Source organism: Hydrogenophaga palleronii NBRC 102513, assembly GCF_001571225.1.
Classification (GTDB): domain Bacteria; phylum Pseudomonadota; class Gammaproteobacteria; order Burkholderiales; family Burkholderiaceae_C; genus Hydrogenophaga; species Hydrogenophaga palleronii.
In genome coordinates this window covers 110,738-161,698 of the sequence record NZ_BCTJ01000005.1, presented here as the reverse complement: position 1 = coordinate 161,698, position 50,961 = coordinate 110,738, and the positions used below count along the sequence as shown (strand labels likewise).

General features: G+C 65.4%; 56 protein-coding genes, 1 tRNA gene and 1 pseudogene (1 of these 58 running past the window's edge). 43 read left to right on the top strand and 15 right to left on the bottom strand.

Annotation, left to right across the window (positions count from 1 at the left end; all coding sequences use genetic code 11):
* The coding region (locus HPA01S_RS06340; RefSeq protein WP_066267991.1) for an IS3 family transposase at nt 1–699 on the top strand (699 nt) is incomplete at its 5' end.
* Nucleotides 700–1,389: 690 nt separating this feature from the next.
* The gene (locus tag HPA01S_RS23010; RefSeq protein ID WP_157084913.1) at nt 1,390–1,776 is read left to right on the top strand and encodes a hypothetical protein; all 387 of its coding nucleotides are present in this window, start codon (nt 1,390–1,392) and stop codon (nt 1,774–1,776) included.
* A gap of 63 nt (nt 1,777–1,839) precedes the next feature.
* Here HPA01S_RS23010 and HPA01S_RS23410 read toward each other — a convergent pair whose 3' ends face one another.
* Nucleotides 1,840–2,505 (bottom strand): hypothetical protein, encoded by a 666-nt coding sequence (locus tag HPA01S_RS23410; protein ID WP_174525282.1) that lies wholly within the window; start codon nt 2,503–2,505, stop codon nt 1,840–1,842.
* A gap of 345 nt (nt 2,506–2,850) precedes the next feature.
* Here HPA01S_RS23410 and HPA01S_RS06325 point away from each other — a divergent pair, with 345 nt between their 5' ends.
* The 5 genes from HPA01S_RS06325 to ygiD all read left to right on the top strand — a co-directional run bounded on the left by HPA01S_RS06325 (nt 2,851) and on the right by ygiD (nt 6,856).
* Nucleotides 2,851–3,369 carry a YiaA/YiaB family inner membrane protein gene (locus HPA01S_RS06325; protein ID WP_066267951.1) on the top strand — a complete coding sequence of 173 codons (519 nt, stop codon included), beginning with the start codon at nt 2,851–2,853 and terminating at the stop codon, nt 3,367–3,369.
* Between the two features lie 46 nt (nt 3,370–3,415).
* Complete coding sequence (locus tag HPA01S_RS06320) at nt 3,416–3,871, top strand: hypothetical protein (RefSeq protein WP_066267949.1); 456 nt, start codon at nt 3,416–3,418, stop codon at nt 3,869–3,871.
* Nucleotides 3,868–4,683 carry a DUF2145 domain-containing protein gene (locus HPA01S_RS06315; RefSeq protein ID WP_066267947.1) on the top strand — a complete coding sequence of 272 codons (816 nt, stop codon included), beginning with the start codon at nt 3,868–3,870 and terminating at the stop codon, nt 4,681–4,683. The genes HPA01S_RS06320 and HPA01S_RS06315 overlap by 4 nt, the downstream gene beginning before the upstream one ends.
* Before the next feature lie 49 nt (nt 4,684–4,732).
* Nucleotides 4,733–5,836 (top strand): zinc ribbon domain-containing protein, encoded by a 1,104-nt coding sequence (locus HPA01S_RS06310; protein ID WP_066267989.1) that lies wholly within the window; start codon nt 4,733–4,735, stop codon nt 5,834–5,836.
* Nucleotides 5,837–5,962: 126 nt separating this feature from the next.
* Nucleotides 5,963–6,856 carry a 4,5-DOPA-extradiol-dioxygenase gene (ygiD, locus tag HPA01S_RS06305; RefSeq protein ID WP_066267945.1) on the top strand — a complete coding sequence of 298 codons (894 nt, stop codon included), beginning with the start codon at nt 5,963–5,965 and terminating at the stop codon, nt 6,854–6,856.
* Here the strand turns inward: ygiD and HPA01S_RS06300 are convergent, their stop codons facing one another.
* The 3 genes from HPA01S_RS06300 to HPA01S_RS06290 form a co-directional block, all read right to left on the bottom strand.
* Nucleotides 6,857–8,095, bottom strand: a complete 1,239-nt coding sequence (locus HPA01S_RS06300; RefSeq protein ID WP_066267943.1) for an NAD(P)/FAD-dependent oxidoreductase — start codon at nt 8,093–8,095, stop codon at nt 6,857–6,859.
* Complete coding sequence (locus tag HPA01S_RS06295) at nt 8,092–8,445, bottom strand: RidA family protein (protein ID WP_066267941.1); 354 nt, start codon at nt 8,443–8,445, stop codon at nt 8,092–8,094. The genes HPA01S_RS06300 and HPA01S_RS06295 overlap by 4 nt, the downstream gene beginning before the upstream one ends.
* Before the next feature lie 143 nt (nt 8,446–8,588).
* The gene (locus HPA01S_RS06290) at nt 8,589–9,578 is read right to left on the bottom strand and encodes a LysR family transcriptional regulator (protein WP_245638584.1); all 990 of its coding nucleotides are present in this window, start codon (nt 9,576–9,578) and stop codon (nt 8,589–8,591) included.
* 134 nt (nt 9,579–9,712) lie between these two features.
* Between HPA01S_RS06290 and HPA01S_RS06285 the strand changes: the two genes are divergently transcribed.
* Both HPA01S_RS06285 and HPA01S_RS06280 read left to right on the top strand, forming a co-directional pair.
* The gene (locus HPA01S_RS06285) at nt 9,713–10,726 is read left to right on the top strand and encodes a Bug family tripartite tricarboxylate transporter substrate binding protein (RefSeq protein ID WP_066267939.1); all 1,014 of its coding nucleotides are present in this window, start codon (nt 9,713–9,715) and stop codon (nt 10,724–10,726) included.
* Nucleotides 10,727–10,753: 27 nt separating this feature from the next.
* Nucleotides 10,754–12,307 carry an amidase gene (locus tag HPA01S_RS06280; protein ID WP_066267937.1) on the top strand — a complete coding sequence of 518 codons (1,554 nt, stop codon included), beginning with the start codon at nt 10,754–10,756 and terminating at the stop codon, nt 12,305–12,307.
* A gap of 23 nt (nt 12,308–12,330) precedes the next feature.
* Here the strand turns inward: HPA01S_RS06280 and tgt are convergent, their stop codons facing one another.
* Genes tgt through queA form a run of 3 tightly spaced genes read right to left on the bottom strand, consistent with a single transcriptional unit; the run spans nt 12,331 to nt 15,943 of the window.
* Nucleotides 12,331–13,503 carry a tRNA guanosine(34) transglycosylase Tgt gene (tgt, locus tag HPA01S_RS06275; protein ID WP_066267933.1) on the bottom strand — a complete coding sequence of 391 codons (1,173 nt, stop codon included), beginning with the start codon at nt 13,501–13,503 and terminating at the stop codon, nt 12,331–12,333.
* A 41-nt stretch (nt 13,504–13,544) separates the two neighbouring features.
* Nucleotides 13,545–14,819 (bottom strand): PQQ-dependent sugar dehydrogenase, encoded by a 1,275-nt coding sequence (locus tag HPA01S_RS06270; protein ID WP_066267931.1) that lies wholly within the window; start codon nt 14,817–14,819, stop codon nt 13,545–13,547.
* A gap of 14 nt (nt 14,820–14,833) precedes the next feature.
* Nucleotides 14,834–15,943, bottom strand: coding sequence for a tRNA preQ1(34) S-adenosylmethionine ribosyltransferase-isomerase QueA (queA, locus tag HPA01S_RS06265; protein ID WP_066267929.1), 1,110 nt, complete (start codon nt 15,941–15,943; stop codon nt 14,834–14,836).
* Nucleotides 15,944–16,018: 75 nt separating this feature from the next.
* Between queA and HPA01S_RS06260 the strand changes: the two genes are divergently transcribed.
* Nucleotides 16,019–18,262, top strand: coding sequence for an ATP-dependent DNA helicase RecG (locus HPA01S_RS06260; RefSeq protein WP_066267927.1), 2,244 nt, complete (start codon nt 16,019–16,021; stop codon nt 18,260–18,262).
* A 128-nt stretch (nt 18,263–18,390) separates the two neighbouring features.
* Here the strand turns inward: HPA01S_RS06260 and HPA01S_RS06255 are convergent, their stop codons facing one another.
* Together HPA01S_RS06255 and HPA01S_RS06250 are read right to left on the bottom strand one after the other, a co-directional pair.
* Nucleotides 18,391–19,317 (bottom strand): DUF6708 domain-containing protein, encoded by a 927-nt coding sequence (locus HPA01S_RS06255; protein WP_157084912.1) that lies wholly within the window; start codon nt 19,315–19,317, stop codon nt 18,391–18,393.
* A gap of 9 nt (nt 19,318–19,326) precedes the next feature.
* Complete coding sequence (locus HPA01S_RS06250; RefSeq protein WP_066267924.1) at nt 19,327–21,894, bottom strand: T6SS effector BTH_I2691 family protein; 2,568 nt, start codon at nt 21,892–21,894, stop codon at nt 19,327–19,329.
* A 239-nt stretch (nt 21,895–22,133) separates the two neighbouring features.
* Here HPA01S_RS06250 and HPA01S_RS06245 point away from each other — a divergent pair, with 239 nt between their 5' ends.
* From HPA01S_RS06245 to HPA01S_RS06235, 3 genes are all read left to right on the top strand, one after another.
* A complete protein-coding gene (locus HPA01S_RS06245; protein ID WP_066267923.1) occupies nt 22,134–23,093 on the top strand; it encodes a hydrogen peroxide-inducible genes activator in 960 nt (319 codons plus the stop codon).
* 62 nt (nt 23,094–23,155) lie between these two features.
* The gene (locus HPA01S_RS06240) at nt 23,156–23,695 is read left to right on the top strand and encodes a Dps family protein (protein WP_066267921.1); all 540 of its coding nucleotides are present in this window, start codon (nt 23,156–23,158) and stop codon (nt 23,693–23,695) included.
* A 189-nt stretch (nt 23,696–23,884) separates the two neighbouring features.
* Nucleotides 23,885–24,817, top strand: a complete 933-nt coding sequence (locus HPA01S_RS06235; RefSeq protein ID WP_084360498.1) for a 4-hydroxybenzoate octaprenyltransferase — start codon at nt 23,885–23,887, stop codon at nt 24,815–24,817.
* A gap of 78 nt (nt 24,818–24,895) precedes the next feature.
* Here the strand turns inward: HPA01S_RS06235 and HPA01S_RS06230 are convergent, their stop codons facing one another.
* The 4 genes from HPA01S_RS06230 to HPA01S_RS06215 all read right to left on the bottom strand — a co-directional run bounded on the left by HPA01S_RS06230 (nt 24,896) and on the right by HPA01S_RS06215 (nt 28,977).
* Complete coding sequence (locus tag HPA01S_RS06230; protein ID WP_066267916.1) at nt 24,896–25,588, bottom strand: AbiU2 domain-containing protein; 693 nt, start codon at nt 25,586–25,588, stop codon at nt 24,896–24,898.
* Between the two features lie 94 nt (nt 25,589–25,682).
* Nucleotides 25,683–26,510: a pyrroline-5-carboxylate reductase gene (gene proC / locus HPA01S_RS06225; RefSeq protein WP_066267913.1), complete on the bottom strand. Its 828-nt coding sequence runs from the start codon at nt 26,508–26,510 to the stop codon at nt 25,683–25,685.
* A 159-nt stretch (nt 26,511–26,669) separates the two neighbouring features.
* Entirely contained in the window at nt 26,670–28,169 is a 1,500-nt protein-coding gene (gene glpK / locus HPA01S_RS06220; protein ID WP_066267911.1) for a glycerol kinase GlpK, read from the bottom strand.
* A 22-nt stretch (nt 28,170–28,191) separates the two neighbouring features.
* Nucleotides 28,192–28,977 carry a DeoR/GlpR family DNA-binding transcription regulator gene (locus HPA01S_RS06215; RefSeq protein ID WP_066267910.1) on the bottom strand — a complete coding sequence of 262 codons (786 nt, stop codon included), beginning with the start codon at nt 28,975–28,977 and terminating at the stop codon, nt 28,192–28,194.
* A 163-nt stretch (nt 28,978–29,140) separates the two neighbouring features.
* On the opposite strand from HPA01S_RS06215, the gene HPA01S_RS06210 reads away from it, so the two are divergent.
* The 29 genes and pseudogenes from HPA01S_RS06210 (at nt 29,141) to HPA01S_RS06070 (ending at nt 48,637) form a co-directional block, all read left to right on the top strand.
* On the top strand, nt 29,141–30,217 hold the full coding sequence (locus tag HPA01S_RS06210) for an ABC transporter ATP-binding protein (RefSeq protein WP_066267908.1): 1,077 nt from the start codon (nt 29,141–29,143) through the stop codon (nt 30,215–30,217).
* Nucleotides 30,217–31,293 (top strand): ABC transporter ATP-binding protein, encoded by a 1,077-nt coding sequence (locus HPA01S_RS06205; RefSeq protein WP_066267906.1) that lies wholly within the window; start codon nt 30,217–30,219, stop codon nt 31,291–31,293. Before HPA01S_RS06210 ends, HPA01S_RS06205 begins: the two co-directional genes overlap by 1 nt.
* Nucleotides 31,290–32,183 (top strand): carbohydrate ABC transporter permease, encoded by an 894-nt coding sequence (locus HPA01S_RS06200; protein ID WP_066267904.1) that lies wholly within the window; start codon nt 31,290–31,292, stop codon nt 32,181–32,183. Before HPA01S_RS06205 ends, HPA01S_RS06200 begins: the two co-directional genes overlap by 4 nt.
* Nucleotides 32,176–32,988 (top strand): carbohydrate ABC transporter permease, encoded by an 813-nt coding sequence (locus tag HPA01S_RS06195; RefSeq protein WP_066267902.1) that lies wholly within the window; start codon nt 32,176–32,178, stop codon nt 32,986–32,988. Before HPA01S_RS06200 ends, HPA01S_RS06195 begins: the two co-directional genes overlap by 8 nt.
* Nucleotide 32,989: 1 nt before the next feature.
* The gene (locus HPA01S_RS06190) at nt 32,990–33,298 is read left to right on the top strand and encodes a DUF2160 domain-containing protein (RefSeq protein ID WP_066267900.1); all 309 of its coding nucleotides are present in this window, start codon (nt 32,990–32,992) and stop codon (nt 33,296–33,298) included.
* A gap of 107 nt (nt 33,299–33,405) precedes the next feature.
* Nucleotides 33,406–35,139 (top strand): ABC transporter substrate-binding protein, encoded by a 1,734-nt coding sequence (locus HPA01S_RS06185; RefSeq protein ID WP_066267898.1) that lies wholly within the window; start codon nt 33,406–33,408, stop codon nt 35,137–35,139.
* 74 nt (nt 35,140–35,213) lie between these two features.
* Nucleotides 35,214–36,806 (top strand): glycerol-3-phosphate dehydrogenase/oxidase, encoded by a 1,593-nt coding sequence (locus HPA01S_RS06180; RefSeq protein WP_066267896.1) that lies wholly within the window; start codon nt 35,214–35,216, stop codon nt 36,804–36,806.
* 175 nt (nt 36,807–36,981) lie between these two features.
* Nucleotides 36,982–37,350 carry a 50S ribosomal protein L14 gene (gene rplN / locus HPA01S_RS06175; protein ID WP_056268999.1) on the top strand — a complete coding sequence of 123 codons (369 nt, stop codon included), beginning with the start codon at nt 36,982–36,984 and terminating at the stop codon, nt 37,348–37,350.
* A 9-nt stretch (nt 37,351–37,359) separates the two neighbouring features.
* Complete coding sequence (rplX, locus tag HPA01S_RS06170; RefSeq protein WP_066267894.1) at nt 37,360–37,680, top strand: 50S ribosomal protein L24; 321 nt, start codon at nt 37,360–37,362, stop codon at nt 37,678–37,680.
* Between the two features lie 2 nt (nt 37,681–37,682).
* Complete coding sequence (gene rplE, locus HPA01S_RS06165) at nt 37,683–38,222, top strand: 50S ribosomal protein L5 (RefSeq protein ID WP_066267985.1); 540 nt, start codon at nt 37,683–37,685, stop codon at nt 38,220–38,222.
* A gap of 8 nt (nt 38,223–38,230) precedes the next feature.
* Complete coding sequence (rpsN, locus tag HPA01S_RS06160) at nt 38,231–38,536, top strand: 30S ribosomal protein S14 (protein ID WP_066267892.1); 306 nt, start codon at nt 38,231–38,233, stop codon at nt 38,534–38,536.
* Nucleotides 38,537–38,554: 18 nt separating this feature from the next.
* Nucleotides 38,555–38,950, top strand: coding sequence for a 30S ribosomal protein S8 (gene rpsH / locus HPA01S_RS06155; protein WP_066267890.1), 396 nt, complete (start codon nt 38,555–38,557; stop codon nt 38,948–38,950).
* Between the two features lie 22 nt (nt 38,951–38,972).
* Nucleotides 38,973–39,506 carry a 50S ribosomal protein L6 gene (rplF, locus tag HPA01S_RS06150; RefSeq protein ID WP_066267888.1) on the top strand — a complete coding sequence of 178 codons (534 nt, stop codon included), beginning with the start codon at nt 38,973–38,975 and terminating at the stop codon, nt 39,504–39,506.
* Nucleotides 39,507–39,517: 11 nt separating this feature from the next.
* A complete protein-coding gene (gene rplR, locus HPA01S_RS06145) occupies nt 39,518–39,883 on the top strand; it encodes a 50S ribosomal protein L18 (protein WP_066267887.1) in 366 nt (121 codons plus the stop codon).
* An 18-nt stretch (nt 39,884–39,901) separates the two neighbouring features.
* Nucleotides 39,902–40,420, top strand: coding sequence for a 30S ribosomal protein S5 (rpsE, locus tag HPA01S_RS06140; protein ID WP_066267885.1), 519 nt, complete (start codon nt 39,902–39,904; stop codon nt 40,418–40,420).
* A gap of 11 nt (nt 40,421–40,431) precedes the next feature.
* On the top strand, nt 40,432–40,614 hold the full coding sequence (rpmD, locus tag HPA01S_RS06135) for a 50S ribosomal protein L30 (protein ID WP_066267883.1): 183 nt from the start codon (nt 40,432–40,434) through the stop codon (nt 40,612–40,614).
* A gap of 14 nt (nt 40,615–40,628) precedes the next feature.
* Nucleotides 40,629–41,069, top strand: coding sequence for a 50S ribosomal protein L15 (gene rplO, locus HPA01S_RS06130; RefSeq protein ID WP_066267881.1), 441 nt, complete (start codon nt 40,629–40,631; stop codon nt 41,067–41,069).
* A gap of 23 nt (nt 41,070–41,092) precedes the next feature.
* Nucleotides 41,093–42,406 carry a preprotein translocase subunit SecY gene (secY, locus tag HPA01S_RS06125; protein WP_066267879.1) on the top strand — a complete coding sequence of 438 codons (1,314 nt, stop codon included), beginning with the start codon at nt 41,093–41,095 and terminating at the stop codon, nt 42,404–42,406.
* 9 nt (nt 42,407–42,415) lie between these two features.
* Entirely contained in the window at nt 42,416–42,634 is a 219-nt protein-coding gene (gene infA / locus HPA01S_RS06120; protein ID WP_066267877.1) for a translation initiation factor IF-1, read from the top strand.
* A gap of 43 nt (nt 42,635–42,677) precedes the next feature.
* Nucleotides 42,678–42,791 carry a 50S ribosomal protein L36 gene (gene rpmJ, locus HPA01S_RS22635; RefSeq protein WP_084236402.1) on the top strand — a complete coding sequence of 38 codons (114 nt, stop codon included), beginning with the start codon at nt 42,678–42,680 and terminating at the stop codon, nt 42,789–42,791.
* A gap of 23 nt (nt 42,792–42,814) precedes the next feature.
* Nucleotides 42,815–43,180, top strand: a complete 366-nt coding sequence (gene rpsM / locus HPA01S_RS06115) for a 30S ribosomal protein S13 (RefSeq protein ID WP_066267874.1) — start codon at nt 42,815–42,817, stop codon at nt 43,178–43,180.
* Nucleotides 43,181–43,198: 18 nt separating this feature from the next.
* Nucleotides 43,199–43,603: a 30S ribosomal protein S11 gene (gene rpsK / locus HPA01S_RS06110; RefSeq protein WP_066267872.1), complete on the top strand. Its 405-nt coding sequence runs from the start codon at nt 43,199–43,201 to the stop codon at nt 43,601–43,603.
* A 151-nt stretch (nt 43,604–43,754) separates the two neighbouring features.
* Complete coding sequence (gene rpsD / locus HPA01S_RS06105; protein ID WP_066267870.1) at nt 43,755–44,378, top strand: 30S ribosomal protein S4; 624 nt, start codon at nt 43,755–43,757, stop codon at nt 44,376–44,378.
* 93 nt (nt 44,379–44,471) lie between these two features.
* Nucleotides 44,472–45,458: a DNA-directed RNA polymerase subunit alpha gene (locus tag HPA01S_RS06100; RefSeq protein WP_066267868.1), complete on the top strand. Its 987-nt coding sequence runs from the start codon at nt 44,472–44,474 to the stop codon at nt 45,456–45,458.
* A gap of 88 nt (nt 45,459–45,546) precedes the next feature.
* Nucleotides 45,547–45,942 (top strand): 50S ribosomal protein L17, encoded by a 396-nt coding sequence (gene rplQ / locus HPA01S_RS06095; protein ID WP_066267867.1) that lies wholly within the window; start codon nt 45,547–45,549, stop codon nt 45,940–45,942.
* A 17-nt stretch (nt 45,943–45,959) separates the two neighbouring features.
* Nucleotides 45,960–46,036, top strand: a tRNA-Met gene (locus HPA01S_RS06090).
* A 124-nt stretch (nt 46,037–46,160) separates the two neighbouring features.
* Nucleotides 46,161–47,378, top strand: a pseudogene (locus tag HPA01S_RS22630) (IS3 family transposase).
* A 246-nt stretch (nt 47,379–47,624) separates the two neighbouring features.
* Nucleotides 47,625–48,077, top strand: coding sequence for a hypothetical protein (locus HPA01S_RS06075; protein ID WP_066267984.1), 453 nt, complete (start codon nt 47,625–47,627; stop codon nt 48,075–48,077).
* Nucleotides 48,078–48,091: 14 nt separating this feature from the next.
* A complete protein-coding gene (locus HPA01S_RS06070; protein WP_066267865.1) occupies nt 48,092–48,637 on the top strand; it encodes a GNAT family N-acetyltransferase in 546 nt (181 codons plus the stop codon).
* A 21-nt stretch (nt 48,638–48,658) separates the two neighbouring features.
* On the opposite strand, the gene HPA01S_RS06065 is transcribed toward HPA01S_RS06070, so the two are convergent.
* Together HPA01S_RS06065 and HPA01S_RS06060 are read right to left on the bottom strand one after the other, a co-directional pair.
* Entirely contained in the window at nt 48,659–49,036 is a 378-nt protein-coding gene (locus tag HPA01S_RS06065; protein WP_066267863.1) for a DUF3574 domain-containing protein, read from the bottom strand.
* Between the two features lie 84 nt (nt 49,037–49,120).
* Nucleotides 49,121–50,182 carry a helix-turn-helix transcriptional regulator gene (locus HPA01S_RS06060; protein WP_066267857.1) on the bottom strand — a complete coding sequence of 354 codons (1,062 nt, stop codon included), beginning with the start codon at nt 50,180–50,182 and terminating at the stop codon, nt 49,121–49,123.
* Between the two features lie 152 nt (nt 50,183–50,334).
* On the opposite strand from HPA01S_RS06060, the gene HPA01S_RS06055 reads away from it, so the two are divergent.
* Nucleotides 50,335–50,961: the 5' portion of a LysR substrate-binding domain-containing protein gene (locus HPA01S_RS06055; protein ID WP_066267855.1), read on the top strand. 279 nt of this gene lie beyond the right edge of the window; 627 of the gene's 906 nt are visible here — the first part of the coding sequence; it begins with the start codon at nt 50,335–50,337; its stop codon lies beyond the right edge, outside the window.

The window sequence follows — 50,961 nt, the reverse complement described above, 5'->3', positions numbered from 1 at the left end:
TGGCGGCAACTGGCACGCGAAGGCGTTGTCGTAGCCCGTTGCACGGTCGAACGATTGATGCGCAAGCTGGGGCTGCGCGGGGTGATGCGCGGCAAGGTCGTGCGCACGACCATCGCCGATGCCAAAGCGCCATGCTCGCTGGACCGGGTCAATCGGCAGTTCCGTGCCGAGCGGCCGAACCAGCTGTGGGTGAGCGACTTCACGTACGTCTCGACCTGGCAGGACTGGCTATATGTGGCCTTCGTCATCGACGTGTTTGCCCGTCGCATCGTCGGCTGGCGGGTGAGCAGTTCGATGCGTACTGACTTCGTGCTCGATGCGCTGGAGCAGGCCCTGTACGCCCGGCAGCCCGAGCGCGATGGCAGCCTGGTCTGTCACTCGGATAGGGGGTCTCAGTACGTCAGCATTCGCTACACGGAGCGGCTCGCCGAGGCCGGCATCGAGCCGTCCGTGGGCAGCAAGGGCGACAGCTACGACAACGCCTTGGCAGAGACCATCAACGGCCTCTACAAGGCCGAGCTCATTCACCGTCGAGCGCCATGGAAGACCAAGGAAGCGGTGGAGTTCGCGACGCTCGAATGGGTGTCTTGGTTCAACCACCATCGCCTGCTCGAACCCATCGGGTACATACCGCCTGCAGAGGCTGAGGCAAACTACCACCGGCAACTCGCCAGTCAGAACACCGAGGTGGTGGCCTGACTTAAACCAAACAGCCTCCGCGGAAACCGGGGCGGTTCAAAACCACCAGTCCTGCGGTATCCCATGAGAGCTATGGAGCAGACGGATCGGGTGGAGCTCTGGGCAAAGGCGATGCTCTGGGTGTAGGACCTTCGCCGGGAAACCGCAAGGAATCCTCAAATGCTTTGGAGGGGGCGGTGAAGTTAGCCCAACTTCGCATATTCCTCCGTCCCATTCCCGGAAAACCTATGACTCCTGCGCAGGCAGAAGCATTCGGTCTACCGATGCCTGTGCCAACGCCAATTGGGATTGGGACGCCGCCCCAATAGTCTGATCTTGAGAGGAGCCTCAACCCTGTGGCGCCGGGTCTCAGCTTGTTAACTGACACGCTTAGGGCGTTGGATGGTTTAATCACAAACTCTGTTAAGGGGAACGATACGCCGGGGGGCCGACAGCTCAAAAGCCAAGCCGCAAAAACCTGAAGGCGTTCCAGAGGGGTGGGAGGAGAGGCCCGGTAAGAAAGATGGCAACACGAAGTGGGTCAATCCAGAAAATCATCATGATTATGTGCGTGTCAAACCAGATGGGACGGTCACGCAGGTTCGCGATGGCAAGGCCTATGACGTAAATGGAAATCGAGTTGATATGAAATTGCCAGATGCGCACGGCATTACGCCAGGTGATTTCACCTTCCGTCCATAAGGAATTTCAATGATTGAATTTGAAACTTGGCTTCCTCAAATTGTCGGTTATTGCGAGCTTGTTGTCGACGACATGAGGCTGCGACAGGCGTGGATCAAACGAGATTTCTCTAAAACATCAGTTACCGACTTTGATGAGCTCTATGAGCAGGTTTTCGATGATTTGGATGCCAATTATTTTGCAGTGAATCTATATAGGTATCTTCCAAATTCGGGGCGAATGACGACTGGGATTGCAGATTTCATCAAAATGTTGCAGGAGACAGATCGGGTTCGTACCGAGAATCCTGACTTATTGGATGCATCACTGCTGCTTGACTCTGATCAATGGAGGCTTGTTCGCAACTCTGCGTTCGCCGTATTGAATGCGGTTAAGCATGAGGAAGGCGAAAAGTGAAATGCTGTGATTGGGGCAGACAGTGGAACTAAGCCAGAAGCCGCCCCCACGGAAGTTCCAGAGTCACCGGAGGGAAAAGTTACTGTTCCAAATGACAAGTTTTGGAAAGACAAAGGCATTGATCCCCACGAAGTGACCTTGCCAGATTCCCGCGCTGCTGTCAGAAAGCGATGCGCAATCCTCCAAGCGATGGTCGCGATCGAGCAATGCTTTCAGGCACTGCGTTTCGCGGGCCCAACGGTCTCCGGCATAGCCCTCGGATGTCGCCTCAAGTCCGCTCATTGAGAAGGGCTTGTGCATGCGCGCGGCGTGCAATGCCGCATTGGCCTTCAGCGCACTGCGCACGTGGTCCGTTCGTGTCTTGACGCCCAACCTGCCGATGCCTCCCCATTGATTGCGTGCCAGCAGCTCCACGGTCGACTCCCGCTCGGCCAGCACGGTTTCTGGCTGCTTGCCACTTCTGAGTTCAAAACGGAGCGTCGCCGGCTCGGCCTCTGTCAGGCGAGAGAGCAGCGGACCATCCAGACGCACATCAAGATCTGGCAGGTGGTAGGTTTCGCCAGGACCGACAGTGTCAAGATTCCACACCCGAGGCTTCACGAACGCGGGTTCAGAAGACAGCCGAATCTCCAATTCCGTGAGCGGCAGGGACGTACCATTCACAACCGCCAATTCCAGCAAGGCTGGGACCGAGTTCTGAAAGCTCGCAAGGTTGAGTTTGGTGGTCACACTGACCCGCATCTCCACGGTTGACGCGTGCTGTGCGGGTTCTCCGGTGCTTTCGTGACCGTCGTCGACGCCGGACAGACGATGTGAGACCCCTTCCATGGGCGCGCTCCCTGTTGGTTGCGTGTCTTAAATAAAAACCTATTTGTAACAAAACTTTAAGTTTTTGGGATGCGAACTGCATCACGGCACGGGTCTGATTGCAGCCGACGGCGCATGGCCTGATGGGGGTCGGTATCGAATATCGATACCTGTTTGCTCATCGCGTGATACAGGTTGATTCGGACGGGCTTCTTCAGTCAAGTTGCCCGCACCATCGCGGCTCCTCAACAACCCCAAGGGTTTTACATGGCCTCGAACCGATCTCCCCTCATCGTGATGCGCGACACCCGTGCCTGGCAGCTTCAGGTGTGGGTCTCGTTCGGTATCGCCGTTCTCCTGTGCGCCACCGGCCTGGCCTGGTTGCCGGGGCAGGCGCTGGACCGTGCGTTCATGGTGATGGGTTACGTGTTCTGCCTCTCCACCGTGTTCGTGCTGTCCAAGGCGGTGCGCGACGGCCACAAGGCCTCGCAGACCGGTGAAGCCGAAACGCCGATGTGGCGCCTGGTGGTCTGGGGCGGCTTTGCGGTGGCCATGGGCCTGACCGGCTGGGGCTTGCTGCGCATGGAGATCAACGACACTTACCGCGCTTACCTTGGCGTGAGCTGGCTGTACCTCGTCACCTCCGCCTTCACGCTGGCCAAGACCCTGCGTGACCGCCACGAGGCCGACCTGAGCGATGCCCAGGTGCGCGGCGAACTGCTGGGCCGCCAGCAAGCGATGCAGGAGCGCGCCGCAGCAGCAGCAGCTGGCGCCCACGCCGAATAACCCCATTCCTCCTTTTTCCTTTTTCTTTTTCATCCGGAGTTTTTTCATGAACACGTTCAAGTTGAAGTCGATGTCGCTGCTGGCCGGCCTGTGCCTGGCCTTCTCCCTCGCCAGTGCCCCGGCGCATGCCCAGAGTGAGGCCTCGGCCGCGCTGTCCCTGTTGCCGGTGGCCTCGGTGGTCGGCACGGCATCGGCCGGTGCGGCTGCGCTCAGCGTGCTGCCGGTGGCCTTGTCCACCGCCGGTGCGGTGCTCACGGTCAAGGCCGTGGAGAGCACGGCGCGTGGCACGGTTTATCTGCTGGAGCGTGCGTCGGACGGTGCCAAGGCCAGCGTGGAAGTGGCCGGCAAGGCGGCTTCGGGCGTGGTGCACGGTGTCGGCACGGTGGTGGCGGTGAGCGTGATCGGTACCGGCGTGCTGCTGTCGGCCGCCGGCGAGGTGCTGGCCTTCATCCCGAACGAACTGGGCCGCGCGCTGCTGCACAACGAAAAGGTGACGCAATGAGCAAGCCCGTCACACGGATCGCCTGCGGCTTCGCCACCGCGCTGGCCTTGTTGCTCGGCACCGCCACAGCCGCCCACGCCGGCCGCTCCTGCGAACAGAAGCCGCTGAACGTGCGCAGCATCGAGCAAGGCATGGCGCTGGCGCAGCGCACCGCGCAGGCGCTGGACGCCGAACACGCCCGCAGCGGCGCACGGGTGGTGCTGCTGGCGCGCGCCGGGCAGGACCTGAGCAAGTACCAGCTGCGTTATTCGCACCTGGGCTGGGTCTACCGCACCGATGCGGGCGTCTGGCGCGTGCTGCACAAACTCAACCAGTGCGGCACCGCCACCGGCGACCTGTACCGCCAGGGCCTGGGTGAGTTTTTCCTCGACGACCTGTGGCGCCAGGAAGCCGCCTGGGTGGTGCCGGCACCGGCCCTGCAGGCGCCGCTGCTCGACCTGCTGAACGACCCGCGCCGCGCGGTGGCCCTGCACGAAAGCGCCTACAACCTGGTGAGTTATGCCTGGGGCCAGCGTTACCAGCAGTCCAACCAGTGGGCCATCGAAACCCTGAGCATGGCCACCGAGCCGGGCGTGGGCAACCGCGAACAGGCCCAGGCCTGGCTGCGCTTCAAGGGTTACGAGCCCACCACGCTCAAGCTCGGGGCCCTCACGCGCCTCGGCGCACGCGCCGGCACCGCCAACGTGGCCTTCGACGACCACCCGAACGAGAAACGTTATGCGGACCGCATCGAGACCGTCACGGTGGACTCGGTGTTCGGCTGGCTCACGCGCAGCGGCCTTGCGTCGGCGCCGCAGTCGCTGGCGCTCTGAAGCGCGCTAACGTGTCGCACCGTGCGTTTTTGAACGAGAGGGATTGAACATGGGCAAAGCATTGCGTTGGTCGGAGAAGTGGTTTCGCCGTGGCCTGTGGCTGGTGGCGTTTGTGTTCGCCTGGTTCCTGGTCGGGCTGGGCAGCACCATCGTGGGCGATCTGCCCCGGGTGGAACAGGCGCAAGGGCTCGACGATTTCCTCGACCCGCAGCGCGCGCCCCAGGTGCGGCAGGACATTGCCGCCGCGCAACGCGCCGCACGCACGGCGCAGGACACCCTGGACCAGGCGCAGTTGCGGCACCAGGCCGCCACGGCCAACCAGCGCGCGGCGCGCGACAGTTTCGACAACTGGCTCGGCACGCGCCAGGTCACGCAGCGTCCCGAGCAGGACGAGGAGCTGATCAACCGCACCCGCCAGCTGGAAAGCCTGCGCCAGGCCGAGCGTGAGGCGCTTGCGGCGGTCGAGACGCAGCAGCAGGCGGCGCTGGATGCGCAGCAGGCCGAGCAGCGTGCCCAGGACCAGATGCTGGCGCTGGAGGAGGGCGCCCGCGATGCCTATGTCTCGGCACAACGCGCGCAGGAACTGCGCGTGTTCCTCTACCGGCTGGCGCTCACGCTGCCGCTGCTGGTGGTGGCGGGTTGGCTGTTCGCCAAGCAGCGCAAGAGCACCTACTGGCCTTTCGTGTGGGGCTTCATCTTCTTTGCGCTGTTCGCGTTCTTCGTCGAGCTGGTGCCCTACCTGCCGAGCTACGGCGGTTACGTGCGCTACATCGTGGGCATCGTGCTCACGGTGGTGGGCGGGCGTTACGCCATCCAGGCGCTGCAGCGTTACCTGGCGCGGCAGCAGCAGGCCGAGGCTTTGCCCGACCGGCTGCGCCGCCAGGAGCTGGACTACGACCTTGCCCAGACCCGCCTGGCCAAGGGCGTGTGCCCGGGCTGCGAGCGGGGGGTGGACCTGAAGGACCCGAAGAACGACTTCTGCCCGCACTGCGGCATGGGCCTGCACAACCACTGCACCGCCTGCAACGCGCGCAAGAGCGCTTTTGCCCGCTACTGCTACGCCTGCGGCGAGCCGGCAGCACGGGCCGAGGCGGTGGAGGCACCGGGCGCTGCGGCGGCACAGCCGGTGGCCCCGGGCGTCGCACCTGGCTGAATCTCTGGCTGATCTCAGGCGGTGGCACTTTCGCCCGGCGGCGCGGGAACCAAGCCGCGCGCGGGTGGCTCTACGGTCTGCCTTCCAGCATCGGGAAGGCCGTCCGTTCCTCCACCGCCCGAACCCATGTTCTCTCGCCGCCTGTTCCTTGAATCCACCTCACTGGGTGCCGTGTCTGCGGCGCTGCTCTCGCTGAGCAGCGTTGTGCCCGCCGCCCAGGCCGCCGGCACGGCGCAGCGCCGCCTGCCGGTGCTGTTCATCGGCCACGGCAGCCCGATGAACGCGATCTCGGACAACCGCTTCACGCGCGAACTCACGGCCTGGGGCAAACGCCTGCCCGCGCCGCGCGCGATCCTGGTGGTGTCGGCGCATTGGCTCACCCAGGGTGCGACCGGCGTCACCGTCAACGAGCTGCCGCCGACCATCCACGACTTCGGCGGTTTCCCGCGCCAGCTGCACGAGATGCAGTACCCGGCCAAGGGCCACCCCGAGCTGGCGCGCGCCACCGCCAAGCTGATCCGCAGCAACCCCAGCGTGCCGACCACCGAGTGGGGTCTGGACCACGGCACCTGGACCGTGCTGCACCACCTGTTCCCCAAGGCCAACGTGCCGGTGTTCCAGGTGTCGATCGACTACGACAAACCGGCCGCCTTCCACTACACGTTGGGCCGCGAACTGCAGGCCTTGCGCGAGCAGGGTGTGTTGATCATCGGCAGCGGCAACATCGTGCACAACCTGCGCGCCACCGACCGCGACACGCCCGAGCAGGCGGCGGCCAGCCGCCCCTGGGCGCAGGCGTTCGACGACCGCGTCAAGCGCGCGCTGGACCAGCGCGAAGACAAGGCCTTGCAGGACTACATCGGCCTGGACATGTCGGCCCGCATGGCGGTGCCCACGCCCGACCACTACTGGCCGTTTCTCTACGCGCTGGGCGCGGCCGATGCCGGCCAGCTGCCCAGGCACGTGTTCGAGGCCTTCCACAGCGGCACGCTGAGCATGCGCTGCCTGCAGTTCGGCTGATCAGAGAAAACGCTGCGGCAGGTAGGGCGTGGGGTCGATGAGGCAGGCCTCGCCCGCCATCTGCTCGGCCAGCAGCCGGGCGCTCACGGCGCCCATGGTGAAGCCCTGGTGTCCATGGCCGAAGTGGAACCACAGGCCCGGGTGCCGGGGCGCCGGCCCGATCACCGGCTTGAGGTCGCCGGTGCAGGGGCGGGCCCCGCGCCAGGGCTCGGCTTCCACCGGGTCGGGCAAATCGATCAGTTCGCGCGCCAGCACCTCGGCACGTGCGATCTGCACCGGCGTGGAGGGGGCGTCCAGGTGCGCGAATTCGGCGCCGGTGGTGAGGCGCACGCCGCGCTTCATGGGCACCATCACATAGCCACGTTCGCTGTCGAACATGGCCAGGTCGGGGCCACGGCCGCCGAGGTAGTGGCGGTGGTAACCACGCTTGACGAACAGCGGCAGGCGGTAACCCAGCTGGCGGATCAGCCGGTCGGACCAGGGACCCAGCGCGACCACGGCGCGAGCGGCCTCGACCGGGCCGTGTTCGGTCTGCACCTGCCAGCCCGCGCCGCTGGCGCGCAGCGACATGGCGTCGCCCTGAACGATGCTGCCGCCGCGCTGCACCAGCAGGTCGGCATAACGTTGCACCAGCTCGCCCGGGTCGGCCACGGACCACGGGTCGGTCCAGTGCACCGCGCCGACCAGGCGCTGCTTGAGCGCGGGCTCGGCCGTCGCCAGCTGTTCACCCGTCATGGCGCGGAAGTTCACGCCCACCTCGCGCTGCAGGCGCTCGGCGTCAACCACGGCTTCGTCCAGCCGGGCCTGGGTGCGGAACACCATGCGGTAACCGTCGCGGCGCACGAGATCGTTTGCGCCGGCCATCTCGATCAAGGGCGCGTGCTCGGTGACGGAGCGGCTGCTGAGCTGGCCGTACTCGCGGGCGATCTGCTGGTAGCGCTGGCCACGCGAGTTGGCCCAGTACTGGCCGAGCGGGGCGGACAGCGAAGGCATGGCGCTCAGGTGGTAGTTCACGTCGGCGCCGCGCTTGAACGCCACGCGCAGCAGCATGGCCGGGTCTTGCGGGAAGGGGTAGGGCTCCACCGCCTCGCACTGGATGAGGCCGGCGTTGCCGTAAGAGGTTTCCCGGCCGGGTTCGCGCCGATCGACCAGCGCCACCGAGTGGCCACGCAGCGCGAGCTGCAATGCCGTGCAGGTGCCGATCATGCCGGCGCCGAGCACCAGGACGTCCGGTTTCATGCGCGCTCGGCCGCGATCACCGTGAGTTCGACCAGCGCACCCGGCAGCATGAGCCCGGTGTGCACGGTCGTGCGCGTGGGGCGGGGCTCGTTGAAGCGGGTGGCGTACACGCGGTTGAAGGCGGCGAAGTCCGCGGTCTGCGTGAGGTAGGCCGCCACCGACACCACGTCGTCCAGGCCCAGGCCCTGGCTTTTCAGCGTGGCTTCGATGCGGTCGAGCGTGAGGGCGGTCTGTGCCTCGATGCCCTCCGGGATGCTGCCGTCGGCCTGTAGGGGCAGATCGCCCGAGAGGAACAGGAAACCGTTGGCGCGGCGGAACTTGGAGATGGGCGGGGTGGTGGGCTGTGTCATGTGGATGCGGTGAATGCGGTGAATGCGGTGGAGGGGGGCAATGTGGTGCGTGCGGTGGATGCCGGACGCGGAAGCCGGATTATCGGAACCATCCCGGTTTCATACATCGCCGTATCGTGAAAGGTCGATTGCGGAAAACGCAATCATCGGGCGGGTGGCGCGGGGTGCGCCAGCCGCTCCTCTTCCATGATCTGTTCGCGCAGGAAGTTCACGAACGTGCGAACCGCTTCGGGCAGGTGGCGCCCGGCCAGGGTCTGCACTTCGAAGTGCCGCTCGTTCATCTCCCGGTCGCGCAGCGGCACCGCGGTGATGCGGCCATCCGCCAGCCGCTTGCGCAGGGTTGCCTCGCCGCAGAAGGTGATGGCCTGGCTTTCCGAGACGTAGTTGATCAGCGGATAAAGGTGGTTGCTGGTGATGACCGCGTCGCACTGCAGGCCCTGGCGGCTGCAACTGATGTCCAGCAGTTGCCGCAGTGTCGAGGCCTTGGCCGGCAGCGCCAGCGGATAGGCCGTGACCTGGGCCAGCGAGACCATGCGCCGTGTGGCCAGGGGGTGGTCGGGGGCCATCACCGCCATGATCGGTGACGGATGGCGGTGCTCCACATTGAGGCCACGTTCGGACGACAGGCTGACCGTGACGCCGATGTCCGCCTCGCCGTCGCGCACGCTGCGGGCCACATCGGCCTGCACGTACATGTCGATGGCGAAATGGATGCCGGGCCACTGCTTCTGGAACTGCACCACGATGGAGGGCAGGAACTCGTGGGCAAAGCCTTCGGTGGCGGCGATGCGGACCTCTCCCGTGCGCAGCCCGCGCAGGCCGAGTATTTCTTCGCTCACGCGTTCGGCGTCGAGCCAGGCGCGGCGCGCATGGGCGGCCAGCAGTTCTCCGGCGGCGTTGGGCGTCATGCCGCGGGCCTTGCGCTCGAAGAGCAGGGTGTCGAGTTCGCGCTCCAGGCGCCCGATCTGCCGGCTCACGGCCGACGGCGCCACGTCGAGCCGGGTGGCGGCCTCGGTGACCGAGCCCGCGCGCACCACTTCCATGAAGTAACGCAGCGCCACCTCTTGCAGCACACGTTGGTTCATGGGCTTGCGTGCGCCGGTTCTGGCGGTGCGGGAGACGGGGGTGTTCATGGCCCGAGGCTACCCGAGCGTTGCCTTTATCGCAAAGAAGAGTTCTGAAGTTTGCTATTGCTGCACGGCAGATCTGTTCCTACGATGGCCTGACAACATTGGAGACAAGCATGCCTGACAGGACCTCGACCGATATGACCACCACGATTTTTTCACCCACTCGCCGCCGCGCTGGCGCCCTGCTGCTGACGGCCGCCACGCTGACTGCTGCGCTCGGCTTTGCGCCCGCATGGGCACAGGGGGCCGGCGACTACCCCAACCGCCCGATCACGCTGGTGATCCCGTTCCCGCCCGGCGGCAGCGCCGACACCGCCGGCCGCCTGGTGGCCAAGGGCCTGTCGGAAAAGCTGGGGCAACCCGTGGTGGTGGACAACCGCGCGGGTGCCGGCACCGTGGTGGGCGCCGGTGTGGTGGCCAAGGCGCCGGCAGACGGCTACACGCTGCTGTTGAGCTCGGGTTCCACCTTCACCGTGAACCCGGCCATCCGCCCGAACCTGCCTTATGACCCGGTCAAGAGCTTTGATCCCATCGGCATCGTCGGCCGCATCGCGTTGATCCTGCTGGCCAACAAGGACGTGCCGGTCAACAACGTGAAGGAATTCGTGGCGGCGGTGAAAGCCGCGCCCCAGAAGTATTCGTACGCCTCCTTCGGCGCCGGCACGACCTCGCACTTCACCGCCGAGATCATCCTGCAGGCGATCGGCGCACAGCTGATGCACGTGCCCTACAAAGGCAGCGCGCCGGCCATGACGGACCTCATGGGCGGCCAGGTGCCGTTCTCGGTCGATACCGTCACCGCCGCCATCCCGCAGGTCAAGGCCGGCAAGGTCAAGGCCATCGCCGTCACCACCGCCACGCGCTCGTCCCAGTTGCCCGACGTGCCCACCTTTGCCGAGGCCGGCTACAAGGAGGTGAACGCCGACACCTGGATCTTGCTGGTCGCCCCCAAGGGCGCGCCGCCCGCGGTGATGGACAAGCTGGAAAAAGCACTCACCGCGGTGAGCATCGATCCGGCGTTCAAGAAGTCGATGCTGGACCAGGGCGTGGAGCCCTCCCCGATCAACCGTGCCGCCGCCATTTCGCAGATCGAGAGAGAGCTGCCCCTGATGCGAGACATCGCACGCCGGGCCAACATCCAGGCCGATTGAGCCCCGCTGCAGACGCATTTGCTTCCCATGTCACACACGAAGTCCCCGCCCCCGTCCTCATCCGCATTGCTGGAAAACTCGGCCGTCGAGCTGAGACGCCTGATCGGCGCCCGGCAGTTGTCGCCGGTCGAGCTGCTCGATGCCAGCATCGCGCGCATCGAAGCCGTCAACCCTTTCGTCAATGCCGTCACGGCCACCTGCTTCGAGCGGGCACGCGACGAAGCGCGCGCCGCCGAGCAGGCGGTGATGCGCGGTGACGCCCTGGGCCTGCTGCACGGTTTGCCGATGGGGGTGAAGGACCTGGAGCCCACCGCCGGGCTGCTCTCCACCTCGGGTTCGCCACCGTTCCGCAACCATGTGCCGTCCCGAGACATCGAGCTGGTGGCGCGCTTGCGCAACGCCGGTGGCATCGTGGTCGGCAAGACCAACGTGCCCGAGATGGGCGCGGGCGCCAACAGCCGCAACCCGGTCTGGGGTGCCACCGGCAACCCGTTCAATCCCAACCTGAATGCCGGTGGTTCCTCGGGCGGCTCGGCCGCTGCGCTGGCGCTGGACATGTTGCCGGTGTGCACCGGCTCGGACACCGGGGGCTCGCTGCGCATTCCAGCCGCCTGTTGCGGCGTGGTGGGGTTCCGGCCTTCGCCCGGCGTGATTCCCAGCGTGCGCAAGTCACTCGGCTGGTCGCCGATCTCGGTGGTCGGCCCCATGGGCCGCAGCGTGGAAGACGCCTGCCTGCAGATGGCCGCTTCCGCCGGCATGCACCCGGGCGATCCGCTGAGCCATCCGCTGGACCCGCTGTCCTTCCTGGACCCGGGAACGTGTGACCTCTCGCGCTTGCGCGTGGCCTACACGGAAGACTTCGGCGCCTGTGACGTGGACCCGGTGATCCGCGCAGCCTTCCGCGCAAAGATCGCGGCCATGAAGCCCCTGTTCGCGGTGTGCGAAGAGGTGCGCTTCGATCTGGGTGACGTGCACCGCTGTTTCGACGTGCTGCGCGCCGAGGCCTTCGTGGCCGGCATGCGCGCCACCTACGAGCGCGACCCCGAAAGCCTGGGCCCCAACCCGCGTGCCAACTACGAAATGGGCACCCGCATGAGCCTGCTCGACAGCGCGTGGGCGCAGTCGGAGCAGACCCGCATCGTGGGCCGCTTTCAACCGGTGTTCGAGGGTTACGACCTGGTGTTGTCGCCCACCACTCCGGTGTCGCCGTTCGCCTGGACCAAGCCCCATGTCGACGTGATCGACGGGCGCCAGCAGGAAAACTACTACCGCTGGCTCGCCTTGACCTACGTGGTCACGCTGACCACGCACCCGGCCATTTCACTGCCGTGTGGCAGCGATGCGCAGGGGATGCCGTTTGGCTTGCAGGTGGTGGGCCCGTTCCGCGCCGACCGCCGCCTGCTGGCCGCGGCCCGCGCGATGGAACAGGCCTTCGAGGCGGATGCCGTGCTGCGCCGGCCCCGCCCCGACGCCACGGCACTGCGCGCCGCCGAGCCGGCCTTGCGTTCCATCGTCACGGCTGCGCCGGACGACGTGTTTGCCCACGTGCCCAACGACGGCGTGTCGGCCTCCGTGGTCTAACCAGCGCCGCCAACGCGGCAGGCTCAGACGCCGCGTGCGCGGTCGGCCTTGAAGCGGGCGCGGAAGGCCTCGAAGCGGCCCGCGTCCAGCGCCTCGCGCACCTCGCGCATCAGGTTCAGGTAGTAGTGCAGGTTGTGGATGGTGGTCAGCATCGGGCCGAGCATCTCGCCGCAGCGGTCCAGGTGGTGCAGGTAGGCGCGGCTGAAACCTTCGCGCCCGCCGTCGTCCCAGCTCACGCCGCTTTTGCCCGCGCAGGCGTGGCAGGTGCAGGTGGTGTCGAGCGGCTGGTGGTCGGTCTTGTGGCGCGCGTTGCGGATCTTCAGGTCGCCGAAACGCGTGAACAACGTGCCGTTGCGCGCGTTGCGCGTGGGCATGACGCAGTCGAACATGTCCACGCCGTCGGCCACGCCCTGCACCAGGTCTTCCGGCGTGCCCACGCCCATCAGGTAACGCGGCTTGTGCGCCGGCAGGCGGTGCGGCGTGTGCGCCATGATCTGCAGCATCTGCTCCTTGGGTTCGCCCACGCTCACGCCTCCGATGGCGTAACCGGGGAAATCCATCTCCACCAGCGCGTCCAGCGATTCCTGGCGCAGGTGCTCGAACATGCCGCCCTGCACGATGCCGAACAGCGCGTTCGGGTTCTCCAGCCGCGCGAACTCGTCCTGTGAGCGCTTGGCCCAGCGCCGGCTCATCTCCATGCTCTTGCGCGCCTCGGCTTCGGTGGTGAGGTGGCCGTTGGTCTCGTACGGCGTGCACTCGTCCAGCTGCATCACGATGTCGCTGTTCAGGCCGGTCTGGATCTGCATGCTGACCTCGGGCGACATGAAGAGCTTGTCGCCGTTGACCGGCGAGGCGAAGGTCACGCCGTCTTCGGTGATCTTGCGCATGTTGCCCAGGCTCCAGACCTGGAAGCCGCCCGAGTCGGTGAGGATGGGCTTGTGCCATTGCTCGAACGCATGCAGGCCGCCGAAGCTCTGCATCACCTCGCGGCCCGGGCGCATCCAGAGGTGGAAGGTGTTGCCCAGGATGATCTGCGCGCCCATGTCGTGCAGGCTTTGCGGCATCACGCCCTTCACCGTGCCGTAGGTGCCCACCGGCATGAAGATGGGCGTCTGCACCACGCCGTGGTTGAGCGTGAGCTGGCCGCGGCGCGCGTGGCTGGTCGGGTCGGTGGTGAGCAGGTCGAACTGGAGCATGGTGGACTCGGGGGAGGGCAGACAAAAAAGAGAAAAGGGGTTCAGGGCTGGGCCGTCGCGGGTGACGGCGAGGGCGAAGGTGCGGGCGCAACCACGATCAGGCTGCGGTTGCGGTCTTCCACGATCCACAGACGGCCCTGGCTGTCGAAGGTGGCACCGGCCGGCGCACCCAGCGGGCGCACGCCGGCCTGCACCTGCCAGCCGCTCACCACGTCTTCGCGCGGGCCGGTAGGCTGGCCTTGCTTGTCAAGGCGCCAGGCCACGATGCGCTGGCCGCTGGCGCGGTAACCATGCCAGACCGCAAGCAGGCGGCCGGCAAACGGGCTCTCGGTGTCCAGCGTATTCGGGGCTACCAGCAATTGCAGGGGCGCCACGTGCGCCGGCCAGGCCGCGTGCGGTGCCACGTGTTCGCTGCAGCGCGCCCGGTTTTCGTAGCCGCGCGCCGGCACGGCGTTGCCACGCGCATCGCTCAGGCAATAGGGCCAGCCGTAGGACGCCCCCTCGCGCAGCTCGTTGAGTTCTTCGGCCGGCAAGCGGGTGTCGCGGTAGTCGACCGAGTTTTCGGCCTGCCACAGCCGGTGCGTGCCGTCGCGCGCGGTGGTGCTGGCCAGGCCGAGCGAGTTGCGCAGGCCGGTGGCGAGCGGCTTGAAGCTCTGCAGGGCAAACGCCGGTGCGGCGCCGAAGCGCGCTTCGTAGACCGCCGCGCGGGGTTGCGGGCCGGTGATTTCGGGGCAGGGCCGGGGCTGCTGCTGGTCGTCGCCCCGGCAGGCGTCGGTGACCGAACCGAGGTTGACCAGCAGGCGGCCGACGGGCGTGAAGGCCAGTTCTTTCAGGGGATGCGCGCCGTCGGCGGGCAGGCCGGTGATCACGTTCTCGCGTTGCACGTGGTCGCCGATGGGTGTGCGCCACACGCCGCCGGCTTCGCCGATGTAGATGCGGTCGTCCGGCCCACGCGCCAGGCCGTGCGGCCGGTCCAGCCCGGAGGCCAGCACGCGCACGCGGCCCGGCTGGCCGGCGGCGATGTCGGTGCGCAGCTCCAGCAGGCGGCCGCGGCGCGGCTCCCAGTTGCCCATGTCGACGATCCAGAAACGGCCCGGCGCGATCTCCAGCAGGCGGCGCGGCATGCGCAGGCCGTCGCGCGCATCGGCCACCAAACCGGCACACCAGCCGGTGGGCACGCTCAGCGCAATGCCGGGGTGGCCGGCGCAGCTGCCGCGCGTGGCGTACAACAGCTCGGCCGCCGTGGCACCGGCGGGCAGCAGCAGGGTGGCGGCGGCGAGGGTGCTGCCAAGGGCTTGCAGGGCGGTGGTGCGCATGGTGGGTCGGCTCCTCAGGGCGTGCGTTGCAGCAACATGGCGTCGCCATAGCTGAAGAAGCGGTAGCGTTCTTCGATGGCGTGGGCGTAGAGCGCGCGGATGTGCTCGTAACCCGCGAAGGCACTCACCAGCATCATCAGGGTGGACTGCGGCAGGTGGAAGTTGGTGACCATCAGGTCCACCACGCGGAAACCGAAGCCGGGCGTGATGAAGATGTTGGTGTCGCCCTGTGCCTCGCCCGAGCGCGCCCAGCTCTCCAGCGTGCGCACGGTGGTCGTGCCCACCGCCACCACGCGCCCGCCGCGCGCGCGGCAGTCGGCGATGGCCTGCACCGTCTCGGACGGGATGGCGTAGCGCTCGTGGTGCATCACGTGGTCTTCAATGCGCCCGGCCTTCATGGGCGCGAAGGTGCCGGCGCCCACGTGCAGCGTGACGCTGGCGCGGCGCACACCGCGCGTGGCCAGCTCGGCCAGCACGGTTTCGTCGAAGTGCAAGGCGGCCGTGGGCGCGGCCACGGCGCCGGGCACGCGCGCGAACACGGTCTGGTAGCGGCGCTCGTCGTCGGCGTCGTCACCGTGGTCGATGTAGGGCGGCAGCGGCACGTGGCCGTGGCGCGCCATCAGCTCGTAAGGCGTTTCGTCCGCCGGGCCGTGCAGGCGGAAGCGGAACAGCTGGCCTTGTTCGTCCGGCCAGCGGCCGAGGTACACGGCATCAAAACCGCCGCGCCCCAGGCCACCGGCCATGTGCAGGCGGCCACCGGGTTGCGGCTTCTTGCTCACGCGCAGGTGGGCCACCACCTCGTGCGCCGTGCCGTCGCTGGCCTCGTGCGGCAGCAGCACGCGCTCGATCAGCATCTCCAGCTGACCGCCGCTGGCCTTCTGGCCGAACAGGCGAGCTTTCACCACTTGCGTGTCGTTGAACACCAGCAGATCGCCATCCTTCAGCAGCGCCGGCAGTTCGCGAAACACGCGGTCCACCGGGGCATCGGCACGGCCGTCGAGCAGGCGCGAGGCGCTGCGCTCCGCTGCGGGGTGCTGGGCGATCAGCTCGGGAGGCAGGTGGAAATCGAAGTCGGCGACGGTGAAGACGTGCGCAACGGTGTCGGGGGCAGAAGAGACGGTCATGCTGCTTGAGGGCCGAACAAGGCCCGTGCCAAGTGAAGGGGGAGGGGACGGATGAGAACCGGGCAGAATTGTCCCATGCCCGAAGCCACCCCCGCCCGCAAGCCCTTGTCCGCCCCGCAAAAGGCCTTGCACAAGCTCGGACTGGTGCGCGACATCGACCTCGCCCTGCACCTGCCGCTGCGCTACGAGGACGAAACCCGCATCGTCACGTTGCGCGGCGCGCGCGACGGTCAGCTGGCGCAGATCGAGGGCACGGTGACCAGCAGCGAGATCAGCTTTCGCCCGCGCCGCCAGCTGTTGGTGACGCTGGACGACGGCACCGACACTTGCACGCTGCGCTTCTTCACCTTCTACCCGGCGCACCAGAAAACCCTGGCGCTCGGTGCGCGGGTGCGCGCGCGCGGCGAGCTGCGCGGCGGCTTCCTGGGCTGGACCATGGTGCACCCGGCCTTCCAGGCCGCCGGGGGTGAACTGCCCGACGCGCTGACGCCGGTGTACCCCACCAGCGCGCAACTGCCGCAGGCCTACATCCGCAAGGCGGTGGCCAGCGGCGTCAAACGCGCCGACCTGAGCGAGACCCTGCCGCTCCCACTGCTCGACAGCCTGCAGGCCGTGCTGCGTGGCACCTGGTCGCTGCGCGACGCTCTGCAATACCTGCACCACCCGGGCGCGGACGTGTCGCTCGACGCGCTGGAGGACCGCAGTCACCCGGCCTGGCAGCGCCTCAAGGCCGAGGAGCTGCTGGCGCAGCAACTCTCGCAGTTCACCGCCCAGCAGGAGCGGGCCGCGTTGCACGCACCGGCCCTGCGCGCCACGCGGGGTGGCCTGCACGAACAACTGCTGGCCGCGCTGCCGTTTTCGCTCACGGGGGCACAACGCCGCGTGGGCGAAGAAATCGCGCGCGACCTGCAACGCCAGATTCCGATGCACCGGCTGCTGCAGGGCGATGTGGGATCGGGCAAGACGGTGGTGGCCGCGCTGGCCGCCGCCATCGCCATCGACGCCGGCTGGCAATGCGCGCTGATGGCGCCGACCGAAATCCTGGCCGAACAGCATTTCGCCAAACTCATCGGCTGGCTCGAACCCTTGCTCAAGCCGCTGGGCAAACGTGTGGCCTGGCTCACCGGCAGCCAGAAGAAAAAGCAGCGCACCGAGATGCTGGCCCTCATCGCCAGCGGCGAGGCCGCGCTGGTGGTGGGCACGCACGCGGTGATCCAGGAGCAGGTGGTGTTCAAGAACCTGGCCTTGGCCATCATCGACGAGCAGCACCGCTTCGGCGTGGCGCAGCGGCTGGCGCTGCGCAGCAAGGTCGGCATCGCCGCCGACGGCACCGAACAGGAGCCGCACCTGCTGATGATGACCGCCACGCCGATCCCGCGCACGCTCGCCATGAGCTATTACGCCGACCTGGATGTGTCCACCATCGACGAGCTGCCGCCCGGGCGCACGCCCATCGTTACCAAGGTGGTGGCCGACAGCCGCCGCGCCGAGGTGATCGAACGCATCCGCGGCCAGGTGGCGCAGGGCCGGCAGGTCTACTGGGTCTGCCCGCTGATCGAAGAAAGCGAAGCGCTCGACCTCTCCAACGCCACGGCCACGCACGCCGAACTGACGCAGGCGCTCAACAGCCTCCCCATGCCTTTCCGGCAAGACGTGTCCCTGTCCAAGGCCCCCGAGGGCCCGGCTCTGCCGGCCCAAGGGCGCGTTCCCCCTCCCAGCGCCGAAGGCGCGTCAGAGAGGGGGGAAGCCGCGCCTGCGGCGCAGGGGGGCGCTCCTGTACTCGTCGGCCTGCTGCACTCGCGCATGCCGGTGGCGGAGAAGAAGGCGGTGATGTCGTTGTTCACCGGCGGCCAGATGGGCGTGCTGGTGTCCACCACCGTGATCGAGGTCGGGGTGGACGTGCCCAATGCCTCCTTGATGGTGATCGAACACGCCGAGCGCTTCGGCCTCTCGCAACTGCATCAGCTGCGCGGGCGCGTCGGGCGCGGTGCGGCGGCCTCTGCCTGCGTGCTGATGTACACGCCGCCCGACCACGGCCGCCTCGGCGAAACCGCACGCGAGCGCCTCAAGGCCATGGCCGACACCAGCGACGGCTTCGAGATCGCGCGCCGCGACCTGGAAATCCGCGGCCCCGGCGAGTTCCTGGGCGCGCGCCAGTCGGGTGCGCCGCTGCTGCGTTTTGCCGACCTCGACACCGACGGCCACCTGCTCGACTGGGCACGCGAGGCCGCGCCGCTGATGCTGACCCGCTACCCGGCGCAGGCCGAGCAGCACATCGCGCGCTGGTTGGGTGGGCGTGCGGAGTTTCTGAAGGCTTAGGAGCGAAAGTCCAAGGAGATTTCGCCCCATGGCTTGACGCGAGACCTCGCTTTCAGGGGACGCACAGAAACTGCGCAGGACACGATTTCATTCAATCGCCAGACGCGACGTGCAGCCCAAACGCGCGGTCAAGCGCGATGCGGACCATCGCGTACCCAGATGTCGTTGGGTTCGATGGCGCATTCGTCTTCCACCCATTGGGGCCACTGCGGGATCTTGCTGGTTTGCATGGCGAACCAGCGGAAGAAGCTCTCCGGGAACGCGAACACTTGATACAGGCTCATGCCGAGCAAAGAGCCGTTTTCGTGCAGTGTCAGGCGCTCCCAGCCGAACGCCCAGCTCTCGCGTACCTTGTCGATGCCGGGCAGCATGATGAGCGGTGCCGGTTTGATGGCGTCGAGCACTTGGGCCGGACCTTCTTCCATGTAGCGGCGGAAGAACTCGAAGTGATTCTTCAATTTCTCTTCCCCCGGCTTTCCGGCGGTCGTCACGCTCAGGCCAAAGGTCTCCTTGACGGTGATCTTGTCTTCGTCCATCACGTGACCGGCAACAAACAGATCGTGTGTGCCGACGCCATGGCCGTAGATGGTCCAGTAGATGTTGTCCCAGCAGATCTTGAGCACGGTGCCATTGCGGCGGAAGACGTAGACCTGTCGGTTCTTGCGGTTGAAGCGGATGGGGTAGTGGGTGTAGGTGAAGGCGTCTCGGGTGAAGATGTAGATGGCAATGAAAAACAGTGCGGTTGCCATCAATAGCAGGAATGCAAGAACGTAGTCAAAAGGTTCCCCTTGCAATAAATCGGAGACCCCCATGACAAGTATGGTGCCGAAGAACGCCAAGAACGCTGCCCCTGCCATCGCCGTATACCCGCGCATGGCGTACCACTTGTCCACACACTCCACAAAGGTGTTGTTGAGTTTGATGAGCGAGAGTACATAGTGAGGTTTTGTGCCAGCCGGCGTCTTGATGCTGAAGCGGTGCTGTTGCTCGTGATCGTTGAGCGGGCGGTTCACCTTGAAGGGGAACGCCATGCCTGTGATATCAAGTGTGGACATGCTTGTTCCTCAGGCAAACGCCAGTTTGAGTTGTTCGGATTCTTCGGTGTGGGTTTTGTACTTCTCAGCCCCCGTGCCGAAGTGGGAGCGCATCAGCCACTCGTGCACTTTGTTGTCTTTGTTCTTCTCTATCCAGAACGTGATCGCTAGCAGAGCGATGACGGCCAGACCAACAAAGAGCCAGCCGATGGGGCCTAAGGCGCTGGCGAAGTAGAAGGCTACTGCCAAGCCTCCGCCCACAATGCCCGACGCGAGGTAAGCGTGAGAAAGGCCGGCATCCCCTTTTGCACCTTCTGATCTCCACTTCATCAAATCCACCCCTGCCACTGCCAAGCCCGCAACCAGTCCCGCGCGCTTTCCCCAGCGCAACAGCCCTTCCGGCCACGCCGACTGAGCCAGCCCCGGCGCATTGCGCAGTTTGACCTCTTGCACCTTCTGCAGCGCCAGCCCAGTGGCCTCGCCAAAGCTGCCGACGATGGCCATGGCGCCAAACCCGAGCTTGGCCGCTGCCTCGTTCTTCTCATGGCTCATGCCCTGCGTGTAGTCGCTCACCAACTTGGTGAAGTTGTAGCACTGCACGAGACCGATCATCACGTTGCCTGTGGCGTCGAACGCTTTGCTGGCCACCCCTCCCCTGAACGCACTGGCCTTGAGGCGTGGCAACTCGATGTCATGCCGCTGGGCCTTGGCCAGCTGGGCGGCCAGGGCGTCGCCTGTGAGCTGGCTGCCCGTCGCCGCGCGCACGGCAGAGCGGTCCAGCACCATCAGCCACTGGCGCTTGTCGGTGCCGTTCATGGGCAGGCCCTGCACCTCCAGCAGCTTCATCTCCGCCGCCACGGCTTTGCCCAGTTCGTTGTATGAGACCCTCATGTCCGGATCGATCTGCATGATGGATGCCATCATGTGCTGCACGAACTTGCCCCGATGGCCCACGGCTTCAATCCGCGTGAACTGTTGGCCCGAGACCGCCGCCACGGCGGCGATGGCGCGTGCGCCCGGTCCACCTTTGGCGAGTTCGCCCATGTTCTTGAACAGCGCACCGCCCACGCTCTGCAGCAGATCGGCCATGGCGGCGTGGCCGCCTGAGGGGAGTTTCTCCAGGCCGTCCTTGAAGAAGTCCACCAGCATGTCGGACGGGAAGGCGCGGCCATCGAGCGGCGCGGTGTCGGCCTTCTGGATTTCTTCGAGCAGCTTGTCCTGGTTGAACCCCAGGGCGCGCATGACGATGTTGTTTGCCGCGCCGGTCTCGCCTTGCTTGAGCCACTGCACATAGAGGCCGTAGCTCGGCTGCTTGTCGGCGGTGTGCCGGATCATGTGGGCGACGGTCGAGGTGTAGACCGCGCCACTGTCGAGATCCATGGTGTCGTAGTTGCAAGTTAAGTGGTTGACCATGCATTGGTGCTGCATCCAGCCCACGTGTGCGCGGGCCAGCGGCGCGATCTGCTCGGCGTCGAATTGTTTGAGGCTCTGGTTGTAGCTCTCCAGCCAGGCTTGGCTGGCCGCTGCGTTGAAGCGGGGCTTGCCGGTGCGGTCGTGGGTGTAGGTGTTCCATTTCGCATCGGCCACCTTCTGCAGCGATTGCGGCGTGTGCGTGCGCCAGCGTTCGGCCGTTGCGAGGTCTCCGCCGGTCCCCCACAGCGCGGGGTTTGGATTCCAGGCGCCGGGGCCTTCCTCTTCGCGCCGGGCGAGTTCCTCGCCGGCCAGGATTTCAGCGAGCTTGGCCTGTTCCTTCAGGGAAGACTCCAGGGTGGCAATGCTGCTGGCCGCGAAGCGGGGTTTGACCACCGATTCCTGGTTCATGAAGGTGACCTTGCGAACTTCCATGAGCGAAGCGATTTCCATCGCCAGTCCCACGGGGTCGTGCAACGCCACGATGGCCGCGCCGCCACCGGGGCGAACCTGTTCGACCGCCTGCAGCAGGCCCGGTGCCGTGTGCTGTCGGGTGTTGTAGGCGTGCGCGCCCCACTTGGCGAACTGAGGCGGCGCCGTGGTTTTGTCGAGCATGAACTCGGGCACGCGTTGTTCCACTTCTTCAAGCGGCGCCGTGTCTTTCTGGGGCGAGACCTTGCCGCCGCCGATGCTCACACATTTCATGTTCCTATGGCGGTGTGCCGCGTCCAGGTGTTGCGCGAAGATGCGATCGGTCCACTCCACGTCGCTGAAGGCAATCCAGACGTTGCCAGCGTGCTTGGCGTTGCGCACCGTGATGAGGCCGGCCAACGGTGCCGACCCATTGCGCGCACAGCGGAACTCGGTGACAGGTTTGTGCTGCGCCTTGAGGGCGCGGATGCGCGGGGGCAACTTGCTGAGGAAGCCATCGATGGTGACGAAGTACTCGTCCCAGTGGTTGCGCTTCTCGTCGAAGACATACACGTACCCACTGCGCAGCAGGCGCAGGCCGTAGTGGGCCGTGCTGCCCAAGGGCACTGCCTTGAGGTCGGCCGAGTCCATTGGGCCGCTGAGGCGTGGCGCATGGACATCGTTGGGCATCAAGGCATACCGCGTCAACAGGATGGGCAGGCCTGGCTTGGCGCAGGTCTCGCAGGGGTTGTCGCATATCTGGGGCTTGCTGCTCATTGTCGAATTCCTCCTCGCTGCGTGGGCGGTGGGCCTAGTGCCAACCAACTGCAATCGGGGAAAATATGCACCGGCCCGCACGGCGATACCCGGAGGGGTTCACAGCGGCGCTTGGTATCAGCTGCAGGCCACATGCGCTTGGGATGTGAGGCGACTCTGTTGTCTGGTGTTCAGAGCGATTCCGCTCCACAGACCATGCAACAGAGAAAGACCACAAGATCGGCGCAAAATAGCCACCCATGACGCTCACCGAACTCAAGTACATCGTGGCCGTGGCGCGCGAAAGGCATTTCGGCAAAGCCGCCGAGGCCTGCTACGTGTCGCAGCCCACACTGTCGGTGGCCATCAAGAAACTCGAAGAAGAGCTTGAACTCAAGATCTTCGAGCGCAATGCGAGCGAGATTGCGGTCACGCCGCTGGGCGAAGAGATCGTGCGCCAGGCCCAGACCGTGCTGGAGCAGGCCGCCGCCATCAAGGAAATCGCCAAGCGCGGCAAGGACCCGCTGGCCGGCCCGCTGCGCCTGGGCGTGATCTACACCATCGGCCCCTACCTGCTGCCCGACCTGGTGCGCCACGTGATCGACCGCACGCCGCAGATGCCGCTGATGCTGCAGGAGAACTTCACCGTCAAGCTGCTGGAGCAACTGCGCCTGGGCGAGATCGACTGCGCCATCCTGGCCGAGCCCTTCCCCGACGCCAACCTGGCGATCGCGCCGCTCTACGACGAGCCCTTTCTGGCCGCCGTACCGCACACCCACCCGCTGTCGAAGCAGGAGCACATCACCAACGACGAGCTCAAGCGCGAGACCATGCTGCTGCTCGGCACCGGCCACTGCTTCCGAGACCACGTGCTCGAGGTCTGCCCCGAGTTCGCGCGTTTCTCGAACGACGCCGAAGGCATCCGCAAGAGCTTCGAGGGTTCGTCGCTGGAGACCATCAAACACATGGTGGCCGCCGGCATGGGCGTGACCCTGGTGCCCCGCCTGTCGGTGCCCTCGTCGGCGCTGGAGGGTTCGCCCACGCCCGGCCAGGATTTTGGCGACTCGTCCTACGTGCGTTACCTGCCCTTCAAGGGCGAAGCGCCCACGCGGCGCGTGGTGCTGGCCTGGCGGCGCAGCTTCACGCGCTACGAGGCCATCGCCGAACTGCGCAATGCCATCTACGCCTGCGAACTACCGGGCGTGAAACGTTTGTCATAGTCTCGTTTCTCTCAGTCCTTTTTTCAGCCCCTTTCCCCATCCGCCATTCCAAAGGAGTTCCCATGGCCAAAGCCCGAAGCACCCCCTCTCGCAGCGCCGCTGGCAAAACCCCCGCCGCCGTGCGCGCTCTTTCGATCAACATCGGCATCGGCGAGAAAGACCGTGCGGCCATCGCCAAAGGTTTGTCCAAGCTGCTGGCCGACACCTACACGCTGTACCTGACCACGCACAACTTCCACTGGAACGTGACCGGGCCGATGTTCACCTCGCTGCACACCATGTTCATGACGCAGTACACCGAGCTGTGGAACGCGGTTGACCCGGTGGCCGAACGCATCCGTTCGCTCGGCCACGCCGCGCCCGGTAGCTACGCGCAGTTCGGCAAGCTGAGCTCGGTGCCCGACGTGCCGGTTGTGCCGCCGAAGGCGCTGGAGATGGTGCGCATCCTGGTGGAAGGCCACGAAGCCGTGGCACGCACCGCGCGTGAACTGTTCCCGGTGGTGGACAAGGCCGGCGACGAACCCACGGCCGACCTGCTGACCCAGCGCCTGACGGTGCACGAGCAGACCGCGTGGATGCTGCGCTCGCTGCTCGAGGCCTGAACAAGGGTTGACCACCCCCGCGCCGCGCCTGCGGCGCGTCACCCCCTCAAGGGGGCAATGCCTGCGGCCCGGCGAAGCCGGTTCCGCGGCATGTCTGGATGAGGCACCTCGCTCGCACGTTGTTCTGTTTCTCGTCCCATCATGTCGGCTGCTGCTCCTTCCTCTTCCTCTTCCTCTTCTCCACCGCCCATGCCTTCGCGTCTGTCGCTCTACCTCGACCTGATCCGCTGGAACCGGCCTGCCGGCTGGCTGTTGCTGCTGTGGCCGTCGCTGGCCGCGCTGTGGGTGGCGGCGGACGGTTTCCCGGGCTGGCACCTGTTGCTGGTGTTCGTGCTCGGCACCATCCTCATGCGCAGCGCTGGCTGCTGCATCAACGATGTGGCCGACCGCGAGTTCGACAAACACGTCAAGCGCACCGTGCAGCGGCCCGTCACCAGCGGGCGCATCGGCGTGACGGAAGCCTTGATGGTGGGCGCCGTGCTGGCGTTCGTGGCTTTCCTGCTGGTGCTGACGACCAACTTCTCGACCATCGCCTGGTCCTTCGCGGCGCTGCTGATCACGCTGGCCTACCCCTACGCCAAGCGCCATGTCTCGATGCCGCAGGCGGTGCTGGGCGTGGCCTTCAGCTTCGGCATTCCGATGGCGTTTTCCGCTGTGCTGGCCGGGCCACCGCTGGAGTTGCTGCAGCCGTCCGCGGGCGGGCTTGAGTTGACACCGGCCGGCCTGTGGCACGCCATCGACGGCAGCGTGCCGGCCCTGGCCTGGTGGCTGATGCTCGGCAACCTGTTCTGGGTGCTGGCCTACGACACCGAATACGCCATGGTCGACCGCGACGACGACCTGCGCATCGGCATGAAAACCTCGGCCATCACCCTGGGCCGCGCGGACGTGGCCGCCGTCACCGGCTTCTACCTGGTGTTCCTCGCCATCTGGACGGCAATGCTGTGGACCCGCGTGAATCCCTGGGTCTGGGGCACCATGCTGCTGGTGGCGCTGGCCCAGGTGGTGTGGCACTACAGCCTGATCAAGGACCGTACGCGCGAAGGCTGCTTCAAGGCCTTCCGGCTGAACCACTGGCTGGGGTTCACGGTGTTTGTGGGGGTGGTGGTCGGCTTGGTTTGAAACGAGGAGCTGCAGCGTTACGCGGCGAAGGTAGCCCCCAGTAGCGCCTCGTGAGCATCAAATGCTCATCGCCAAGCATCACAGTGGATCTGACCCGAAGTCGCTTGGTCTGTACTGACCGCTCTTGATTCGTGCGAGGCGTTCTTCTTTGACGTTTAGTCCGTCCCTGAGAAGGTACAGAAGTGATATGGCGCCGGTATCGTCCGGCCCTGTGCTGAAGAGGCTGTTCGAATTCAGGAAGTGTTGAGAAACGACGTTCAAAACGCCTTCGAGTGCGGCGAGTGCCTCCTTCACTGCGAGGCGAGATGCCGGTGCAAGGGGGAGAGCACTTTGGCCGAGCGCCAGATCAAGGTCGAGGTGGGCCAGCCGTCGATTGCGTGAGTCTCTGGCGAAACCGCAAGCCTTGAGCGCAATGTCGATGGCATCCGTCGTACTTGCCTCGATGGCGGATCCCGTGAGAGCCATAGCGAGGCGGCAGATGCTGAGATTTTCCTTGCCGAACGATCTGGGAGAGTCGGTCAGTCGTGCGAGGTGCAGAAGCACGTCGTCCCATAACGTGTCTTGCACCGTGCCAATGAACGAGGGCGCTGCTCGGTTGAGTAAGTCGATGCGCTCAGGGCTCGTGCCAAACAGGGCTACATACTCTGTCCACTTACAGTGGATCCGGGCGACTTGCTGCCAAAGCTCTGCGTAGAGCGACCCCACCTCCGGCCCCATCTTGGCGACATATTCAACTTTGGCTTCTTCGGCCGTTAGCTCGAATCCCGACATTGATGACTCCTCAGTTTGAATCTGGTTTCAGTCGGCGCCGGCCCGGCCCTTGACGTCGCGGTCCAGTACCCGTGTCTCGATTGCGGTTTGGGCACTACTTCCCGAATTCGCGCCCCAGCTCCTCAGCCCGCTTCTGCGCCGCAAACAGCGCGTCTTCAAACTTCGCCTTCACACCCGCTTCGTTCATGGCCGTGAGCGCGGCGTAGGTCGTGCCGCCCTTCGACGTGACGCGTTCGCGCAGAACTTGCGGTGGATCGTCCGAGCGCTGCGCCAGCGTGGATGCCCCGACGAAGGTGCCGACCGCGAGCTGGTACGCCACCTCGGGCGGCAACCCCATGCGGGCGCCCGCGTCGCGCATGGCTTCGAGGAAATAGAAGACGTAGGCCGGGCCTGAGCCGGACAGGGCGGTGACGGCGTCGAGTTGTTGTTCTTCCTGCACCCAGACCAGTTCGCCGGTGGTGCGCACCACGGCTTCGACCAGCGCGCGGTCGGCCTCGTTGGCGCCGGTGCGGGCGAACAGGCCGGTCATGCCCAGGCCGACCAGGGCCGGGGTGTTGGGCATGGCGCGCACGATGCGCTGGGTCTGCAGCCAGCCGGCGATGCTCTCGCTGGTGATGCCGGCGGCCACGCTCAGGTGCAATGCGCCAACCAGGTGCGGCTGGCTGGTGAGCGCGGCTTCCTTGAAGGTCTGCGGTTTCACCGCCCACACCACCAGCCCGGACGGCTGCAGCGCCGGGCCGGCCTGCGGCAGCACGGTCACGCCGGGGAACTGCAATGCGAGCTTCGCGCGCTGCTCGTCCCAGGGTTCGACGATCTGGAGGCGCTCGGCCGGGTGGCCCTGGCGCAGCAGGCCGCCGACGATGGCGCTGGCCATGTTGCCGCCGCCGATGAAGGTGATGGTGGGAGGGGTGGATGTGTTCATGCGCCGATTGTCGCCCGAGGCCTGGAGGCGGGAGGCGGGCGGCGTGGCTTCTCCGGCGCGAAGTGCCTGGTTCCAGAGGCACCGAGGAACCGGCTCCGCCGAGCCTCAGGTGCCGCCCCCTTGGGGGGTGACGCGCAGCGGCGCGGGGGGAGGCGGCTTCTACCCCGCGACGGTTTGACGCACCGCGTGTTCCCAACGCGCCTTTTTCTCGGCCGCAACCTCGGGCGCCATCGTGGGGTGGAAGGTGTGCTCGGCGCGCCACTGTTTCGCCAGTTCGTCGAGCCCGCCGTACACGCCGCTGTGCAGACCGGCGAGGTAGGCCGCGCCGAGGGCGGTGGTTTCGATGACGGCGGGGCGCACCACCGGAATGCCGAGCAGGTCGGCCTGGAACTGCATCAGCAGGTCGTTGACGCAGGCGCCGCCGTCCACCCGCAGCTCGCGCACCGGCACGCCGCCCGCGGCCACCGCGTCGCGGCCCATGGCGTCGAGCAGGGCCGCGCTCTGGAAGGCGATGCTCTCCAGTGCCGCGCGCGCGATGTGGGCGATGGTGGTGCCGCGGGTCAGGCCGGTGATGCTGCCGCGTGCATCGGGTTGCCAGTAGGGCGCGCCCAGGCCGGTGAAGGCGGGCACCAGCACCACGCCGCCGGCGTCGGGCACGCTCTCGGCGAGCGCCTGCACCTCGCTGCTGGATTCGATGGCGCGCAGGCCGTCGCGCAGCCACTGCACCACCGCGCCACCGATGAACACGCTGCCCTCCAGCGCGTATTGCGGTGCGCCCGCGGGCTGTGCGGTGGCGGTGGTGATGAGGCCGTTCTCGCTGACCTGGAAACGCTCGCCGGTGTGCATGAGCATGAAGCAGCCGGTGCCATAGGTGTTCTTCGCCATGCCGGCGTTGAAGCAGGCCTGGCCGAAGAGGGCGCTTTGCTGGTCGCCCGCCACGCCGCCAATCTCCAGCGGCACGCCGAGCCACTCGGGCTGCAGGCGGCCGAAGGCGGCGCTGGACGGCAGCACCTCGGGCATCAGGCTTTTCGGCACATCCAGCAGCGCCAGCAGTTCGTCGTCCCACTCGCGGGTGTGCACGTTGAACAGCATGGTGCGCGAGGCGTTGCTCACGTCGGTGACGTGGCGGCCGCCGCCGACGAGCTGCCAGATCAGCCAGCTGTCCACCGTGCCGAAGGCGAGTTCGCCGCGCTCGGCCTGGGCGCGTGCACCGGGCACGTTGTCCAGCAGCCACTTGAGTTTGGTGGCGGAGAAGTACGCGTCGATGCGCAGGCCGGTTTTCTGCAGCACGCTGTCGCTCATGCCGCGCTCGCGCAACTCGGCGCAGGTGTTCTCGGCGCGCCGGTCCTGCCAGACGATGGCGTTGTGCACCGGCTCGCCGGTCTTGCGGTTCCACAGCAGCGTGGTCTCGCGCTGGTTGGTGATGCCCACCGCCCGGATCTGTCCGGCGCTCAGGCTGGCTTTCTTCAGCGCTTCGCGCGCGGTCTCCAGCTGGGTCTGCCAGATTTCTATCGGGTCGTGCTCGACCCAGCCGGGTTGCGGGTAGATCTGGCGGAACTCGCGCTGCGCCATGCTGACCACGCGGCCTTCGCGGTCGAACACGATGCTGCGCGAGCTGGAGGTGCCCTGGTCGAGGGCGAGCAGGTAGGTGCTGGTCATGGGGTTGTCCGCAGGAAGGGGTTCAGGGGTTGTCGCTCTCGGCGGCGCGGGCGTGCACGCACTCCACATTGGCCAGCGCCAGCAGCTCGCCGAAGGGGGCGGGCGGCGGCAGGTCGGTGAAGACCACGTCGATGTCGTCCAGCCGCGCCAGCTCCACCATGGCGGGCCGGTTGAACTTGCTGTGGTCTGCCACCAGCCAGACCTCGCGCGACTGCTCGACGATGGCGCGTGCCACCTTGACCTCGCGGTAGTCGAAGTCGCGCAGCGTGCCGTCGGCCTCGATGCCGCTGATGCCGATCAGCGCGATGTCGACGCGGAACTGGCGCATGAAGTCCACCGTGGCTTCGCCCACGATGCCCTGGTCGGCACCGCGCACCAGGCCGCCGGCAACGATCACCTCGCAGTCGGGGTTGGTGCTCATCAGCGAGGCGATGTGCAGGTTGTTGGTGATCACGCGCAGGCCGCGGTGGTGCTGCAGCTCGCGCGCCACGGCCTCGATGGTGGTGCCGATGTTCATGATCAGCGAGCAGCCGTTGGGCACGCGCCGGGCCACGGCGCGCGCGATGCGCGTCTTGGCCTCGGCCTGCATGGCCTGGCGCTGGCGGTAGGCGAAGTTCTCGGTGGTCGAGCCGGGCAGGCGCACGCCACCGTGGAAGCGCGAGAGCAGGCCGGCTTCGGCCAGGCGTTGCACGTCGCGGCGCACGGTTTGCAGGGTGACGCCAAAACGCTCGGCCAGGGCGTCGATGGTTCTCGGGCCGTGGGCGCGCACTTCGTCGAGCAGCTGGGTGTGGCGGGGGGTCAGGTTCATGAAAACAGGGGGCTGGGACAAGGGTGCATCCCGAACATAACGGAATTTATTTCGCGCTCAGGCAGGGTAAATACCGAATAAAAAGGAACAAAAGCGAACTCAATAATCGCCAAAACGAATCAACACCTGTGGTCGGGTGAACGCTTTTTCAGACGGGATCCGCATGTTGCTGTCACTGGAAAACGTGGGCAAGAGCGTGGGGCGAGAGACCCACCTCCACCCTTTGAGCCTGAGCCTGGCACCCGGGGCGGTGACGGTGCTGCTGGGCGCCACGCAGGCCGGCAAGACCAGCCTGATGCGCGTGATGGCGGGGCTCGACCCGGCCAGTGCCGGCCGCGTGCTGGCCGACGGGGTGGACGTGACGCGGGTGCCGGTGCGCCAGCGCAACGTGGCCATGGTCTACCAGCAGTTCGTCAACTACCCCTCGATGACGGTGGCGCAGAACATCGCCTCGCCGATGCGCCTGCGCGGCGAGCGCGACGTGGACCAGCGCGTGCGCGAACTGGCCGGCCGGCTGCACATCGAGATGTTCCTGGACCGCCTGCCGGCCGAGCTCTCGGGCGGGCAGCAACAGCGCGTGGCGCTGGCCCGCGCGCTGGCCAAGCAGGCGCCGCTCATGTTGTTCGACGAGCCGCTGGTGAACCTGGACTACAAGCTGCGCGAGGAGCTGCGCGAGGAACTCACGCATCTGTTTGCCACCAGCGACGCCACCGTGGTTTACGCCACCACCGAACCCGCGGAAGCTCTGCTGCTGGGTGGCCACACCGCGGTGCTGGATGCCGGCGAACTGCTGCAGTACGGCCCGACGGCCGAGGTGTTCCATGCACCGCAGAGCATCCGCGTGGCGCGCGCCTTCAGCGACCCGCCGATGAACCTGATTCCGGCCGACGCACTGGCCGACGGCGTGCGCGTGCCGGGCGGCGCGGTCTGGCCGGTGGCCTTGCCGCCGAACGCACCGGCGCGGCTGGTGCTGGGCGTGCGCGCGGGTGGCCTGCGGGTGCTCGGCCGGCCCGGCGACATCGCGATGGCCGGGCGCGTCGAGCTGGCGGAAATCGCCGGTTCCGACACCTTCGTGCACGTGCACAGCGAGGTCGGTGAACTGGTGGCCCAGCTCACCGGCGTGCACGACTGCGCGCTGGGCGAGCCGATCACGCTGTACCTGCAGCCGGGCGCCCTGTTTGTGTTTGACGCCGAGGGCCCGCTGGTGCGGGCGCCGGCACGGCCCGGGAGGACTGGCTGATGGCGCGCATCGAACTCGACCTGGCGCACGCCTACAAGCCGAAACCGCAGGCGGACGAGGACTACGCGCTGCTGCCGCTGAAGATGAGCTTCGAGGACGGCGGCGCCTATGCGCTGCTCGGCCCCTCGGGTTGCGGCAAGACGACCATGCTCAACATCATCTCGGGCCTGCTGGCGCCCTCGCACGGTACGGTGCGCTTCAACGGGCAGGACGTGACGCGGCAGAGCCCGCAGCAGCGCAACATCGCCCAGGTGTTCCAGTTCCCGGTGATCTACGACACCATGACGGTGGCGCAGAACCTGGCGTTTCCGCTGCGCAACCGCAAGGTGGCCGAGGCCGACATCCGGGCGCGCGTGGGCCGCATCGCCGAGATGCTGGAGATGAGCCACCAGCTCGACATGCGCGCGGCCGGCCTCTCGGCCGACCAGAAACAGAAGATCTCGCTCGGCCGCGGCCTCGTGCGCTCGGACGTGTCGGCAGTGCTGTTCGACGAACCGCTGACGGTGATCGACCCGCACCTCAAGTGGCAGCTGCGGCGCAAGCTCAAGCAGATCCACCACGAGCTCAAACTGACCCTGATCTACGTCACGCACGACCAGGTGGAGGCGCTCACCTTTGCCGACGAAGTGGTGGTGATGACACGCGGCCGCGCGGTGCAGGTGGGTTCGGCCGAGGCTTTGTTCGAGCGGCCGGCGCACACCTTCGTCGGCCACTTCATCGGGTCACCCGGCATGAACTTCCTGCCCGCCACCAGCCTGCGCGGCGGCCTGCTGGTGCTCGACGCGCCACTGGCCCTGAACGGCTCGCGGCCGCTGCCGGAGGGTGAGCTCAAGCTCGGCATCCGGCCCGAATACCTGGCGCTCGGGCATGCGGGCGAGGCCAACACCGTGCCCGCCACGGTGACGCGCGTGCAGGACATCGGCACCTACGTGATGGTGAGCTGCGAAGCCGGCGGCCACCCGCTCAAGTGCCGGCTCGCGCCGGAAGCCGAGGCACCGTTGGCCGGCGAAACCGTGCACCTGCGCCTGCTGGGTCAGCACACCTGCTTCTACCAAAACGAGGTCCTCGTCGCATGAGCACCACCACCAAACCCGTGAACCAGAAGGCCTGGTGGCTTGTGCTGCCGGTGATCCTCTGCGTGGCCTTCTCCGCCGTGCTGCCGCTGATGACGGTGGTGAACTACTCGGTGCAGGACGTGCTGTCGCCCGACCGCCGCGTGTTCGTCGGCACCGAGTGGTTCGTGGCCGTGATGCGCGACAGCGAGCTGCACCTGGCGCTGTGGCGGCAGATCCAGTTTTCGCTCGCGGTGCTGCTGGTGGAGATTCCGCTCGGCATCGCGCTGGCGCTCTCGATGCCGGCGCAGGGCTGGAAGTCTTCTGCGGTGCTGGTGCTGGTGGCGCTGTCGCTGCTGATTCCCTGGAACGTGGTCGGCACCATCTGGCAGATCTTCGGCCGTGCCGACATCGGCCTGCTGGGTTATTTTCTGCAGTGGGTCGGCATGGACTACAGCTACACCGGCAACCCCACCCATGCCTGGTGGACGGTGCTGATCATGGACGTGTGGCACTGGACGCCGCTGGTGGCGCTGCTGGCCTTTGCCGGTCTGCGCAGCATTCCGGATGCCTACTACCAGGCCGCCAGCATCGACGGCGCCAGCAAGTGGGCGGTGTTCCGCTACATCCAGCTGCCCAAGATGCGCGGCGTGCTGATGATTGCGGTGCTGCTGCGCTTCATGGACAGCTTCATGATCTACACCGAGCCCTTCGTGCTCACCGGCGGCGGCCCCGGCAACGCCACCACCTTCCTCTCGCAGTACCTCACCACCAAGGCCGTCGGCCAGTTCGACCTCGGCCCGGCGGCGGCGTTCTCGCTGATCTATTTCCTCATCATCCTGCTGTTCTGTTTCGTGCTCTACAACTGGATGCAGAGCCTCGGCACGTCGGAGAAGGAGCAGGGCCATGGATAACAGACGGTTCCGCAAGAGGACGCTGTTCCTCATCGCCTACCTGGTCTTTGCCCTGTTGCCCATCTACTGGATGGTCAACATGAGCTTCAAGACCAACCAGGAAATCCTGTCCACCTTCACGCTCTGGCCGGCCGAGTTCACCTGGGCCAACTACCGCACCATCTTCACTGACCCGTCGTGGTACTCGGGCTACATCAACAGCCTGATCTACGTCGGCATCAACACGGTGATCTCGTTGGTGGTGGCGCTGCCCGCGGCGTATGCGTTCTCGCGCTACCGCTTCCTGGGCGACAAGCACGTGTTCTTCTGGCTGCTCACCAACCGCATGACGCCACCTGCGGTGTTCCTGCTGCCGTTCTTCCAGCTCTACACCACGCTCGGCCTGATGGACACGCACATCGCCGTGGCCATGGCGCACCTGCTGTTCAACGTGCCGCTGGCGGTGTGGATTCTGGAAGGCTTCATGAGCGGCATTCCGCGCGAGATCGACGAGACGGCCTACATCGACGGCTACAGCTTCCCGCGTTTCTTCTTCACCATCTTCCTGCCGCTCATCAAGGCCGGCGTGGGCGTGGCGGCGTTCTTCTGCTTCATGTTCAGCTGGGTCGAGCTGCTGCTGGCGCGCACGCTGACCAGTGTGAACGCCAAACCCATCGTCGCGACCATGACGCGCACCGTGAGCGCCAGCGGCATGGACTGGGCCACGCTGGCCGCGGCCGGCGTGCTCACCATCGTGCCTGGCGCGATCGTGATCTGGTTCGTGCGCCACTACATCGCCAAGGGCTTTGCCATGGGGAGGGTCTGACATGTTCAGCTGGATGGTCTGGACCACGCCCGTGGCTCTGTTCTTCTCCTTCATCGGACTGCTGCTGGCCGGCATGACGGTGTGGGAGATCAAGTCGCCGACGGTGGCGCGCAAGGGCTTCCTGCCGCTGGTCACCACGCGCGGCGACCGGCTCTTCATCGGCCTGCTCGGTGCGGCCTACATCCATCTGGCTTTCGTCGGCATGGCGGGCTGGTTTGCCGAGTGGTTCTCGCTCGAGCAGGAGCCCAGCATCTGGATTGCGGTGGCGATTGCCGTCGCCTGGCTGCTGCTGGTGATGCGAAAAGGCTGACGCCGCAGGCCGGTCTTTGTTTTTGTCTTCGCTATTCGGCCCGTTGCTTCCCCGGGGCCGAGATCTGTCACCGACCGGGGGGGCGAACCGACAGCTGAGGAGACAACATGAGATTGCGACACAACGCCCTGGCCCTGGCAGCGATGCTGGCTGTGGGTTCCCTGCCGGCCTGGGCCGATGAAGCCGCGGCCAAAAAATGGATCGACGCCGAATTCCAGCCCTCTACCCTGAGCAAGGCGCAGCAGACCGCCGAGATGAAATGGTTCATCGACGCCGCGGCCAAGCTCAAGGCCAAGGGGGTGAAGGAAATCTCGGTGGTGTCCGAGACCATCACCACCCACGAGTACGAGAGCAAGACACTCGCCAAGGCCTTCAGCGAAATCACCGGCATCACCGTCAAGCACGATTTGATTCAGGAAGGTGACGTGGTCGAGAAGCTGCAGACCTCCATGCAGTCGGGCAAGTCGATCTACGACGGTTGGGTCAGCGACTCCGACCTGATCGGCACGCACTACCGCTACGGCAAGATGATGAACCTGACCGACTACATGGCCGGCAAGGGCAAGGAGTACACCAACCCGGGCCTGGATATCAAGGACTTCATCGGCACCAGCTTCACCACAGCGCCCGACGGCAAGCTCTACCAGTTGCCCGACCAGCAGTTCGCCAACCTGTACTGGTTCCGCGCCGACCTGTTCGCGCGCCAGGACCTGAAGGACAAGTTCAAGGCCAAGTACGGCTACGACCTGGGCGTGCCGCTCAACTGGAGCGCCTACGAAGACATCGCCGCCTTCTTCAGCGAAGACGTGAAGACCATCGACGGCAAGCCGATCTACGGCCACATGGACTACGGCAAGAAGGACCCGTCGCTGGGCTGGCGCTTCACCGACGCCTGGCTGTCCATGGCCGGCACCGCCGACATCGGCATCCCGAACGGCAAGCCGGTGGACGAATGGGGCATTCGCGTGACGGCCGACGGCTGCACGCCGCAAGGTGCGAGCGTGTCGCGCGGCGGCGCCACCAACTCGCCTGCCGCGGTGTACGCGCTGACCAAGTACATCGACTGGATGAAGAAGTTCGCGCCCAAGGACGCCATGGGCATGACCTTCGGCGAAGCCGGTCCGGTGCCGGCACAAGGCCAGATCGCGCAGCAGATCTTCTGGTACACCGCCTTCACCGCCGACATGACCAAGCCCGGCCTGCCGGTGGTCAACGCCGACGGCACCCCCAAGTGGCGCATGGCACCCGGCCCGAACGGCCCGTACTGGAAGCAGGGCATGCAGAACGGTTACCAGGACGTGGGCTCCTGGTCCTTCTTCAACGGCCACGACGAGAACCGCACCGCGGCGGCCTGGTTGTATGCGCAGTTCGTGACAGCCAAGACCACCTCCCTGAAGAAAACCATCGTCGGCCTGACCCCGATCCGCGAGAGCGACATCCAGAGCAAGGCCATGACCGACCTGGCGCCCAAGCTCGGTGGCCTGGTCGAGTTCTACCGCAGCCCGGCGCGCGTGGCGTGGACGCCCACCGGCACCAACGTGCCCGACTACCCCAAGCTCGCCCAGCTCTGGTGGCAGAACGTGGCGCAGGCCGTGACCGGCGAGAAGACGCCGCAGGCCGCGATGGACAGCCTGGCCGACCAGATGGACCAGGTCATGAGCCGCCTCGAACGCGCGGGCATGGAACGTTGCGCGCCCAAGCTCAATCCCAAGGGCGACCCCAACAAGTGGCTGAGCGACAAGGCCGCGCCCTGGAAGAAGCTGGCCAACGAAAAGCCCAAGGGAGAGACCATCGACTACGAGCAGCTGCTCAATGCGTGGAAAAATGGCAAGGTTCGGTGAGCTGACGCCTCCACTTTTGTAGCAACCCGCCCTCCGCCCCGTTTTTTCGGGCGCGGAGGGCCACATCTCTCTTCATGAAACGCGCAGACATCCTTGAATCGCTGCCCCGCCACGGTGTGTTTGACCTGGCGGTGGTCGGTGGCGGTGCCACCGGCCTCGGGGTGGCGCTCGACGCCGCGCTGCGCGGCTTCTCCGTCGTGTTGCTGGAGTCGCACGACTTCGCCGGCGGCACCTCCTCGCGATCCACCAAGCTGCTGCACGGCGGTGTGCGTTACCTGGCGCAGGGCAACCTGTCCCTGGTGCGCGAGGCCCTGCACGAGCGCGCCACCGTCTTGCGCATCGCGCCGCATCTGGCGCAGCCGCTGCCCTTCGTCATGCCGTCCTACCGCTGGTGGCAGACGCCCTTCTATGGCATCGGCCTCAAGCTGTACGACCTGCTGGCCGGTCGAGCCGGCCTGGGCCGCACCGAATTCCTCAACCGCAACGAGGCGTTGCAGGCCCTGCCCGGCGTCAACCCCGAGGGCCTGCGCGGTGGCGTCAAATACTGGGACGGCCAGTTCGACGACGCGCGCCTGGCGCTGGCACTGGCGCGCAGCGCCGAGGCCGCCGGGGCCCAAGTCTTGAATTACGCCGAAGTCACGGCCGTGCGCCAGCTCTCGGGTGGCGAGCAGCCGCTGTCCAGCCTGCAGGTGAGCGACCGCCGTGGCGGCACCTCCTTCGAGCTGCAGGCGCGTTGTGTGGTGAACGCCACCGGCGTCTGGGTCGACGCCCTGCGCGACCGCACCCGGCCAGCCGGCCACCAGGGCGAGGCCTCGCACATGGTGAGCCCGAGCCAGGGCGTGCACGTCGTGGTGGACCGCGACTTCATGCCCGGTGGCCACGCCCTGCTGGTGCCCAAGACGCGGGACGGCCGGGTGCTGTTCGCCGTGCCCTGGCTGGGCAAGCTGGTGCTGGGCACCACCGACACCCCCCGGCGCGACCTGCCGCGCGAGCCCGACGCCTTTGCCGAAGAGCTGTCCTTCATCCTGGGCGAGGCCAGCCAGGCCCTGGCCCGCCCGGTGCGCCGGGAAGACATCCGCAGCCTCTGGGTCGGCCTGCGCCCGCTGGTGGCCGCGCCCGCCGCGGCCGAGGGCGGCACCAAGGTGTTGTCGCGCGAACACACCATCGTGGTCGACGCCAATGGCCTGGTCACCGTCACCGGCGGCAAATGGACCACCTACCGCGCCATGGCCGAGGACGTGCTGGAGCGCTGTTTCGACAGCCAGCTGCTGCCGCGCCGGGCCGGCGGGCAGAGCGCCACCCATGAGTTGCTGGGCACTGCCCGGGCGGGTACTGCCACCACGGTGCCGGTGCACGACGCACCCGGCCTGCACCTGTACGGCAGCGAAGCCGCCCAGGTGCAGCAATGCCCGGGAGCGGCGAACGCGCTCGGCCACGGCCTCACCGAAGCCATGGTGCGTTACGCCGCCCGCTTTGAATATGCGCAGACGGTGGAAGATGTGCTCGCTAGGCGCTGGCGCGTGTTGTTCCTGGACGCCGTCGAGGCCGCCCGCATGGCGCCGGCGGTGGCGGCCATCCTGGCCGAAGAGCTCGGCACCGACCCGGATCTGGCCACTTTCCAGGCCTTGTGCGCCCGGTATCTGCCAAATTCTCCGACCGCCGGTTGACGCGGCTTTCGCATCCATGCCATAATTCGCGGCTTCGCTTGAAAAAGCGGAGAGCTATCTGCCCACCGAAGAAGCTGCGCCAGGCGTTCTGCCCGACACAGATTCGACGACGGGCCCAAGACTGATCACTCCCGGCCGTGGTGGCTGGGGGGATTCAAGTTGGGACATATATCAAATGATTCAAACGCAATCTCGACTCGATGTTGCTGACAACACGGGCGCCAAGTCCGTGATGTGCATCAAGGTGCTCGGCGGCTCCAAGCGTCGTTACGCCAGCGTGGGCGACGTCATCAAGGTCACCATCAAAGAAGCAGCGCCCCGTGGCCGCGTCAAAAAAGGCGAGGTCTACAACGCCGTGGTGGTTCGCACCGCCAAGGGCATCCGCCGCCAGGACGGCGCGCTGATCAAATTCGACGGCAACGCAGCAGTGTTGCTCAATGCCAAGCTGGAGCCCATCGGCACCCGCATCTTCGGACCGGTCACGCGCGAACTGCGCACCGAGAAGTTCATGAAGATCGTGTCGCTGGCGCCTGAGGTTCTCTGAGGAATCATCATGAACAAGATTCGTAGTGGCGATGAAGTCATCGTGATTGCCGGCCGTGACAAGGGCAAGCGCGGCAAAGTGCTGCAGCGCAGCGACGACAGCCGTCTGGTTGTCGAAGGTGTGAACCTCGTCAAGAAGCATGCCAAGCCAAACCCCATGAAGGGCATCACTGGCGGCATCATCGAAAAGACCATGCCGATCCACCAGTCCAATGTTGCCATCTTCAATGGCGCCACGGGCAAGGCAGATCGCGTGGGCATCAAGCTCCTGGCTGACGGCAAGAAAGTGCGCGTCTTCAAGTCCAGCGGCGAAGAAATCAAGGTGGCATGACCATGGCACGTTTGCAAGAAGTTTTCCGCAACACCATCGCCCCGGACCTCGTCAAGAAGTTCGGCTACAAGTCGGCGATGGAAGTGCCGCGCATCACCAAGATCACGCTCAACATGGGTGTGAGCGAAGCTGTTGCCGACAAGAAGGTCATGGACAACGCCGTGGGCGACCTGACCAAGATCGCTGGCCAGAAGCCGGTGGTGACCAAGGCTCGCAAGGCCATCGCGGGTTTCAAGATCCGTGAGCAGCAGCCCATCGGCTGCATGGTGACCCTGCGCGGCGCCCGCATGTACGAATTCCTGGACCGTTTCGTCACCGTGGCGCTGCCCCGTGTGCGCGACTTCCGTGGTATTTCCGGCCGCTCGTTCGACGGCCGTGGCAACTACAACGTCGGTGTCAAGGAACAGATCATCTTCCCTGAGATCGAGTACGACAAGGTTGACGCCCTGCGCGGTCTCAACATCAGCATCACGACGACCGCCAAGAACGACGAAGAGTGCAAGGCTCTGCTGGCTGGTTTCCGTTTCCCGTTCAAGAACTGAGGTGGCGCGTGGCTAAACAAGCACTACTCCAACGTGAACTCAAGCGCGAGAAGCTCGCGGCCAAGTTCGCCAAGAAATACACCGAACTCAAGGCGACGTCCAACGACGCCAAGAAGAGCGACGAAGAGCGCGACGCAGCCCGTCTGGCGCTGCAGAAGCTGCCCCGCAACTCGAACCCGACCCGTCAGCGCAATCGCTGCGAGATCACCGGTCGTCCGCGCGGCACCTTCGCCCACTTCGGCCTGGCCCGTGCCAAGGTCCGCGAAATGGCGTTTGCCGGTGAAATCCCCGGCATCACCAAAGCCAGCTGGTAAGCACTAGGAGAACCACAAATGAGCATGAGTGATCCTATTGCTGACATGTTGACCCGCATCCGCAACGCACAGATGGTCGAAAAGGCTGTCGTGACGATGCCGGCATCCAAGGTCAAGGCCGCGATCGCCCAGGTCCTGAAGGACGAGGGTTACATCGACGGATTCCAGGTCAAGAGCGCCGACGGCAAGAACGAACTTGAGATTTCCCTCAAGTACTACGCTGGCCGTCCGGTGATCGAGCGCATCGAGCGCGTGAGCCGTCCTGGTCTGCGCGTTTACCGCGGCCGCAACGCCATCCCCCAGGTCCAGAACGGCCTGGGCGTGGCCATCGTCACCACGCCGCAGGGTGTGATGACCGATCGCAAGGCGCGCGCCACCGGTGTCGGCGGCGAAGTCCTGTGTTACGTCGCCTGATGCGGGCATTGAGGAGAAATTAATGTCACGTATTGGAAAACTGCCGGTCACCATCCCTGCCGGGGTGGAAGTTGCCGTCAAGGACAACCAGATCAACGTCAAGGGTGCCCTGGGTGCCCTGGCGCTGACGCAGAACGCACTGGTGAAGATCGAGAACAAGGACGGCTCGCTGACCTTTGTTCCCGTCGACGAGTCGCGTGAAGCCAATGCCATGTCGGGCACCATGCGTCAGCTGGTCAACAACATGGTCAACGGTGTGAGCAAGGGCTTCGAAAAGAAGCTGACGCTGCTGGGCGTGGGTTTCAAGGCCCAGGCACAAGGCGCCAAGCTCAACCTGACGGTCGGCTACTCCCACCCTGTGGTGATGGACATGCCTGCCGGTATCAAGGTGGAAACCCCGACGCCGACCGAAATCCTGATCAAGGGTTCCGACCGCCAGCGCGTGGGTCAGATCGCTTCCGAGGTGCGAGCTGTTCGCCCCCCCGAGCCCTACAAGGGCAAGGGCATCCGTTATGCGGATGAGAAGGTCGTGATCAAGGAAACCAAGAAGAAATAAGGATCAGGATCATGTTGACCAAAAAAGAGCAACGTCTGCGCCGCGCCCGCCAGACCCGCATCCGGATCGCGCAACAAGGCGCCGTGCGCCTGACCGTGAACCGCACCAACCTGCACATCTACGCTGCCGTCATCTCCGACGACGGTGGCCGCGTGCTGGCTGCCGCATCGACGGCCGAAGCCGAGGTGCGCGCCCAGATCGGTGGCGCCGGCAAGGGTGGCAATGCCACCGCTGCGGCCCTGATCGGCAAGCGCATCGCTGAAAAGGCGAAGGCCGCCGGCATTGAGAAGGTGGCGTTTGACCGTTCCGGTTTTGCTTACCACGGCCGGGTGAAAGCCCTGGCAGACGCGGCACGTGAAGCCGGTCTGCAGTTCTGATCAAACGGAATACACACAATGGCTAAATTTACGGCAAACATCAACAAAGAAGCGAACGAAGACGGTCTGCGCGAGAAGATGATCGCGATCAACCGTGTGACCAAAGTGGTCAAGGGCGGTCGCATTCTCGGTTTCGCAGCGTTGACCGTGGTCGGTGACGGCGATGGTCGCGTGGGCATGGGCAAGGGCAAGGCGCGTGAAGTGCCGGTGGCCGTGCAGAAGGCCATGGAACAGGCCCGTCGCAACATGATCAAGGTTTCGCTCAAGAACGGTTCGCTGCACCACAGCGTGCACGGCGAGCACGGCGCTTCCAACGTCATGATGCTGCCGGCCTCCAAGGGTACCGGCATCATCGCTGGCGGTCCGATGCGCGCGGTGTTTGAAGTTCTGGGCATCACCGACGTCGTGGCCAAGAGCCATGGCTCGAGCAACCCTTACAACCTGGTGCGCGCCACGCTGGACGCACTGAAGAACTCGACGACGCCTGCCGACGTGGCTGCCAAGCGTGGCAAGTCCGTCGAAGACATCCTGGGTTGATTGGAGCGATCATGACCACTCAAAATACCGTCAAGATCCAACTGGTGCGCAGCCCCATTGGAACCAAGCAATCTCACCGCGACACCGTGCGTGGCCTGGGCCTGCGCAAGCTCAATAGCGTCAGCGAGCTGCAGGACACGCCCGCCGTGCGCGGCATGATCAACAAGATCAGCTACCTGGTCAAAATCGTCTGATCGGAGTCACTGACATGCAACTCAATACCATCAAGCCTTCCGAAGGCGCCAAGCATGCCAAGCGCCGTGTCGGCCGCGGCATCGGTTCGGGCCTGGGCAAGACCGCGGGTCGTGGCCACAAGGGCCAGAAGTCTCGTTCGGGCGGTTACCACAAGGTCGGTTTCGAAGGCGGTCAAATGCCGCTGCAGCGTCGTCTGCCCAAGCGCGGCTTCAAGTCGGCGCAACTGCAGTTCAACGCCGAAGTCACGCTGAGCGACATCAACGCTCTGGAAGTGGCTGACGTCGACATGCTGGTGCTCAAGCAAGCCGGTCTGGTGCCCCACCTGGCCAAGCGCGTCAAGGTCATCAGGACCGGTGAGATCACACGTGCCGTGAACCTGAAGGACGTCGGCGCAACCGCCGGTGCCAAGCAGGCGATCGAAGCCGCTGGTGGCTCGCTGGCTGCTGCTGCCTGATTCGGACCCAACCGGAAACTCCTGTGGCAACTGGATCCACGTCCCTGGCCAAAACCGGAAAGTTCGGCGACCTGCGTCGCCGTCTGGTGTTCCTGTTGTTGGCGCTGGTGGTGTACCGCATCGGGGCGCATATCCCCGTGCCCGGTATCGACCCGGCGCAGCTGGCGCAATTGTTCCAGGGACAGCAGGGTGGCATTCTCAGCCTGTTCAATATGTTCTCGGGCGGCGCCCTGTCGCGCTTCACCGTGTTCGCGTTGGGCATCATGCCGTACATCTCGGCCTCGATCATCATGCAGCTCATGACGTACGTGGTCCCCACGTTCGAGCAGCTGAAGAAAGAGGGCGAAGCCGGCCGTCGCAAGATCACCCAGTACACCCGTTACGGCACGCTGGCTCTGGCCATCTTCCAGTCCATGGGCATCGCCCTGGCGCTCGAAGGTTCGCCCGGTCTGGTGATCGATCCCGGCATGGGCTTCCGCATCACTGCGGTGGTCAGCCTGGTGGCCGGCACGATGTTCCTGATGTGGCTCGGCGAGCAGATCACCGAGCGTGGTCTGGGCAACGGCATCTCGATCCTGATCTTCGCTGGTATCGCCGCAGGCCTGCCTAGCGCGGTCGGTGGGCTGCTGGAGCTGGTGCGTACCGGTGCCATGAATATTCTGGTGTCGATCTTCATCATCGCGCTGGTGATCCTGGTCACCTACTTCGTGGTGTTCGTCGAACGTGGTCAACGCAAGATCCTGGTGAACTACGCGCGCCGTCAGGTGGGCAACAAGGTGTACGGAGGCCAGTCTTCCCACCTGCCGCTCAAGCTGAACATGGCCGGCGTGATCCCGCCCATCTTCGCGTCTTCCATCATCCTGCTGCCCACCACGGTGGTGAGCTGGGTGAGCACGGGTGACTCCACCCGCTGGTTGCGCGACATCGCGTCTGCCCTGTCGCCAGGTCAGCCGATCTATGTGGCCTTGTACGCTGCGGCCATCATCTTCTTCTGCTTCTTCTATACCGCGCTGGTGTTCAACAGCCGCGAGACGGCAGACAACTTGAAGAAGAGTGGTGCCTTCATTCCGGGTATCCGCCCGGGTGACCAGACCGCCCGCTACATCGACAAGATCCTGCTGCGGCTGACGCTGGCCGGCGCCGTGTACATCACCGCCGTCTGCCTGCTGCCCGAGTTCCTGATATTGAAGTACAACGTGCCGTTCTATTTTGGCGGCACCTCCTTGCTGATCATCGTGGTGGTCACCATGGACTTCATGGCCCAGGTTCAGAACTACATGATGTCGCAGCAGTACGAATCGCTGTTGAAGAAAGCAAGTTTCAAAACCTCCCCTTGAACTTCGCTTATGGCCAAGGACGACGTGATCGAGATGCAGGGGGAAGTGGTTGAAAACCTTCCCAATGCGACCTTCAGGGTCAAGCTCGAAAACGGTCACGTGGTGCTGGGGCATATCAGCGGCAAGATGCGGATGCATTACATCCGGATCCTGCCAGGGGACAAGGTCAAGGTAGAGCTCACGCCCTACGACCTCACCCGAGCGCGGATTGTGTTCCGCTCGAAGTGAGGGGTCAGTTGTTGAAAGTTTTAGGAATATCTAGGAGAAGACTATGAGAGTTTCGGCTTCGGTCAAGAAAATGTGCCGCAACTGTAAGATCATCAAGCGGCATGGCATTGTGCGAGTCATTTGCACCGACCCGCGTCACAAGCAGCGTCAAGGCTGATTGGTAAGTTAAGAGGAACCAACATGGCTCGTATTGCAGGCATCAACATTCCGCCGCACAAGCACGCCGAAATCGGCTTGACGGCAATCTTCGGCATTGGCCGCACCCGCGCTCGCAAGATTTGCGAAGCCTGTGGTATCGACTACAACAAGAAGATCAAGGACCTGAGCGACGCGGAACTCGAGAAGGTGCGTGACCAAGTGGGCGCGTTCACGATCGAAGGTGACCTGCGACGCGAAACCACGATGAACATCAAGCGTTTGATGGACATCGGTTGCTACCGTGGCTTCCGCCACCGTCGTGGTCTGCCGCTGCGTGGTCAGCGCACCAAGACCAACGCCCGTACGCGCAAGGGTCCCCGCAAGGCCGCCCAGTCGCTGAAAAAATAATCGGTTAGAAGGACCCACATGGCCAAGTCTCCCTCCAGCAGCGCATCCGCTCGCGTTCGCAAGAAGGTTCGCAAGAACGTTGCCGACGGCATCGCGCACGTGCACGCGTCGTTCAACAACACCATCATCACCATCACCGACCGCCAGGGCAACGCTCTGTCGTGGGCGTCGTCGGGTGGTCAGGGCTTCAAGGGCTCGCGCAAGTCCACGCCGTTTGCCGCGCAGGTGGCGTCCGAAGTTGCTGGCCGTGCGGCCATCGAACAGGGCATCAAGAACCTGGACGTCGAGATCAAGGGCCCGGGCCCAGGTCGTGAGTCGTCGGTGCGTGCACTGGGCGCCCTCGGCATCCGCATCAACTCGATCTCCGACGTGACGCCGGTGCCGCACAACGGCTGCCGCCCACAGAAGCGTCGTCGCATCTGATCGACCTGCCGCATTACGCGGTACAATCGAAGGCTTTTTTCGAGCGCCACCGCAGTCGCCTGCGGTGGCATTTTTGCTAAGCCCACCGCCACCCTGCATGCAAGGTGGCTCCCGCAACGACCGGTTGCGGCAGTGAACCAAGGAAACCAACGTGGCACGTTACCTCGGCCCCAAGGCCAAACTCTCCCGCCGTGAAGGCGCCGACCTGTTGCTCAAGAGCGCCCGCCGCTCGATCAGCGACAAGGCCAAATTCGACTCCAAGCCCGGCCAGCACGGCCGCACCTCGGGCCAGCGCACCTCCGATTTCGGCGTGCAACTGCGCGAGAAGCAGAAGGTCAAGCGCACCTATGGCGTGCTGGAGCGCCAGTTCCGCCGCTACTTCGCTGAAGCCGACCGCCGCCGTGGCAACACCGGTGCCAACCTGTTGTTCCTGCTCGAAGCGCGCCTGGACAACGTGGTGTTCCGCATGGGTTTCGCCTCGACCCGCGCCGAAGCGCGCCAGATCGTGTCGCACAAGGCCATCACGGTCAATGGCAAGCCGGTCAACATCCCTTCGTACTCCGTCAAGGCTGGTGATGTCATCGCCGTGCGCGAAAAGTCGAAGAAACAAGGCCGAGTGACCGAGGCCCTGGAACTCGCCAAGCAGATCGGTTTCCCCGCCTGGGTGGACGTGTCGGCCGACAAGGTCGAAGGCGTGTTCAAGAAGTCGCCCGACCGCGATGAGTTCGGCTCCGACATCAACGAATCGCTGATCGTCGAACTGTATTCCCGTTAATTTCGTTCCCGGCCAACACCGTTGTGGTGTGGTCGGGCCATGCTCCGTCTGCCTTATCGGTGTAACGAGCCGAGGGAACTGAAGGAAGTTTGAATGCTGAACAATCTGCTGAAGCCCAAGACCATCAATGTCGAGCAAGTCTCGACGAATCGCGCCAAAGTCACGCTTGAGCCTTTCGAGCGCGGCTACGGCCACACGCTGGGCAACGCCCTGCGCCGGGTTCTGCTGTCGTCCATGACCGGCCACGCGCCGACCGAAGTCACCATCGCTGGTGTGGTGCACGAGTACTCCTCGATCGACGGCGTGCAGGAAGACGTCGTCAACATGCTCCTGAACCTCAAGGGCGTGGTGTTCAAGCTGCACAACCGCGATGAAGTCACGCTGAGCCTGCGCAAGGACGGTGAAGGTCTGGTGACCGCCGCCGACATCCAGACGCCGCACGACGTCGAAATCGTCAACCCCGGCCACGTGATCGCCACGCTGTCGGCCGGCGCCAAGCTGGACATGCAGATCAAGGTCGAAAAGGGCCGTGGTTATGTGCCCGGCAGCCTGCGTCGCAACGACGACCAGACCCGTTCCATCGGCCGCATTGTGCTCGACGCGTCGTTCTCGCCCGTCAAGCGCGTGAGCTACACGGTCGAAAGCGCCCGTGTGGAACAGCGCACCGACCTGGACAAGCTGGTGCTGGAGATCGAAACCAACGGCTCCATCGGTCCGGAAGAAGCGGTTCGCGCTTCGGCCAAGATCCTGGTGGAACAGCTGGCGGTGTTCGCGCAGCTCGAAGGTGTGGAACTGTCTGCGTTCGATGCGCCGGCACAACGCAGCTCGCAGCAATTCGATCCGATCCTGCTGCGTCCGGTGGACGAGCTCGAACTGACCGTGCGCTCGGCGAACTGCCTGAAGGCCGAAAACATCTACTACATCGGTGACCTGATCCAGCGTACCGAGAACGAGCTGCTCAAGACCCCCAACCTGGGTCGCAAGTCGCTCAACGAAATCAAGGAAGTGCTCGCTTCGCGCGGCCTGACCTTGGGCATGAAGCTTGAAAACTGGCCGCCGGCCGGTCTGGACAAGCACTAAGCACCGCAGCGTCTGGCCAGGGGGCCAGACCCGGACGAACTCCCAGTACCTGACACGGCTGGGGGCAAAACACTGAAAGGATGAAAAAATGCGTCACGGACACGGACTTCGCAAACTCAACCGCACCAGCGAGCACCGCCTCGCCATGCTGCGCAACATGATGAACTCGCTGCTCACGCACGAAGCCATCAAGACCACGGTGCCCAAGGCCAAAGAGCTGCGCCGCGTGGTCGAACCCATGATCACCCTGGCCAAGGAAGCCACCGTGGCAAACCGCCGCCTGGCATTCGACCGTCTGCGCGACCGCGATGTGGTCGTGAAACTGTTCAACGAACTCGGCCCGCGCTTCAAGGCGCGTCCGGGCGGCTACACCCGTATCCTGAAGATGGGTTACCGCGTCGGCGACAACGCGCCGATGGCCCTGGTCGAACTGGTGGATCGTGCAGAAGATGCGGCACCGGCTGCCGATGCCGACAAAGCGTGATAGAATACAAGGCTTGACGCGGAGTGGAGCAGCCTGGTAGCTCGTTGGGCTCATAACCCAAAGGTCGCAAGTTCAAATCTTGCCTCCGCAACCAAATCCTCCAAGCAATACCAGTTGCTTGTCAATGAAGCCCACGGAAACGTGGGCTTTTTTGTTGCCTGTGACCCGCCCTGCCAGAGGTTGACGCCTTTTCCGGCAGGAAAAGGCAAGTCAATGGAATCAAGGGTCAAGCCACGCAAAGAGACAACGCGCTGGCGTTTAAGCTGGGCGTGGTGGGGCAGGTAGAAGAAGGCGAGCCGACGTGCAAGCAGGCGCAAGCCAGGGACGGCATTCAGGTGCGCTCCACGGTGCTGGCTTGGATGCGCTAAGCATGGTCGCTTGGGCTGGAGTGCTGCGGCAGCATCGCAAGCCATGGCAATAGACCAGAAACCCAGCGAGACCAGCCCCGTGCAGCAGATCAAGGCGCTGCAGGTACAGCTGAAGCAGGCGCAGGACACGGCCCAGCTGTTTGAGGCGGTGATTGATGTGCTGCGCAAGGACTACGGGGTGCGCATCGCAAAAAAGCCTTTGGGCAAGTCCTCGAACTAGCGCTCGTCCAAGGACTGAGCGTGAGCGGCGCTTGCCAGTACTGGGGCATGAGTCGCCAGGCGTACTACCAAGGACAGCGCAGGCATGCGCAGCGAGTCCAGCAGGTGCAGGCTGTGGTGGAATTGGTGCGCGAGCAGCGGATGCGCCAGCCCCGGGTAGGCACACGCAAACTGCACCACATGCTGCGCGAGCCGCTACAGCGCCAGGGCATGGCGCTGGGCCGTGACGCGCTGTTTGACGTGCTGCGCCACCATCGGCTGCTGGCGCCCAACCGGCGGGCGTATCACAAGAGCACCGACAGCCATCACCGCTTCAGGCGCCTCCCCAACCTGCTGAAGATGGGGCCACAGCAGGTGCGCGCCTCGGCTGTGAACAGGTCTGGGTGGCCGACACACATATTTGCCCACGGTGGGCCGGTTCGTCTATCTGAGCCTGATCACGGATGCGTATTCCCGCAAGATCGTGGGCTGGCACGTGCACGATAGCTTGCAGGCCGAGCAGGTGGCGCAAGCCCTGAAGATGGCCTTGCACCTGCGCCAGACACATCAGCCTCTGGTGCACCATTCGGACAGATGCATCCAGTACTGCTCGACCTACTACCAAGCGCTGCAGCAGCGTCAAGGCATCAGGTGTTCGATGACCGATGGCCATGACTGCGACCAGAATGCCCTGGCCGAGCGCGTGACTGGCATCCTCAAAACCGAGTTCCTGCTCATCGCCCTGCCGATCTGCACCAGGCCAGGCGCATGGTGGCGCAGGCGGTGCACATCGACAACCACGGGCGGCTTCATTCATCGCTCAAGATGCAAACGCCCGATGCGGTGCATCGGGCGTCTTTGGCTGGATAACCCAGTCTCCTTCAACCTCCCTGGTGTCAACCTTGTTCAGGACGGGTCACGTCGCCGAGTCGGAGGCAAGACAGGGCCTGGCCTTTTCCTCGTCTGCGTACAGGGTGGTTCGTGTGTTGGAAATGGGCGCACATCACCTCAACTCAACGGCCGGGCCGCTCGACACCCTGCGATCGCAGGGTTGTCCCGGGGGCGCGTGCGGCGCACCATGCGGGCCAGCTTTTCCTTGCCCTCTCGATGTTGCCCATGAACACCTCACACTGGCTGGTGCTGCTCAACGCGGCCGTCATGTTCTATTCGCTTGGCACGATCTGGTTTGCGCAGATCGTGGTGTACCCCCTGTTCGAGAAAGTGGGGGCGGCGGAGTACGTGGACTACCACCGCTTCTATGCGCACCGCATTCCGTTGCCCGTCATTGCGCCGGGCTTTGCCAGCTTTCTCCTGCCGATGCTGCTGGTGTTTGTGCCGCCGTTGACGGCGCCTCCCTGGCTGGTGATGCTCAACGGTCTGTGTGGATTGGTGGGTCTGTTGATCACGTTGATGCTGGAGATGCCGCGCCACCACGAGCTGGCCGATCACGGCAAGCAGGACCGCGTGATCCGCGAGCTGATCGGCTTCAACTGGCCGCGCACCTTGTCGATCAGTGGCAGCGCCGTGCTGTCGGCCCTGATGCTGTTGACGGCGTTCGGTCCGGTCTGAGGCGCGAGCGGGCGATGCAACAGGACAACGGACACCCCGTGCGCGAACTGCAGGCGGTTGACCTGAAGACGCAGCGAGCAGAGATTCTGAAAATCCAGGTGGAGTACGCCACCTGGGTGGTCTCGGAGGTGCGCATGCATCTCGGCGTCTCGCTTGAAGAGGCACTCGGCGGCCCGATCGCAGACCACATCGATCGCATGCTGGACAAGTTCTGCGGCCAGCGGCCTCCCGCCGGCATCTTTTATCTGCTGCGGGTGGACGGTGAGGTGGCCGGGATGTGCGGCCTGCGCCGAATCAATGCACACGAGGCGGAGATCAAGCGCGTGTATGTGCGGCCCGCCCACCGCGGCAAGCAGCTGGGCCCGTTCATGTTGCGGCAGCTGATCGCCGATGCACGCGCCTGCGGCTTTCAGCAGCTGCTGCTCGAAAGCGCGCCCTTCATGCACGCCGCCCACCACCTGTACCGGGAGCACGGCTTCGTGGACCGCCCGCCGTATGCCGAAGCCGAAACCCCTGCGGTGCTGCACCCGATGTGGCGCTTCATGGAGCGCGAGGTCTAGAGGCCGTGCGCCGCACGAACCTCACCAGGCCACACACACGCCGCTTTGCACATGCAGCACCGCCTCCTGCTGGAAGCGCTCCTTGTAGCGCGCGGTGATGGCCTTCAAGGCCTGGCTCGTTTCGTCGTTCGCCGGATGCACCAGGTTCAGCACGAAGGAAGCCTCGCGCACTGGCTGGCCTGCCGCGTCGCGCCATTGGCCGGTGGCGGGCCAGACGGTGAAGCCATCGGGGAAACGCAGCACGATGCTGTCGTTCACGAAGGCTTGCCACTGTTCGTCGCTCACCACCCCCGTGGGCTGCGCCGTGCCGAAGTACAGCAGCGAGTTGAGCATGGCCTGTTGTCCCGATGCGCAGCGCTGCAGGCCGCTGCAGGCCACCACGCTCAGGCCGAGTGCCACGGCGGCAAGGCGTTGCCATCGCCATGGTCTTTGGTGGGGGCGTGGTCGGTGCATGGTGGCGGGTGTGGCGACGCCGGGTGCGCCTCAGGGCGCCGGCGTGGGCTGGGTGAGGTGGTGGATCAGGTCGACGCGCTTGCTGATGCCCAGCTTCTCGTAGATCTTGCGCAGGTGGTCCTTGTAGGTGGTGACGCTGATGGACAGTTCCCTCACGATGTCTTCGGCCGAGCGCCCGGTCACCAGCATCAGGGCCACGTCGCGCTGCTTGGGCGACAGCGGCGAGCTCTGGAGCCCGCGCACCACGCTCACTGCAAGCGGCTCCTGGCGCGTGATGCCGATGGCCACCAGTGGCGTTGCTCCGTGGCCCACACCTTCCAGCCAGCTGACGCGGAACACGAAACGCCCCCAGCGGTTGTTCACGTACAGCACCGGCGGCCCGGCGTGGGCGCCCGGTGTGTCCAGCGTCAGCAGGCGTTGCAGCAAGCCCATCAGTTCCGGTGGCAACTGGTTGCTGCCGCCGCTGCAGCTCATGGCGCCCTGGCGCTGCGCCATCGCCAGCAACTGCGCGGCGTTGCGCGAGCCGTGCCGGATGTGGCCGTCGCTGTCGCAGACCAGGGTGCCGTGGCCTTCCGTGTCGTTGAAGACTTCGCTGGCGGGGCTGGGCGGTTTGGTCCAGAGCTGGCGGATGTAGGGCAGCACCGCCGCCAGCTCGCCGGCTTCTTCGTCGCTGAACGCGGTGTCGCTGTCGCGGTGCAGGATGAGCACGCCTTCGGTGCCACGCGCGGTGCGCACCACCGCGTCGAGCGAGTGGCGCGTGCGCATCGGCCGGTACACCTCGGCGTAGTAGGGCGAGCGGTAGAAGCTGCTCGGCCGCTGGCGCAGGTTGCCCACCGCGGCACCGCTGCGTGCCAGCGCCGGCACGTCGGTCTTGCCTGGCAGGTCCTGGCGGGTGGCTTCGATCACGGCGGGCAGGTGCACCTCGCAGTAGCGCTCCACCACCTTGCCCTCGGCATCGGTCCAGACGAACAGGTTGTTCGACGAGGGGATCAGGTCGTGCAGCGCATGCATCAGCGCCGGCATGACCGCGTGGGATTCCACACCCAGGCCACACAACTGTCGAATGTGGGCCAAAGCCTTGGTGTTCTTCATGCGTTTCACCCGGTTGCAGAATCCTCGATTGGGGCATGCGCGCGCGCACGGCGCCAGCGAAAATCGGGCAGCTTGAGTTTCCATTTGCTCATGATCCAGACCGCCCGGCCGGCGCCCGTGCGCCGGGGCTGCCGATCCACGGGAGCTTTCGCATGAGACGCCTGCTGCCGCCGACCCACCTGCTCAGGGCCTTCCTTGCCACCGCCCAACTGGGCAGCATTGCGCGCGCCGCCGACAACCTGCACCTGACGCCCAGTGCGGTGAGCAAACAGATTGGTGAACTGGAGCGCTGGCTGGACGTGCCCTTGTTCGAGCGCGAGCGCAAACGCCTGCTGCTCACGCCCGGCGGCGAACGTTACTGCGCCGAACTGCAGCCCATTCTGAGCCGGCTCGAGGCCGTCACTTCCGAACTGATGCACAGCGCGGTCCGCAGCGCCGGCGTGCTGCGGCTGTCGGTGCTGCCCACGCTGGGCGACACCTGGCTGATGCCGCACCTGCCCGCGTTCCAGGCACTGCACCCGGAGGTGGAGTTGCAGTTTTTCTCGTCGCATGGAGAAGAGGAGGGCGCGCCGACCGTGCTCGACTGCGCCATTCGCCATGGCAGCGGAGACTGGCCCGGGCAGTGGAGCGACTATCTGGGCGGGCACGAGGTGGTGGTGATCGCGCCGCCGCCGGCGCTGCAGACGCATGAGCTGCGAACCCCGGACGACCTGCGCCACTACACGCTGTTGCGCCACGTGGTGGCGCCGCTGGCCTGGTCGGTCTGGTTGCAGGCCCAC

Bases quoted from the DNA above. Each gene is read 5' to 3' on its own strand.
- HPA01S_RS06270 (WP_066267931.1), bottom strand. From the start codon at position 14,819: ATGCGCACCACCGCCCTGCAAGCCCTTGGCAGCACCCTCGCCGCCGCC.
- HPA01S_RS06310 (WP_066267989.1), top strand. From the start codon at position 4,733: ATGGGCAAAGCATTGCGTTGGTCGGAGAAGTGGTTTCGCCGTGGCCTG.
- HPA01S_RS06285 (WP_066267939.1), top strand. From the start codon at position 9,713: ATGACCACCACGATTTTTTCACCCACTCGCCGCCGCGCTGGCGCCCTG.
- HPA01S_RS06315 (WP_066267947.1), top strand. From the start codon at position 3,868: ATGAGCAAGCCCGTCACACGGATCGCCTGCGGCTTCGCCACCGCGCTG.
- HPA01S_RS06060 (WP_066267857.1), bottom strand. From the start codon at position 50,182: ATGAAGAACACCAAGGCTTTGGCCCACATTCGACAGTTGTGTGGCCTG.
- HPA01S_RS06200 (WP_066267904.1), top strand. From the start codon at position 31,290: ATGAGCACCACCACCAAACCCGTGAACCAGAAGGCCTGGTGGCTTGTG.
- HPA01S_RS06180 (WP_066267896.1), top strand. From the start codon at position 35,214: ATGAAACGCGCAGACATCCTTGAATCGCTGCCCCGCCACGGTGTGTTT.
- HPA01S_RS06320 (WP_066267949.1), top strand. From the start codon at position 3,416: ATGAACACGTTCAAGTTGAAGTCGATGTCGCTGCTGGCCGGCCTGTGC.
- rplE (WP_066267985.1), top strand. From the start codon at position 37,683: ATGGCACGTTTGCAAGAAGTTTTCCGCAACACCATCGCCCCGGACCTC.
- HPA01S_RS06290 (WP_245638584.1), bottom strand. From the start codon at position 9,578: ATGAACACCCCCGTCTCCCGCACCGCCAGAACCGGCGCACGCAAGCCC.
- HPA01S_RS06325 (WP_066267951.1), top strand. From the start codon at position 2,851: ATGGCCTCGAACCGATCTCCCCTCATCGTGATGCGCGACACCCGTGCC.
- tgt (WP_066267933.1), bottom strand. From the start codon at position 13,503: ATGCTCCAGTTCGACCTGCTCACCACCGACCCGACCAGCCACGCGCGC.
- HPA01S_RS06245 (WP_066267923.1), top strand. From the start codon at position 22,134: ATGACGCTCACCGAACTCAAGTACATCGTGGCCGTGGCGCGCGAAAGG.
- HPA01S_RS06190 (WP_066267900.1), top strand. From the start codon at position 32,990: ATGTTCAGCTGGATGGTCTGGACCACGCCCGTGGCTCTGTTCTTCTCC.
- HPA01S_RS06235 (WP_084360498.1), top strand. From the start codon at position 23,885: ATGCCTTCGCGTCTGTCGCTCTACCTCGACCTGATCCGCTGGAACCGG.
- rpmD (WP_066267883.1), top strand. From the start codon at position 40,432: ATGACCACTCAAAATACCGTCAAGATCCAACTGGTGCGCAGCCCCATT.
- rpsM (WP_066267874.1), top strand. From the start codon at position 42,815: ATGGCTCGTATTGCAGGCATCAACATTCCGCCGCACAAGCACGCCGAA.
- HPA01S_RS06100 (WP_066267868.1), top strand. From the start codon at position 44,472: ATGCTGAACAATCTGCTGAAGCCCAAGACCATCAATGTCGAGCAAGTC.
- queA (WP_066267929.1), bottom strand. From the start codon at position 15,943: ATGACCGTCTCTTCTGCCCCCGACACCGTTGCGCACGTCTTCACCGTC.
- rpsE (WP_066267885.1), top strand. From the start codon at position 39,902: ATGGCTAAATTTACGGCAAACATCAACAAAGAAGCGAACGAAGACGGT.
- rpsK (WP_066267872.1), top strand. From the start codon at position 43,199: ATGGCCAAGTCTCCCTCCAGCAGCGCATCCGCTCGCGTTCGCAAGAAG.
- HPA01S_RS06210 (WP_066267908.1), top strand. From the start codon at position 29,141: ATGTTGCTGTCACTGGAAAACGTGGGCAAGAGCGTGGGGCGAGAGACC.
- rpsH (WP_066267890.1), top strand. From the start codon at position 38,555: ATGAGCATGAGTGATCCTATTGCTGACATGTTGACCCGCATCCGCAAC.
- rpmJ (WP_084236402.1), top strand. From the start codon at position 42,678: ATGAGAGTTTCGGCTTCGGTCAAGAAAATGTGCCGCAACTGTAAGATC.
- HPA01S_RS06255 (WP_157084912.1), bottom strand. From the start codon at position 19,317: ATGTCCACACTTGATATCACAGGCATGGCGTTCCCCTTCAAGGTGAAC.
- rplN (WP_056268999.1), top strand. From the start codon at position 36,982: ATGATTCAAACGCAATCTCGACTCGATGTTGCTGACAACACGGGCGCC.
- rplO (WP_066267881.1), top strand. From the start codon at position 40,629: ATGCAACTCAATACCATCAAGCCTTCCGAAGGCGCCAAGCATGCCAAG.
- HPA01S_RS06205 (WP_066267906.1), top strand. From the start codon at position 30,217: ATGGCGCGCATCGAACTCGACCTGGCGCACGCCTACAAGCCGAAACCG.
- infA (WP_066267877.1), top strand. From the start codon at position 42,416: ATGGCCAAGGACGACGTGATCGAGATGCAGGGGGAAGTGGTTGAAAAC.
- proC (WP_066267913.1), bottom strand. From the start codon at position 26,510: ATGAACACATCCACCCCTCCCACCATCACCTTCATCGGCGGCGGCAAC.
- HPA01S_RS06280 (WP_066267937.1), top strand. From the start codon at position 10,754: ATGTCACACACGAAGTCCCCGCCCCCGTCCTCATCCGCATTGCTGGAA.
- rplX (WP_066267894.1), top strand. From the start codon at position 37,360: ATGAACAAGATTCGTAGTGGCGATGAAGTCATCGTGATTGCCGGCCGT.
- rplQ (WP_066267867.1), top strand. From the start codon at position 45,547: ATGCGTCACGGACACGGACTTCGCAAACTCAACCGCACCAGCGAGCAC.
- HPA01S_RS23010 (WP_157084913.1), top strand. From the start codon at position 1,390: ATGATTGAATTTGAAACTTGGCTTCCTCAAATTGTCGGTTATTGCGAG.
- HPA01S_RS06215 (WP_066267910.1), bottom strand. From the start codon at position 28,977: ATGAACCTGACCCCCCGCCACACCCAGCTGCTCGACGAAGTGCGCGCC.
- rplF (WP_066267888.1), top strand. From the start codon at position 38,973: ATGTCACGTATTGGAAAACTGCCGGTCACCATCCCTGCCGGGGTGGAA.
- rplR (WP_066267887.1), top strand. From the start codon at position 39,518: ATGTTGACCAAAAAAGAGCAACGTCTGCGCCGCGCCCGCCAGACCCGC.
- HPA01S_RS06075 (WP_066267984.1), top strand. From the start codon at position 47,625: ATGAACACCTCACACTGGCTGGTGCTGCTCAACGCGGCCGTCATGTTC.
- HPA01S_RS06295 (WP_066267941.1), bottom strand. From the start codon at position 8,445: ATGACACAGCCCACCACCCCGCCCATCTCCAAGTTCCGCCGCGCCAAC.
- ygiD (WP_066267945.1), top strand. From the start codon at position 5,963: ATGTTCTCTCGCCGCCTGTTCCTTGAATCCACCTCACTGGGTGCCGTG.
- HPA01S_RS06250 (WP_066267924.1), bottom strand. From the start codon at position 21,894: ATGAGCAGCAAGCCCCAGATATGCGACAACCCCTGCGAGACCTGCGCC.
- HPA01S_RS06185 (WP_066267898.1), top strand. From the start codon at position 33,406: ATGAGATTGCGACACAACGCCCTGGCCCTGGCAGCGATGCTGGCTGTG.
- glpK (WP_066267911.1), bottom strand. From the start codon at position 28,169: ATGACCAGCACCTACCTGCTCGCCCTCGACCAGGGCACCTCCAGCTCG.
- HPA01S_RS06070 (WP_066267865.1), top strand. From the start codon at position 48,092: ATGCAACAGGACAACGGACACCCCGTGCGCGAACTGCAGGCGGTTGAC.
- HPA01S_RS06195 (WP_066267902.1), top strand. From the start codon at position 32,176: ATGGATAACAGACGGTTCCGCAAGAGGACGCTGTTCCTCATCGCCTAC.
- HPA01S_RS06240 (WP_066267921.1), top strand. From the start codon at position 23,156: ATGGCCAAAGCCCGAAGCACCCCCTCTCGCAGCGCCGCTGGCAAAACC.
- HPA01S_RS06260 (WP_066267927.1), top strand. From the start codon at position 16,019: ATGCCCGAAGCCACCCCCGCCCGCAAGCCCTTGTCCGCCCCGCAAAAG.
- HPA01S_RS06300 (WP_066267943.1), bottom strand. From the start codon at position 8,095: ATGAAACCGGACGTCCTGGTGCTCGGCGCCGGCATGATCGGCACCTGC.
- HPA01S_RS06230 (WP_066267916.1), bottom strand. From the start codon at position 25,588: ATGTCGGGATTCGAGCTAACGGCCGAAGAAGCCAAAGTTGAATATGTC.